We start from the raw sequence: 57,671 nt of genomic DNA, 5'->3' as shown, positions 1-57,671 counted from the left end.
AGGGACGCGCCAATTACGAACCCAACAGCTGGGGCGCCGAGGGCGGGCCGCGCGAAAATCCCGAAAAGGGTTTCGTCAGCTTTGCCGAGGAAACCGGCGGCACCAAACAGCGCGTGCGCTCTGAAACCTTTGCCGATCACTACAGCCAGGCGCGCCAGTTCTATATCAGCCAGACCGAGGTGGAACGTAAGCACATCGCCGACGCGCTGACCTTCGAGCTGTCGAAAGTCCAGGAGGAGCGCATCCGCCAGCGCACCGTCGGCCATCTGATGAACGTGCATGACGAACTGGCCAAGGCGGTGGCCGACGGTCTGGGCTTTAGCGAAATGCCCCCCGCCGCCAAAGCCGCCCGCGCGCCCGTCACCGACCTGAAGGCCTCGGATGCGCTGAGCATCCTCAAGAACGCCCCCGACAGCTTCGAGGGCCGCAAGCTGGGCCTGTTCATCAGCAATGGGGCCGACGCCGACCTGGTGGGCGCGATCGAAAAGGCGTTCACGGACGCGGGCGCCAAGGTCGCCATCGTGGCGCCGCATGTGTCGGGGGCGACCCTGTCGGACGGCAAGCTGAAATCCGGCGATGAAAAGATCAACGGCGGCCCCTCGGTGGTGTTCGACGCGGTGGCGATGGTCTTCGGCCCCGACATGGCCGAGACGCTGGCGCAGGACAAGCACGCACAGGATTTCGCCAGCGATGCCTTCGCCCACGCCAAGTTCATCGCCTACACCGACACGACGATGCCGCTGTTCAAGGCGGTGGGGCTGGCGGAAAAGCTCGACGGGGGCTGCCACAAGATCGACGCGGGCAACGCAGGCGAATTCGCCAAGATGTGCGGCAAGCTGCGCCACTGGGACCGCAAGGCGGTGATGGCGGGCTGACGCGCGGCGATTTTTTCGCCTCTCTCCCCAAGAAAAACCCGCCGCGGCATCATGCTGCGGCGGGGTATTATTTCAGGGGTCGTTTTCCAGCGAAGGCGTGGTCGTTATTCGGCCGGGGCTGTACGCGGCTGCGCGCTGCCCCTTGCCACGGGCGCATCTTCCGCCGCTTCTGCCTTGACCCAGCGCAGGCGCAGCGCGTTCGACAGCACGAAGACGCTCGACAGCGCCATCGCGCCCGCCGCCAGGATCGGCGACAGCAGCGTGCCGTTCACCGGGTAGAGAACCCCCGCCGCCACCGGGATCAGCGCCACGTTATAGCCGAAGGCCCAGAACAGGTTCTGCTTGATGTTGCGCATTGTCGCACGGCTGACGGTAAAGGCGTTGACCACGCCGCGCAAATCGCCCGACATCAACACCACATCGGCGCTTTCGATGGCGATATCGGTGCCGGTGCCGATCGCCACGCCCACATCGGCCGAGGCCAGCGCGGGCGCGTCGTTGATGCCGTCGCCCACGAACGCCAGCTTGCGGCCGCCCTCGCGCAGCGTGTCCAGCGCGCGCACCTTGCCGTCGGGCATCACCTCGGCCACGACATGGTCGATCCCCAGCCCCTTGGCCACCGCCTCGGCGGTGGCGCGGTTGTCGCCGGTGATCATCGCGACCTCCAGCCCCTGGCGGTGCAGCTCCGCGATGACCTCGGGGGTCGAGGCCTTGACCGGGTCCGATACCGCGACCACGGCCGCGATGCGCCCGTCGAGCGCGACGTAGAGCGGCGATTTGCCTTCGGCGGCCAGGGTCGCCCCCTTGGGCGCGAGCGCATCATGCGCGACCCCTTGCTGAACCATCAGGCGATCGGCGCCCACCAGGATGCTGCGGCCCTCGACGGTGGCGCGCACGCCCAGGCCGGTCAGCGATTCAAAGGCCTCGGGCGCGTTCAGGGTCAGCCCCTCGGCGCGGGCGGCGGTGACGATGGCCTGCGCGATCGGATGTTCCGAGCGGTCCTCGACCGCCGCGACGAGGCGCAGGACCTCGGCCCGGTCCAGGCCTTCGGCCACCTCGAAATCGGTCAGCACGGGGCGGCCCTCGGTCAGGGTGCCGGTCTTGTCCATCGCGACGACGTCAACCTCCTGCAACGATTGCAGCGCGTCGCCCTTGCGAAACAGCACACCCAGTTCGGCCGCGCGCCCGGTGCCCACCATGATCGAGGTCGGCGTCGCCAGCCCCATCGCGCAGGGGCAGGCAATGATCAGCACCGCGACCCCGGCCACCAGCGCATGGCTCAGCACCGGCGCGGGGCCGAAGATCAGCCAGACGCCCACCGTCACCAGCGCGATCGCCAGCACGGCGGGCACGAAATACATGGTGATGCGGTCGACCAAACCCTGGATCGGCAGCTTGGCGCCCTGCGCCTCTTCGACCATGCGGATGATCTGCGACAGCATCGTATCGCCGCCCACCTTGGTCGCACGGAACACGAAACTGCCGGTGCCGTTGACCGTGCCGCCCACGACACCCGCGCCTTCGGCCTTTTCCGACGGCACAGGCTCTCCGGTGATCATGCTTTCATCGACGAAGGAGCTGCCCGACAACAGTTCGCCGTCGACGGCGATCTTCTCGCCGGGGCGCACATGGATCACATCGCCCACGACGATGTCGTCGATCGCCAGTTCCACGATCTCGCCGTCGCGCTCCACCCGCGCGGTCTTGGCGCGCAGGCCGACCAGCTTTCGGATCGCCTCACCGGTGCGGCCCTTGGCGCGCGCCTCCAGATAACGGCCCAAAAGGATCAGCACCACGATGACGGCGGCGGCCTCATAGTAGACGTTGCGGCTGGCCTCGGGCAGCAAGGCGGGCAGGAAGGTCGTGACCAGCGAATAAAGATAGGCCGCGCCGGTGCCCAGGGCGACCAGCGAATTCATGTCGGGCGCGCCTTTCAGCAGCGCGGGAAAGCCGGTCTTGTAAAACCGCAGGCCCGGCCCGAACAGCACCACCGTGGTCAGCACGAACTGGATCAGCCGCGATCCCTGCGCGCCCAGCGTGGCCTCGACCCACGTGCCGAAGGCGGGCACCACATGCCCCCCCATTTCCATGAAGAACACCGGCAACGCCAGCACGGCGGCCAGGACAAGCTGCCGTTTCAGCGTGCCGATTTCCTGCGCCTTGCGGTCCTGTGTGGCCTGCCCATCGGCGCCGTCGGTCTTGGTGCGGGCGGTATAGCCTGCCGCCGCGACGATGTCCGACAGCTCCTTCGCGGAGGTGGACCCCGCCAGATAGCGGATCGTGGCGCTTTCGGTCGCCAGGTTGACGCGCGCATCCTCGACCCCCGGCGCGGCCCTGAGCGCGCGTTCCACCCGCCCCACGCAGGACGCGCAGGTCATGCCCTCGATCTCGAGCGTCAGATCCGAGGCCTGCGCCGGATAACCCGCCTGATCCAGCGCGCGGGTCAAATCGGCGGGCGTGGCGGGCGCGTCGAAGGTGACGCTGGCGGTCTCGGAGGCAAGGTTGACCTCGGCGGTCCGCACCCCCGGCACGGCCTTCAGCGCGCGTTCCACCCGCCCCACGCAGGATGCGCAGGACATGCCGCCCACCTGAATGCGCGCCGAAAGCGGCGCCTCCTCGGTTGCTATCGTTTCTGCACTCATGGCGGCATGTCCTTCCGTTCGGTCGCGCGTGACGGGCACGCGCATGGCAATGGCGATTGCGTCACAGATAGAGGTTCCAGTCATTGGAAGGTCAAGGCGCAATTCGGAATTTTTTTCCTTTCGGCAAAAATCAATCTTCGACGTTGAACTCCCCTTGACCTTACAGCAACAGGAAGCCCCATTTCTGCCCGGAAGCCGGAATGATCCTATCAGGAGACTACGAAAATGTGTGGATGCAGCAGCAAGACCCAGGCGACCGCCGAACGGACCACCCGCGAAAACGCCGTGGAATTTCATGTCGGCGACATGACCTGCGGTCATTGTGAAAAGGCGATCCGCAGCGCGCTTGCCGAACGTTTGCCGGGGGCCGCGGTCGATGTGGACCTGTCGCGCCATGTGGTGCGCGTCGACGGCGATGCTGCCGTCGTGAAAGAGGCGATCACCGCCGCAGGCTATACCCCCGAAATGCACGCCTGAGCCACGGGCAAAGCGCCGCCCCCGGCGAGGCCGAGACATCGGCGCCGGGGGCGCAGGCAGCATATCCAGAGAGGGGGCGCGGCAGCGCCCCTTCTTCTTGACGATAGGTAAAGCGACGTTTTCGCAAACCCCTCGCGACACGGACAATTCTCGCCCCTTCTCCGCAGATCAGACCCGCGCGGCCGCCTCGCCCGCCGTCGCGCCTTTGCGTGCCGTTCAACGCGCTGTATCCCGCGGCGTGAATCGCGCATCACTTGCGGCGGGCGACTTGTTTTCGCCGACCGCCGAACCATCTCGCGCGAAGGGGGACGCATGACGCGCAGCAACGCAGACCATGGGACAGCCACATGACGGCGGGCACGCTTGCCTCGCACGCGATGATCGTGCTTTCGGTATTGATCGTGGGGCTCGCGATCCTTTTCGTGCTGCAACAGCGACGCACGCCGCAATCGGCGGCGGCCTGGGTGCTGTTCATCCTGCTGGTGCCCTATATCGCGCTGCCGGTCTTTCTGGCGCTCGGCTTTCGCAAGCAGGGGTCGCGCTTTCCCAACATCCGCTTCATCCCGCCGCGCGGCCCCGCGATACAACGCGACCATGCCATCGCCGATGCGCTGTCCAGCTTCGGACTGCCGGATGCGACGAGCGGCAACAGGGTCGAGATCCATCCAGACGCGCAGACCGCACGTGAGGCGCTGTTCGCCACCATCGAGCAGGCCCGCACCCGGATCGACATCATATTCTATATGGTTCTGGACGATGAGACCGGGCGCAGCTTTGTGCAGGCGCTGACGGCGGCGGTGCGCCGCGGCGTGGCGGTGCGGCTGGTGCTGGACCGGCTGGGCACGCTGCGCCGCCCGCGCGCCGCGCTGGCCGAGTTCACGCGCGCCGGCGGCGAGCTGCGCTTTTTCTCGCCCTTCCTGCATCCGCCCGACAATGGCCACCTGAACCTGCGCAACCACCGCAAGATGGTGATCGCCGATCTTTCCCGCGTGTGGGCGGGCGGGCGCAACATCGGCGAGGACTATCTGCAAAGTCCCGATTGGGTCGATCTGAGTTTCGATCTGCACGGACCGGCGGTGCAGACGTTCATCGATGTCTTCGCTTCCGATTGGGACGTGACGGGCCGCTCGCAGGAACGCCAGCTTTGCGAGGCCTCCGCCGCCGAGGGCCGGAACTGCACCGTTCAGGTCATCCCCTCGGGGCCCGACACGCGCGACGACCCGCTGCATGACGCGCTGGTCTGCGCCATCCACCGCGCGCGGCATCGCGTGCATCTCGCCACGCCCTATTTTCTGCCCACCGAACCGCTCGGCCAGGCGCTGGCGACCGCGGCGCGGCGGGGGGTGGATGTGCGGATCATCGTGCCCGAGCGCTCGAACCAATGGACCGCTGATCTCGCCCGCGGCGCCTATCTGCGCGAAGTGCAAAGATCCGGCTGCACGGTCCTGCGCTATCCCCGCTGCATGATGCACGCCAAGGCGGGCGTGATCGACGACATGGCATGGATCGGCACCGCCAATTTCGACGTCCGGTCCATGCTGCTGAATTTCGAGGTGACGCTCGCGCTCTATGACGAGGCGACGATAAAGCGGGTGGCGGGCTGGCTCGGCGATCTGGAGCGTGACTCCCACAGGGGCGTGCCGCGCCCCGGACCGCTGCGGCGCGTCGTCGAAAGCCTCTTTCGCCTGGGCGCGCCCATTCTCTGACCGACGGACGCCCCGACAGGCTCTGCACTGCGCTCCGACACTCCCCCGGATCATTACCTTTTTGCAATCTTCTCGTCATGCCGGGGTAGAGCTGCATGTTAGCTCCTGACTACGCCGCAAACGCGGACCTTACCCCACGCGACGCGCTGCATCGGACCCGATGGCCCGATATGTGCGTTTCCCATCCAGCGAGCGGGTCGCCGCATATTTTAGGAGTATAAATTATGCCAGAGAATAAACCCCACAGCCGTCTGACGCGCCTTGCCCATATGGGGCTGGCGCTGGCGGTGATCCTTCAGCTTCTGACCAGCCTGGTGATGGTCGCACCTGCGCCGGACGCCAATGGCAACTGGTATTTCGAGGTGCATGAATACAGCGGGTTGACCGCTTTTGCCTTCATGCTGCTGTTCTGGTTCGCCGTGCTCTGGCGCAACAAGGGCACCACCTGGGGGCGTCTGTTGCCGTGGTTCTCGGCGGCCCGCCTGAAGGACGTGTGGCAGGATACGAAACTGTATTTCAAATGCCTCAAGCGCTTTCGCCTGCCCGAATACGAACCCTCGCAGCCCCTGCCCTCGGCGGTGCACGGGCTGGGGCTGCTGCTGATCACCGCGATGGCGGTTTCGGGGACGACCTATTACTTCGTCAACAACGGCAACCCGGACGCGGGCGGCCTGGTGGGCGTGGTGATGTTCGTGCACCTGACGCTGGCGAACCTGGTCTGGGCCTATCTGATCGGCCATTCGTCGCTGGCCGTGCTGCACCATTTCACCCAGGACATGAGCCTGACCGAGATGTGGAGCCTCAAGAAGGACGTCCCCCCGGAGGCGGACCCGACCCTGTCCGACGAGGCGCGCCCCGCCCCATCGCACTGACGCCCGCGACACCGGCATCCCGGCCGCGCAACGCGCCTCAGCGCGACGCCGCCCCGGGCATCAACGCCTCGAACGCGGCGCGGTGGTCGGGGCCGATCGGCACGGGGAGGTGGCTGTCGCGCCGCACATGGACATGGACGAAAAAGCCCTCGGCGGCGGCGCGCTCATCGTCGTTGGCGAACAGGCCCAGCTCGAACCGGACCGAGGATCGGCCGATCCGCGCCACGCGCAGACCGGCGTGCACCACATCCGGAAAGCGCAGTTCCGCGTGATAGCGACAGCCGGTTTCCACCACCAGACCGTAGCTGTCGCTGCGCGCGGGGTCGAGCAGCCCCCGCTCCATCAGCCAGCCGTTCACGGCCGTGTCGAAGAGGGCGTAATGCACCACATTGTTCATGTGCCCGTAGATGTCATTATCCATCCAGCGCGTCGGGATCGTGCGGAAGAGCGGATAATCGCTCCGCACGGCGGGCGGGAGACGCGCGCTCACCAGGCCGCCTCGTAGATGGCGCGCGCGTCGGCCTTTTCGAGCGGGCGGGGGTTGTTGACCAGCAGCCGGGTTTGCAGCATCGCATCCGCCGCCATCGCGTCCAGCGCATCGTGGGGAATGCCCACGTCGCGCAGGCGCTGCGGCAGCCCCAGATCGCGCGACAGCGCGGCCAAGGCCTCGATGAAGGCCGCCGCACACGCCTGCGCATCCGCGGTCGCGGGCAGCTCCGCGAAGGCGTCGGCGGCGATTGCGGCATAGGCCTCGGGCACGCGCAGCGCGTTGAACCGCAGCACATGCGGCAGGACAAGCGCGTTCGACACACCGTGCGGGACATGAAAGCGGCCGCCAATGGGATAGGCCAGCGCATGGACCGCCGCCACCGGCGCATTGGCGAAGGCCTGCCCTGCCAGCATCGCCCCCAGCAGCATCGCGCCCCGCGCCTCGATGTCGCCGGGGCGCGCGACCGCCGTGCGGATGTGCGCACCCAGCAGCCGCAGCGCCTCCCGCGCGAGCATCCGGCTGAGCGGGTTGTTGTTCGCATTGGCGGAGGCATGGGCCTCGATCGCATGGACCATCGCGTCGATGCCGGTGGCCGCGGTCACCGGCCCCGGCAGCCCCAGCGTCAGAACGGGGTCGAGCACCGCCAGATCGGGCAGGATGAGCGGGCTGGACACGCCGCGTTTTTCAGCGTTCTCGACGGTGACGATGGACAGCGGCGTCACCTCGGACCCGGTGCCCGCGGTGGTGGGCACAAGCACCAGTGGCAGGCGCGGCCCGCGGGCCCGGCCCACGCCCCAAGCCGCATCCAGGGGCCGATCGCAGCCCAGCAGCAACGCGGCCAGTTTGGCCACATCCATGGAGGAGCCGCCACCGAAGCCCACCACGCCCGACACGCCCGCGGCGCGACCCAGCTCCGCCGCGGCCTCGACCGTCCCGCGTGCAGGGTCGGCCTCCACCGCGTCAAAGACGCTCACGCGCAGACCGGCGCGTGCCATGTCCGCCAGCGCGGCATCGCACAGCCCCAGCCCGCGCACGCCCCGGTCGGTGACGAAGAGCACGTCGCGCGCGCCTGTCCCGTTCCCGTCTGGCCTGATCCCGTCTGGCCGGGACTCATCTGGCTGGGGGCCACTTGTGAAAGAGGCCCATGTCTCGCGCAGGAGCGTCCCCAGACGCGCCGCCGCGCCTGCCTCGAACACGAGCGATTTCGGGGTGTTGAAGCTGAAAGGCTGCATCTCTCCTCGGCGCTGCGGATCTGATCGCGGGCAGGACCGGCCTTGCGGTCGAATGCGTTCCCCCCGTCCGCCCGAGCCTATCCGACCGAAAAGGCAAGGCACAGCCCAAAGCCGCCGATTTCTGCGGCGCGCACCCGTTGCGGGGCGCGGCCCGACCACCGGCATGCCGCCGCGGGCTCAGCGCGGGCCGCGCCCCTCGGCAGCCGCAGCGCAGGCACGCGGCTCATCGGCCAGATAGGCCGCGAATTCCCGGCCCAGCAACGCAAGCTTGGGGTCGATGTAGCTGGCGCAAAAGGGGCCGTCGGCGTGGCGCTGGCGGTAATTCACGAAACGCGCGTCCGAGGGCCGGAACCGTTCCAGCGCCAAAACCCGTGTCACCAGCGGCTTGTCGAAATCCGCCTGCAATCGCGCCAATGCCTGCGCGGCCGCCGCGCCCTGAGGCGCATCGCACACATAGACGGCACTGCGGTACTTGCCGCGCAGCTTATGGTCGGAGGTGCTGGCATGGGTCAGCAGATGCGCCCTCAGCAGCACCGAAAGCGGGATGATCCGGGGATCGAACCGCAGGCGCACCGCCTCGGAAAAGCTGTCGTGCGGCGGCGCGGCACCTATGAACCCCTGCTCGACGCGCCCGACCCCGCGAAGCGCCTGGAACACCGCCTCGGTGCACCAATGGCACCCGCCGCCCAATCCGATGACCTGTTCCATCCGAAATCGCGTCTCCCCGCTCTGCGGCTCAATCGGGCGCGGCGGCCCGCGTCCTGCGGCCGGAGTCAGTCCTTCGCGGTGCCGCGGCCGCTCATCACCATGGCGATGGCGCGGCTCAGATCCTCGTCGGCGAAGGGTTTGGCCAGCACGCGCAGCGGCGCGAGATCCTCGATCCCGTCGAGCGTGTTGTTGCCGGTGGCGAAAATCAGGGCGGCACCGGGGCGCTGGCTGCGGATGCGCCGCGCCAGATCGACGCCCGACATGTCGGGCAGCCCGACATCCAGCACGCAAAGATCGACCTCGCCGCTCTCGGCCTCAGACAGTGCCTCACCGCCGGTGGCGGCAGCCAGCACGTCGCATCCCCACATCTCAAGCACCTCTTCGAGGTTGATGCGGATGATCGCGTCGTCTTCGCACAGCAGGACGCGCAGCCCCTCGAAACGGCGCGTGTCGGCGCCATTCGACGCGGCAGCACCGGGTACACCGTCGGGCGGGGTGTCGGGGGGGGCTGCGCCCCCGGTCTCCGGTCCTGAGCCAGACGCGGCGCCCGAAGCCGACCCCGAACCCGCACCCGCGCCGGAGCGCGCCAGCGTATCGCGCAGCTTATGGGCCAGCTTGTCCTGGGAATAGGGTTTGCTCAGCAGGTGAATGCCCTCTTCCAGCCTGCCGCCGTGCACGATGGAATTCTGCGTGAACCCCGATGTGAACAGCACCGCCAGCCCGGGCAGGATGCGTTGCGCGCGCTCGGCCATCTCGCGGCTGGACAGCGTGCCGGGCATCACCACATCGGTGAACAGCAGGTCGATGTGCAGGCCCTGTTCGATCATCTCCATCGCGCGATCCGCGTTCTCGGCCTGCGCCACCTGATACCCCAGATCGCTCAGCAGCGCGGCGTTGACGCGGCGCACATCCGCGTCGTCCTCGACCAGCAGGATGGTTTCCGACCCGCCGCGCAGTGCCGTGCCCATGGGGGCAGGCAGCGGCTCTACGGGGTCGAACGACCGCGGCAGGTAGATACGGATCGTGGTGCCCCGGCCGGGAGCGCTGTCGATCGCGGCGTGGCCCTTGGACTGCATCACGAAGCCATAGACCATCGACATGCCCAAACCCGTGCCCTTCTCCGCCTCCTTGGTGGTGAAGAACGGCTCGAACACCTTTTCGCTGACCTCCGGGGACATGCCGCTGCCGGTATCGGAAAACGACAGCAGCACATAATCCCCCGCGCCCAGCTGCCCCATCCTGCCCGCGGCGTCCGCGTCTAACGTCACGTTCTCCAGCCGGATCGACAACCGCCCCTGTCCCGCCATCGCATCGCGCGCATTGATCGCCATGTTCAGAAACGCGGCATCGACATTTGCCGGATCGACGCAGCTGTTCCACAAATCGCGCGCGATCTCGGTTTCGATCTCGACCGCCTCGCCCACGGCGCTGCGCAAGATGTGGCGCGCCTCCTCCAGAAGCCGCCCCAGGTTGACCACCTTGGGCGCAAGCGGCTGGCGCCTGCCGAACGACAACAGCTGAGAGGCCAGCGTCGCACCCCGGTCCACCGCCTTCATCGCCAGATCCAGCCGCCCGCGCACGGGCGATCCGGCCTCCAGCTCGCGCGAGGCGAGTTGCAGGCTGCCGGTGATGGTTTGCAGCAGATTGTTGAAATCATGCGCCACACCGCCGGCCAGATTGCCGATCGCCTCCATCTTCTGGCTCTGACGCAGGGTCTCGTGCAGCGTCTCGAGTTCCCGGTTGCGCTCCGCCACGCGCGCCTCGAGCGTGTCGTTCAGTTCGGCCAGCGCCATTTCGGCCTGCTTTTGCTTGGTGACCTCATGCGCCTGGGTGAAGATGCCGATGACCTCGCCCGTGGCACGATCGCGCAGGGGCTGATATGCCAGATCGAAGAAGAGATCGAGCATTCGGCCGTCCGGCTGTTGCAGGCTCACCGGCGCGCCCAGCTGCGTGACCGGCTCGCCGCTGCGAAACACCCTGTCGAGCACCTCGAAGAAGCCCTGCCCCTCGATCTCGGGGAACGCCTCGCGCACCGTCTTGCCTTGCAGTGGGCGGCCGCCGTTGATGTCGCTATGGGCGCGGTTGACGAACTGAAACCTGTGCTCGGGGCCCATCGTCACCGAGATCGCACTTGGCGCCTGATCGAATATCGTGCGGAAGAACAGCGACAGGTTGTCAAGCTCGAGATTTTTCAGCGAAACCTCTTCGGCCCGCTTCATCAGCCCCGCGTGGGTGACCTGCTGAGCCGACGAAAGCGCCACGCCGTCGTAAATCTCGGTGACGTCATTGGTGTTTTGCAGGATGTACTGCACCCGCCCCGCGCCATCCAGGATCGGGGTGTGGGTCGCGCTCCAGAATTTTTCGGAGACCACACCATCGGCCCCCTCGATCGGATAGGGGATAAGCGGCAAATGATCGGTCGCACAGGTGCGCAGCACCCGGTCGAACGATCCTTTAAGCATCTGATCGGAAACCGAATCCGGGTCGGCCGGGAAGGCCTCCATCAGGAGCCGCCCGATCAGCGTCTCGCGCGCACGCCCGGTCACCCCGAGATAGGCATCGTTGGCCCAGACGATCCGCAGGTCGCTGTCCAGCAATACATAAGGCGAGGGCACCGCGGAGAATATGGATTCTATATCAAGCTTCATCGGAACCTTTGAATTCGTGGCGAGACGTCTATGTACGGCGCGCGACGCAATTGGCTATTCGGTTGTAGATCAAACTTTCGTCACGACCACAATTTTTCATGCAATAAAAGTTTTGCCGCGTGAAAGCTGCCCGCTCCGCGGCTCTTGTCAGCAGGTTCAAGCTGCCGCAGGCTGACGCGAGATTGCCACGGGACCCCAGATGACGAAACCCTCTCGACCCGGCGCCGCCACAGCCGACAGCCACGACGCCGACGATCCGGGCCGTGATATGGGCCATGACACGGGCCACGCCGACGCGCTGGAGGCCGCGCTGCTGTCAGATTTCGTGGCGATTGTCGCGCTTCGTTTCAGCTTCGATCACGGTGTGCTCGACCGTCTGGCGGCCAATCCGGCAGCCAGTCCGCGGGCCAGTTCGGAGGCCGACCTTGCGCGCGTCACGTCCGTCCGTGCCGAGGATCTCGGCTTGCCGGTGGCTGCGGCCGAAAACCTGCTGGCGATGCTGCACAGCGCGGGCGTGGTCGCGCGGTCGACGGCCGCGCCCGGCGATGACCGCTGGCGGATGACCGGCCCGATGGCCGCGCTATGGCGCATACGTCGCGATGAGCTGGAGGCGCGGGTGCGCTTCGTCGCGATGGCGGCGGCCGACGTGCTGGCCGACACCGACGCGCTGTTGCTGGATCTGCCCCGTTTCATCGCGCAGTCGCGGACCTTCGGGTTTTTTCGTTATGGCCGCGCGCAGGGAACCAAGGCGGCCGAGCTGGAGGATACCGCCCCCTGGGTGCGCTACGTCACCGCGCTGACCCGGGCGGAAGCCGCGCCGCTGGCGCCGCTGATCCCGCTGGACGGCTGCGGGCATCTGATCGAGGTCGGCGGCAATACCGGCGCCTTCGCCCTGGCGCTGCTGCGGCGGCATCCCGCGCTGACGGCGACGGTGCTGGATCTGCCCGCCGTCTGCCGTCTGGGGCAGGATCACATCGCCGGCCGGGACGGCGCCGCGCGGCTGACGTTCCACCCCGGCGACGCGCATCGCGGCGACTGGCCCGCCCGCTCGGCGCAGGCCGTGCTGTTCAAATCCGTCCTGCACGACTGGGAACACGACGCCGCCCGCGCCATGCTGCGCCGCGCCTGGGACCACCTGGACCCCGGCGGCAGGCTGATCGTCTGCGAACGCGGCGCCTTTGCCGATGAGCGTCGCCTGCACGGCATCGGCACCGCCGCCAATCTGGTTTTCGCGCCCTTCTATCGCCCCCCGGATTTCTATGCGGAGGCGATGCGGGACATGGGCATGCAGCTTGCGCCGGTGCGCTCCGCCAGGCTGGACATGACGTTTCACATCGTCGTCGGCACCAAGGCACGATGACGGGATCGGTTAACAGAGGGCCAAGTATCACGGGCCCAGGTATCATGGGGCCGGTCATCAGCGTGTCCGGTCCGCCGGGGGCGGGCAAGACGACGCTATGCACCGCCGTCGCGCGCCGCCTCGGCATCGCGGTGGTCGAATACGACCGCTATGAACGGATGACCAGCCTGCCGCCCGGGCAGATCCGCAACTGGCTGGACCGCGGCGCGCCCTATGAGGAAGTCGCGGCCCCCGGTCTGGCGCCCGCCCTCGCTGCCGCCGCGGCCCGGGGCCCGGTGCTGTTCGACACGCCGCTGGGCCGGGCCCACCCCGACAGCGGCGGGACGATTGATGCCGCGGTCTGGCTTGAGTGCCCGCCCGACATCGCATTGGCGCGAAAGGTGAAACAATTCGCAAGCGAAGCAAACCGGGCGGAGGCGGCTGATTTCACCGAATGGTTGCGGCAATATCTTGCCGTCTATCCGCTGATCATCCGCCCGGCCTGCGCGATCCAGGCCGAAAGGATACGTCCGGGCGCCGATCTCCTTATAGATGTCTCGGACGATGCACAGCCCGCCGATCAAGCCCTCGAATCGTTTGCTCGCGCGGTGATTTCGCGCAACCGATTCGGCGCCTGAGCACAAAAAAATCGTTTAAAATAGCTTGTTTTATAGGGGTCCCCGGCGCAATCTCCGCAGAGCACAATTGCTCCGTGCTCAAATTGCCGCCCTCCATGGTGCCCCGCCGGATTTGCTCCGGGGCATAAATGTGGGATTTTTAAAAGGATTACTGCCGTGTCCGCTCCGTTCAAGCATCATTCCGCCGGTCAACTTCCGCACATTCCGCTGAACCGCAGGATCCGTTCCAGGCTTCGCCGCAGGGATGGCAGGCGATTCGCCGCGCTGGAAAAGGCGGCGCGCAAGCTGATGCTCGACCCGATGGAGCCGCGGGTTCTGCTGAACGCCGACGTTCTGGCGCTGGATCTGGCGACGATGTATTCCGACCAGCGCGATCACGATCTGCTGGTGCGCCTGCACGAGGAGGTGGCGGATGCGGCAGATGTCACCACTACCGTGCAGCGTGTGCAAATTCTGGACCGAACCGGCGGCACGGTTCTGGCCTTCGGCGATCTGGCGGACATTTCGGCAGTGTCCATCCAGGGCAGCTCAGGCAACGAGCGGGTCACCTTTGACGCCACCAGCTTCGGCCCCACGACGCCGCTTTCGTTTTCGCTCGACGGCGGGGCGGGATCGGACAGCTTTGTCTTCGATACCCAGCGCAACACGAACTGGCTGATCGACGATCTGAACGGCGGCTCGGCCAACGACGGGTTCATCACCGTCGATTTCGCCGATACCGAATGGCTGACCGGCGCGGCGGACACGCAGGATGAATTCACCCTGACCGCCGGCGGCCGGCTGGATGGCGGCATCGCGGGCGGCGATCGCGGCTATGACACGCTGGTTCTGGCGGACGGCGATTTCGCCAGCGTCGGATATCAGACGCTGGATGCGACCTCGGGGATTATCACCCGCGACGGCGACGCGCTGGCCTTCACCGGGCTGGAGCCGATCGTCGACAATACCAACACGCAGAACCGTGTCATCAACATCCACACCACCACCACGGCAGAGCTGAACACCGGATCGGGCAAGGATTTCCTGCTCAAAAGCACGAACGGCGCCTTCGAATCCATCGAATTCGATGCCTACGCGGGGGCGGCCCCGCAAAACAGCTCACTCAAGATCACCAGCCATGTGAATGGCAACCCGGCCGACACCTCGCCCGACGTGGGCCTGACGATCGCGGGATTTTCCGGCAATTTCAAAGGGTCTCTGATCGTCGAGACGGAATCGATCGTGCTCGACAGCGGCGTGTCGCTGGGCTCGTCCTCCTCGAAACTGGCCGACGTCACGCTCAGCGCCGCCGATACCCTGTCGCGCAGCGGCGCCCTGTCCAGCCTGACCGGCGAAACCGACGCCACCGCCACCGTTGCCATCAACGGCGAAATCCATGCCACCGGCACGATCACCATTTCGGCCGAAGCCACCAGCACGACCACCCCCACCGCCACGGGCAACGACCCGCTGAACCGCTTGTCGGCGCTTTACGACAGCGTGCTCGACAAGCTGGCCGTCATCAAATCGCCCACGATGACCGCCTCGGCCACGATCGCGGACGGTGCCGTGCTGAACGGTGCCACCGTGAACCTGCTGGCCGAAACCCGTCTGGACATGGCGCTGACGCCGCAATCCTCGCTGCTGTCGGGCCTGACGCAGAACATCAGCGCCAGCAACACCACCACCGCCCGCATCGGCGCGGCGTCGGTCAGCGCCGGGGCGATCAACGTGAAGGCGCTGGACACCAGCAACCTGTCCGTCGATCTGACGCTGGACGACAGCGCCATGACCGACGAGACCGATCAGGAGGGCTATTCGCTTTCCATCACCACGATCGAGGCCACGCGCAACACCACCGCATCGGTGCTGGGCGCCACGCTGTCGAACGCCGCCGTGGTGGTCGAGGCCAAAAGCGCAGGCGACATCGCCAACAAGGTACAGGCCAAGCGGATCGGCGCGACCTATATCAAATCCACCGACGCGCTGAGCGCCAGCGTCTCGGGTTCCACGGTCAACGGCAGTTCGCTGTCGATCCTGGCGCAGAACGACACGCGCTACACATCGCTTGCCAAGGTCGCGATCAACGCCATCACCGGCAATGTGAGCGCCGCGCTGACGGGCGGCACCACCACGCTGACCGGCGCGCTCGGCGTCCGCGCGCAGGACAACACGCGGCTCGATGCGACCTCTGCCGATCTGCAGGGCATCGTGGCCAACAAGACCAAGTCGATCAGCCTGGCGGGCGCGATCAACACCGTCACCCGCCAGATCACCGCCACGGTCGACGGCGGCACGCAATCGGTGGGTTCGGCCCGGATCGCGGCGACCAACGCCCTGGTCCTGACCGCCACCGCCGAGGCGCAGACACCGCCGCTGTCCAAACCCAAGGCGCCGGTTCCCGGGAGCAAGTCGGGAACCAAGCTGGGGCTGGGCGGGTCGCTTTCGTCGAACCAGATGCTGGTCGGCACGCTTGCGGAAATCCGCGGCGGCGCGGATATGACAGGCACGGGCAATGTCACCGTTTCCGCGGCGAATTCCGCCCTGATGGACAGCCGCACCGAAACCGGCGCGATCTTCGAATCCTCCGGCAACGGCACGGCGGTGGGCGTAGCACTTGCGTTCAACCTGATCGGCTATGACATCACGTCGCCGCTGGGCAGCTTTGCGCCGCTGTCGTTCCTGACGGCCGCGCTCAACACGCTGCTGGGCACCTCCTTCTTTCAGAAAACCGCCAGCTCGAACGCCATCGCGCGGATCACCGGCGCCTCGGTCTCCACGACCGGCGCGCTTGGCGTGCAGGCCGACAACCGCACCATCCTGAACGCGACCGTATCCAACACCGTCGAGATCGACCAGACCGGCAAGCGCGGCAAGAACGCGTCGGGCACCGGCGCGGCGATGATCCTTGCCTCCAACAAGGTCGCCAGCAGCGCCCAGGCCGAAATCGTGAACGCGGCCAACGTCGCCGGCAACGGCGTCGCGGTCACCGCCAGCGATACCGCCCAGATCGATTCCAACGCCAAGGTCGTGTCAGAGGGGACGACGACGACGGATGGCTCTTCGCAGGCCATCAACAAGGCGCTGGCCAAGCTTTCGGCAGCCGATTTCCGCACCGACGGCACCAGTGTCGAGAACAGCGACGGCACCACCCTGCCCCTCACCACCGTGCCGCTGAGCTTTGGTCAGCGGGTCGCGCTGAAGGCCGATTTCCCCGCCGCCAGGGGCGAGCCGAACGAGATATACCGCTACATGGGTCAGGCCGCGACGCTGGATCTGGCCACCGCGGATTTCACCGACAAGGCCCTGTGGCAGGGCGTGCCCGAAGCCGCGATCGCGCCTGCGGGGTTCAACACCAAGACCAGCGACAGCAATGTCTACGGCGGCATGATCGTGCGCAACGAGATGGACGCCAACACCCTGGCGCGCATCGCGGGATCGACCGTCACCGCCACGACCGGCAACATCGACGTGTCGGCCACCCAGCAGGCCAAGCTGACCGCTGTGGCCGATGTCGGCGTGACCAGCTCGGGCGGCAGCTCGATCAACGGGCAAGGCGACAGCCTGGCCGCCGGCGGCGCGCTGGCCGTCAACACCGTCAACGCGGGCGCAGAGGCCGCGATCGAGTCGGGATCGTCCGTCACCGCGACGGCAGGGGCGCTTTCGGTCAAGGCGCTGAACAACGCCAAGCTGGACGCCACGCTGAAAAGCATCATCAATTCGGGCGCCGACGCGGTGGGCGTGCTGGTCGCCTTCAACACGCTGGGCTATCAGCCCGGCAACATCCTGTTCCAGACCATCGACGCGCTGATCGGCACCGATCTGCTGGAAATCACGCCGTCCGACACCATCGCCCGGATCACCGATTCCGATGCCTCCGCCATGGCGGGGGTCGAGGTTTCGGCCGACAACACCGCCACGCTGGACGCGCTGATCAATTCCGACGCCTCATCGGCGGGACAGGCGGCCAAGGGCGCCGCGGCGAAATCCGCGCAAGGGGTGCTGTCGTCGAACATGCTGGCAGGCCAGGCGCGCGCCTTCATCGACGACACGGGCGCCGCGACGGATGACACCGTCAGCTCGGGCGCAGGCTCGATCGACCTGCTGGCGCTGGACCGCACGCAGCTGCGCGCGCAGACGCTGCTGAGCACCAGTGCCGAACGCAAGAACGACCTGGGCCTCGGCATCCTCAACAAGCTCGCGCAGGATCTGCTGGACGGCTACAACTTTACCACCTCCTCGGGCACCCAACAGCTCAGCTTTGGCGATCGCGTCTACGACTCGGCCAGCGAGCAGGTCTTTCAGTACATGGGCACCACGGCCAGCCTGGATCTGGGCGCGGTCGATTTCACCGCCGCCAACGTCAAGGATTTCTGGAAGCAACTGGATGAGACCAACATCCTGCCCTCCTCGGTCGCCAGCATGGCGATCTCCGCGACGGGGGCCAGCAACGGATCGGCCAATGCCTATTACGCGCTGATCACCCGCAACGAGGCCCTGGGCGGCGCCGAGGCCTTCATCGACGGCACCACCGTGACCGCCGCGCAGAACATCACCCTGCGCGCGGATGAGGCCGCGACCCTGCGCGCCCTCGACGGCAGCACCATATCGGCCGTCAACACCACCGGCGGCATCATCGCAACGAATGAGCTGAATTCCCGCGCGAAGGCCTATGTGACCGACAGCACCGTCACCGCCACGGCGGGCGCGCTGACGGTCCATGCCTTCAACCTCGCGGTGCTCGATGCGACCACGCTGACCGAAACCACCGGCGCGGGCGAGCTGGCCAGCGCCATCGTCGCCTTCAACGCGGTCGGCTATGACGGCACCAACATCCTGTTCAACCTGGTCGACGGTCTGCTGGGGTCCTCCTATCTGAACACCCCCGATCCGGTCGGCGCGCAGGCCTATATCGAAAACAGCACCATCGTCGCGGGCACCGACGTCAACGTGATGGCCGACACCCAGCGCGACCTGTTCGAGCTTTCGACCACCACCGCGCAGCTGCTGGACGACATGGGCGACGCGCAGGACGACAGCGCCGACATTGCCGATGACGCCGCCGCGATCACCGCCCTGCAGGCGGAGTTCGACGCCGCACAGATCGAGTTCGAAGGCGCGCTGTCGGTGGAAACCATCGCCACGCAGGCGCAATGGTACGTGTCCGACGAGCTCGGCCGCAGCTGGCTGGTACGTGTCGATGCCGACGGCAAGTTGCAGGTTTCGCAGGTCAACCTGCTGGACGCGCGGGTCGCCAATGGCGCCACGTCGAACGCCAAGAACGACCGTGCGCTCTTCGACGCTGTCGTGGCAGGCGGGAAAAAGGACAACGCGGGCAAAAGCTTCAAGGAGCTGAAATACGGCGCCAACGGCTCGGCGGCGGGCGGGATCCTCGCGACCAACCGCGTCGCATCGCTGACGCAGGCCTGGATCAGGAACACGGCCGGGAGCGACCGGACCGTCACCGCGGGCGGCGCGGTCAACCTGCGCGCCGAAGACACGGCCAACATCCGCTCCGACACCCGGCTGGAGGTCTCTTCCGTCGTCACCAACAACGTCGACGCATTCAAGGAGCTGGCCGCCAAATTCCTGGAAAGCGATTACAGCTTCACCTCGAAATCCGGGGTTCAGCCGCTGGCCGAGGGCGATCTGGTGCTGGTCGCCTCTGACGGGCCGGCGGCTCACAAGGGCAAGGTGTTCCAGTTCCTGGGCACCTCCGGCACCTCGGTCAACCTGGGCAGCACGAATTACGGCAATACGGCGCTGTGGAAAAACGTCTCGGCCGATGTGTCGATCGCCGACCGCTTCCCCGATTTCGGCAACCTGGCGCCCAGCAATTCCAAGGCCTACGGCGCGGTCATCGTCACCAATGACGTGACGGGCGGCGCCTCTGCGCTGATCGACGACACCGACATCACCGCCACGGCGGGCGACATCACGGTTGCCGCGTCGGAATCCGCCACGCTGCTGGCAAAGCTGAACTCGACCGTCGCCTCTTCGGGCGGCAGCGCCTGGGGCACGGGCGAGTCGAAGGCGATCAACGCCCAGGCCGCCACCAACCTGGTGCAGGCCTCGGCCACTGCCGAAATCCGCGATTCCGATGTGCGCGCCACGGCGGGCAGCATCGCGGTGGATGCGATGAATTCGGCGGTGCTGGATGCGTCGCTGATCAGCTCCACCGCGACGGGCGATGAGGGCGTCGGCGTCTCGCTGGCGTTCAACACGCTGGGCTGGAAGCCGTCGAACCTGCTGTTCAACGCGGTCGACACGCTGGTGGGCGATCCGCTGATCGCCAGCGCCTTCGACGGGCAGAATCCGTCCAACGCCACGGCGCGCATCCTGCGCAGCAACGCGGATGCAGGCACCGACGTCAAGGTCACCGCCGCCTCCGCCGAACGGCTGAACGCCACGCTGTCGAACGCCGTCAAATCCGACGCCGGCGCACAGAAGGACGCGACCGGCAAGTCCATCGGCATCGCGCTGGCCTCCAACAAGGTCAGCGGCGCGGCCCTGGCCGAGATCGACAACACCGGCGCGACCGCGGGCTATGACGTCACCGCCGGCAAGGGCATAACCGTCACCGCGGATGACACCTCCAAGTTCTTTTCCAATTCCAAGATCACATCGGAATCGACCGTGTCCAACGCGGGCGGCGCGGCCGTCCTGCAAGAGGCGTTGAACGACGAACAGGATGCAGACTGGAGCGCGATCTCGGGCGCGGGCACCCAATCGGTGCTGGTGAAATTCGGCCATAAGGTCCGGCTGGACGGCTACACGGGCGGCGGCGACGACGGATCGGTCTATGTATACCTCGGCACCGAGGCCACGCTGGACATCAACGCACAGGATTATTCCAACGCCGACCTGTGGAAGAAGACGCTTGCCAGCTCTGCCGTGCCCAGCGGGTTGAACGTTTCCGAGTCCGACTCGCTCGCCGTGGGCGGGATGATCGTCTACAACGAGCTGCGCTCGAACGTGGATGCGCGGGTGAAATCCGCCGTTCTGCGCGCCGATGACGGCGATATCGCCGTCAGGGCCGACAATGCCGCGCAGATGCAGGCCAGGATCGACGCCTTCACCCTGTCTTCGGGCGGCAGCTCCTTCGGCACCGGCAGTTCCGACGCGATCAGCGTCGTCGTGGCCACCAACCTGATGCTGGGCGGCGCGACCGCCAGCGTCCTCGACAGCACGCTGACCGCGCGCGATGCCTCCGCCGGGGGGCTGGGCAACATCCTGGTTCAGGCGCGCAACAGCACCGCGCTGACCGCCACCAACAAGGCAGAGGTCCAATCCGGCGATACCGCCGTCAACGTCTTCCTTGCGTTCAACACCGTCGGCTGGCAGCCCAACAATACCCTGTTCAACGCCATCGACACGCTGTTGGGCGATCCGCTGCTGGCCGATGCCTTCGACGGGCAGGATCCGGTCGATGCGCAGGCGCTGGTGCTGGGCAGCACGCTCGACGCCGCGGGCAGCGTCACCGTGGACGCCGCCAGCACTGCCGCCATCGACGCCACCGTCAACAACGATACCACCTCTTCGGCCAAGGCGCTAAAGGATGCGGCGGGCAAGGCCGTGGGCGTCGCGATGGCGCTGAACAAGCTGGCAGGCTCCGCCGAGGCGCTGGTCGATGTGGCCAACCTGCGCACCGAGAACGGCGAGCAGCGCGTGCAGGCGGGCGACCGTGTCATCCTGGCCAACGGCGATGTCTATGAATATACCGGCGACGCGGCGGTCATCGACCTGTCCGACAGCGGCATCTACACCGGCACGGGCGCCAGCTGGACCAAGATCACCGTGGCCGCGCTGGCCAATGACATCGACGCGGGCAAGGGCGTCACCGTCACCGCGCGCGACGACAACACCATCACCGCGCGCAACGAAATCGTCACCAAGACCATCGTGCAGAACACCGGCGGCGCCGACATCGTGTTCACAGCATTGGAAGGCGCGCTGAACGACTACGCCTATTCCACCCGCTCTGGCGTGCAGAAATCGGTCTTCGTGGGGCAAAAGGTACGCATCGCGTCCGACTACACCCCGCCCATGGGCGCCCCTGTTGCCGCCACCCCCGCCGTCGAGGGCGATCTTTACATCTACCAGGGCCCCAAGGTTTTGGGCACCGAGGTCGACCTGGGCGCCATCGACTATGCCAACAGCGCCGATTGGGCGCGGTTCGAATATATCGACATCGAGGACAACCTGCCCTCCGGCATCAATCTGAACGTGACCGCCAGCGACGCGACCGCCGTGGGCGCGATGGTTGCGATGAACGACCTGCGCGGCGCGGTCCAGTCGCGCCTGGCGCGCGCCGATGTCGATACGGCAACCGGCAACGTCTCCGTTACGGCGGTGGAAAACGCACGGATCGACGCGCATAACATCGGCAACGCCCATGCCGACGGTGGCAGCTTTTTCGGCGGCGACGGCACCACCCTGGCCGCGAACCCGTTGATCGCGACCAACCTGGTGCAGGCGCGCGCCGATGCGGTGATCGCGGATGCGGACGTCACCGCGCTGGCTGGATCGGTCGGCGTCACCGCCGACAACACCGCCACGCTGCTCAGCGATATCGACGTGGAAACCATCGCCGAGGGCGGCGGGTCTTCCTATGCGATCGGGATGACGCTTGCGTTCAACTCCATCGGGATGGACAGCGCCAACATCTTCTCCAACACCGTCGACGCGCTGTTCGGCCTGCTGACCGCAGACGAGGTGCCGTCGCTGGCCACCGCGCGCATTGCCGACAGCTCCGTGGTGGCGCGCGACGACCTGACGGTCGACGCCGACAGCCGCATGGACCTGCGCGCAGAGATCCTGAATGCCGCGCTCAGCACCTCCGTGTCGCTGGAAGACAACACCACCGTGTCCGCCGCGCCGATCATCGCGCTGAACCGCGGCAGCAGCGGCGCCAGCGCCAGCATCTCCGACGGGGGCGACATCCGCTCGACGGCGGGCGACATCGCCATCACCGCCGACGATGCCAGCAGCATCGTCGCGGTCGTGACCTCTGCCGCGGCGGCGCTGTCGGTGGGCGCGGGCGAATCCAAGGCCATCTCGGTCGCCCTGTCGATCGCGCGCAACTCGATCCGTTCCACCGTGGATGCGGGGCTGTTCAACAGCGGCAGCACCGGCACGCCGGTGTCCGCCACGCAGGGCGAGATCCGCATCACCGCCGCGCGCAAGGCCACCATCGACGCGCAATCCACCGCCGCCGCGGCGTCGGTCGCGGCCAGCGCCTCGGCGAAATCGGTGGGCGTCGCCGCGGGCGGCGCGGTCGCCGTCAACCGCATCTACGGCGCCGCCGACGCCCATGCCGAAGGCAGCCTGCTGCGCGCCGACACCGTCACCATCACCGCCGACGCGCAATCCACCATCTCGGCGCGCATCCTGTCGGTCGCCGCCGCCATCGCGGCCTCGGGCGGGGGCAACAGCACCGCCGTGGGCATCGGCGTGTCCATCGCCGACAACCTGATCGGCTGGCAGGATCAGGCCACCAGCCCGGATCATACCTCCGACCAGACGGTCACGCTGGTCCCCGGCACGACCGTGCGCGTGGTCGATGGCGCCTATCGCGGCCGGGTCTATGAATACATCGGCAGCGGAGAGGCCGACGCCGATCTGTCGCGCGCCGATTACGGCAACACCCAGGCCTGGCGTCAGGTCGGGCTGACCCGCGAAGGATCGCTGACCGCCGCCTACATGCGCGATTCCGCGATCCTCGCCGATGGCACCGACCGCGCCGATCTGGTGATCGAGGCGCAGTCGCGGCAAAAGATCAACGCCACCGTCGCCGCAGGCGCCGTGGCGGTGGGCATCGGCACCGGCGGACTGGCCATCAGCGCGACGGGGGCGTTTTCGCGCAACCGCATCGCCGCCGACGCGGCGGCCTATGTCTCGGGCAGCAAGGACGGCGCCGCCTCGCTGCTCAACAGCGCCCGGATCGAGGCACGCGACAGCTCGACCATCGACAGCTTCACCGGCGCGGCCTCGTTTTCGGCCTCCGTCGGCGTGAGCGAGAAGTCGATCGCAGCCGCGCTCGGCGTGTCCATCGCGATGAACGAAGTGTCGAACGGCGTCGACGCCTATGTGGCGGATTCCGTGCTGTCGATCGGTGGCACCACCACGCCCGCGGGCAGCGATCCCTATTCGCTGCGCATCGCGGCGACGGCGGCGGGCGGTCAGGTCATCGACCTGAGCGGCGGCGGCCTGTCGGCGGCGGCGCTGGACGACGCCGCGCAGCAGGACATGGCCGAGGGGCCGAACGACACCGTGATCCGCGACGCGGCCGACCAAACGGGCGATGCGACCACGCTGAACACGCTGCGCGACCGGATCAAGACCGCCCTTGGCGAGGCGACCGGCAGCGGCACGATCGTCGTGACGCAGGCGGGCAAGGGCAGCTGGCTGGCCGCGCTCGACGACGGGCGCAGCTTTACCATCACCGACGCGGACGGGCTCAAGGCCGAACGCTCCACGATCAACGCGGTTTCGCTGGCGGCGTCGCTCGCGGCCAGCTTCAGCGCGGGCAGCAGCTTTGCCGTCAGCGGCGCGGGCGCCTACGGCGAAAACGTCGTGACCACGAACGTCAAGGCCCATGCCGACCGTTCCGACATCACCGCCACCGGCGACGTGGTGATCGAGGCGCGAAACGATGCGTCGATTTCCGCCGCGATCATCGCGGCGTCGATGTCGGTGTCGGTCAGCGGCTCCACCGGGGTGGGGGCGTCGATCGGTGTGGCCATCGCGCGCAACTTCATCGGGCAGGCCCGCAGCGGCGCCGCGGCGCCGGTACTGGTGCAGGCCTATACGTTGAATTCACGGGTGAATTCCACTGCGGGCGACCTGTCGATCCTCGCCGATGCCGACCAGGCGATCAATGCGCTGACCTTCGCGGGATCGGCGGCGGTTGCGGGCGGGTCCACCGGCGTGGCGCTGTCGGGATCGGGCGTGTGGAATGAAAACACCGTCGACGTCAACGTGCTGGCGGCCATCGACGGGCGCCACGCCACGCTGAGCGGCCCGGCGGCGCAGGCCAATAACATCACCGTTCAGGCCACCAACAGTTCCGAAGTGTCGGCCTTCGCGGGGGCGGCGTCCATCGCGGCGGGCCTGGGATCGACCGGGGTTGCGGTCTCCATCGGCCTGGGTCTGGCCCAGAACCGGATCGGCGGCACCGTCGAGGCCCGCGCACAGGGTGCGACGGGCACCGCTGGCGGTGACGGCGTTCTGGCGCGCACGGGCAACGTGAAGGTCACGGCCAGCGACAAGGCCGCCATATCGGTGATCGCGGCGGCGGCGTCGGTTTCGGCGGCGGTCGGTTCGACCGGCGTGGCGATCAGCGGCGCGGGGGCCGAGGCCACGAACCGTCTGAACACCACCACCAAGGCCCATCTGAGCGGCAGCCGGGTCCGCGCCACCGGCGGCAACGTCGATGTGGAGGCCAGGGCCGAGGGCCGCATCAAGGCCAGCGTGCTGGCCGCCTCGGCCAGCGTGGCGATCGGCTCGACCGGCGTCGGCGCCTCGGTCGGCGTCGCGGTCGCGCGCAACCTGATCGGCTACGCCCAGGATCAGGGCGCGGCCTTCACCAAGACCAGCGGCGACAGCGTCGATGCGCTGTCGAGCGGCCTGCGGGTCAAGATCGCCGATGGCGCGCGCAAGGGCGACATCTATCAATACATCGGCACCTACGTGCACAAGTCCGACAACCCCAACAAGGACAAGGACACCGACGCCGATCTGCCCTTCGCGCTGCGCAATCAGGATTACGCCAATACCGACCTGTGGAAGCTGGTCAACCTGGGCGAGGATCGCGCCAGCGTCGAGGCCGCGGTCATCGACAGTGCCGTCAACGCCGACGGCCGGCTGAAGGTCGACGCGCGCTCGGATCAGGCGATCCGCGCCACCACCGTGGCCGGCTCGGTCGCGGTGGCGGGCGGGTCCACCGGCATCGCGCTTTCGGGGGCGGGCGTCGGGGTGGAAAACCGCATCGCCACGGATGTGAAGGCGCATATCTCGGGCACGAATTCCGTGATCACGGCGGGCCGGGTCATCGTGAACGCCGATGAGATCTCGACCATCGACAGCTTTGCCGCCGGGCTTTCGGTGGCCGCGGCCTTCGGTCAGACCGGCGTTGCCGTGTCCATCGGGATCTCGATCGCGATCAACGAGATCGCCAATGCCGTCACCGCCTCCATCGACAGCGGCGCGAATGTGACCTCGACCGGGGCCGAGGGCGTGTCGGTGACGGCCTCCACGCCCGAGTTGCTGAACGGCGGCAGCGCCGCTGCGGCTTCGAGCCTTGGCGGGCTCAGCGCCGCCGCGCTCGACAATGCCGCAACGGCCGATGTCGATGACGACAATATCCGCGTCGCCAGCGATCTGTCGGCCGACAACACCCGGCTGAACACACTGCGCAGCAGCCTGCGCAACGCGGGCTTTGCGGTGGCCGACGGGCAGATGACCCTGTCCATCGTCGAAGAGGGCCAGCGCTGGATGGCGGTGGATGCCGAAGGCACCAGCTTTGCCATCACCCGCAACGGCACCGGCTTCTCGGCCAAGCGGTCCTCGATCAACTCCGTCTCGCTGGCGGCATCGGTCGCGATTGCGGGCGGCCAGGTCGGTGTGGCCGTGGCGGGCGCCGGTGCGGTGTCGCTGAATTCGGTCCAGACCAACGTGAAGGCCTATATCCAGGCGGCCAGCGTCACCACCCAGGCCGAAGGCGATGTGCTGGTCGACGCCCGCGCCGCGAGCGAGATCAACGCCACCGTCCTGTCGGCCGCCATCGCGGTGGCCGTGGGCCAGGTCGGCGTCGGTGTCGGGCTGGGCGTGTCGGTCGCGCGCAACTTCATCGGGCGCGATCTGACCGGCGATCCCGTGGCGAATGCGGGTCAGGTTCAGGCCTATCTGTCGGATGCCACGATCAATGCGGCAGGCGATCTGAACGTCGTCGCCAACAGCGATCAGGGCATCAAGGCGCTGACCTTCGCGGGCGCGGTCGCCGTGGCCGCCGGTCAGGTCGGCGTGGCCGTCACCGGGGCCGGCGTCTATGCCGAAAACCAGATCGACGCCACGACGCAGGCCTATATCGACGGCGACGGGACCGGCGTGCAGGCCGACAACGTCACCGTCAAGGCGCATGACGCCTCGCGCATCGACGCGGTCGGCGGCGCGGTCGCGATCTCGGCGGCCTTCGGCATGGTCGGGGTGGCCGTCTCGGTGGGTGTGTCCATCGGCATGAACACCATCGGCTCGACCGTCCTGGCCGAGATCCGCAATGCCGACAACCAGGTCGAGGCCCGCGCGGGCGACGTGCTGGTGCAGGCCACCAACGCGGCCACCATCGACGCGGCCTCTGCCGCCGCGGCGCTGGCCATTTCCGCAGGTGTCGGCGGGCTCAGCTTTGCGGGCGCGGGGGCCACGGCCAAGAACCTGATCACCACCGCCACCACGGCGCGCATCGACAATTCCACCGTCAAGGCCCTGGGCAGCGGCAATGTCTCGGTGCTGGCCAGCAGCAGCGCGCAGATCAACGCGCTGATCCTGTCGGCGGCGGCGGCCTTTGGCGCGGGCGGCGTGGGCGTGGGCGTGTCGATCGGCGCGTCGCTTGCCAAGAATCGCATCGGCGCGGGCGACGCCACCGGCGTCTTCGCCACGGTCGAGGACAGCACCGTCACCGCGGAGGGCGACCTGCGCGTCGACGCGCGGATGGACAAATCCGTCATCGACGCCAAGGTCATCGCCCTGTCGGCCGCCATTGCCGGCGGCTCGGTCGGGGTTGCGGCGGCGGGCGCGGGGTCGGATGCGCTCAATCAGCTCGACTATGCCGTGAAATCGTCGATCGTGCGCAGCACGGTCACCGCGACGGGTGGCTCTGTCATCGTCGACGCCCGCGACAACGCCGAGGTCAGATCCTTCGTCGGCGCGGCCTCGGTCGCGGCCTCGGTCGGCTTTGTCGCCGCTTCGGTCGCGATCTCGGTGTCGCTGTCAAGCAATGCCATCTCGAACACCGTCAGCGCCTTTGTCGCCAATTCCGACGTGACCGCGGGCAATGTGACCGTGCGCGCCGATGACGACAGCAGCATCACCGCCGAGGCCACATCCGCCGCGGTCGCCGTGGCGGGCGGGCTGGGCTTTGCGGTGTCGGGGTCCGGCGCGCGCACCGATGCGCGCAACACCAACACGGTCAGCGCCTATGTCACGGGTGCGGGTACGGGTACAGCTACGGGCAACCGGCTGAACCTGTCGGGCGATCTGACGGTCGATGCCACCGCGACGCCGAACATCGGCGCGCGCACCGGCACCAATGCGCTGGCCGCCGGGCTGGCCGCGATGGCCGCCAGCGGCGGGGTCGTCAACATCTCGGCCACCCCCAGCGTTTCCGCCTATGTCAGCAACATCCGCGTGGATGCCCGCGACGTCGCGGTGAACGCGCGTGGACAGGTGCGCGCCGCCGGGTTCGCCAAGGGCATGTCGGTATCCACCGGCCTGTCGATGGGCGCCAATGTGGTGACGGTCAGGACCGCGCCGGTGGTATCGGCCAGCGCGGGCGGCCTGCTGAACCTGCGCAACCTGAGCGTCAGCGCCCGCACCGAGCGCCCCGGCGGCGGCCGGACCGGCGACGCCTGGGCCGAATCCTCGGCCGGCGGGCTGCTGCTGGGCGCGACCTCGACCAAGACCACGGCCGAAAACCGCGACGTGGTCAGCGCGGGCATCGCGGGCGGCGCGGATCTGAACGCCACGGGCGCGGTTTCGCTGCTGGCCTTCAGCGACGTGTCGCAGAGATCCTATGCGAATTCCGCTGCCGTGGGGCTGGTGGGCGCGGGCGAATCCACCGCCTATGCGATATCCGACACCACGATCCGCGCCACCGTGGGCGATGGCGCGCAGGTGAATGCGGCCGACCTGTCGGTTCAGGCCAACGGCGTCGCCAGGAACCTTGCCGACACGGTCGGCGGCTCCGGCGGTCTGGTGGCGCTGGCCGGCGCGGCGCCCACCTCGACCACCAAGGCGAATGTGCTGTCCCAGATCAACGACGGCGCGGTCGTCGTGCTGTCGGGCGTGTTCGACCTGGCGGCGGCGCATACCGCGCTGCCCAACAGCATCGTCACCTCCGACGCCTACGGGCTGATCGGCGGATCGGGTGCGGAGGCGAAAAACACCGTGCGGACGAGCGTGGTGGCCCGCGTCGGCACCAACGACCAGGACGCCACCGGCGCCAGTGTCCAGGCGGGATCCGTCAGCATGGGCGCAACCAACACCGTCAACAAGCGCGACATCGGCCGCAACCACATCGACGGCGACGCGGGCGGGCTGGTCAGCGGCGCGGCGGCGACCTCGACCAATCTGGTCAGCCTGAGCACCATTGTCGACGTCAACGACCACAGCGCCGTGAATGCCACCGCGGGCGAGCTTGAGGCCCGCGCCTACAACGACATCCGCATCAACGACAAGGTGGCGCTGTTCACCGCGGGCGCGCTGTCGGGTGCCGGGGCCTATGTAACCTTCAACACGCCGGTGCTGCTGGCCGAAATCCGGGTGGGCGCGAATGCCGATGTCCGCTCGGCGGGGGATATGTATTTCGACGCGCAATCCGAAAGCGACGTCTTCCTGCAATCCTATTCGGAAACCTACGGCGCCGGCACGGTCGCGCTTGGCCATGCCAAGATCGACGTGCGGCCCGACAATCTGGTCAACATCCGGGGCACGATCCTGTCGGGCGGCGATTTCTACGCCACCGCGGGCACCGATGCGACCAAGCGTCTGGGCAACAACAGCTTTGTCGCCCGCGTCGACAATTTCGCCGGATCGCTCATCCCGATCAGCGACCTCGAAACCGTAGCCTTCTATCAGGTCGACAACACCATCGAGGTGTTCGGCGGCGCAACGGTCGAAGGTGCCAAGAACATCAACCTTTACGCCGATGAATACGGCATCGCCACGGTCGACGGCATCGCCAAGGCGACGAACTGGGCCTCGGCGGTGGGCGATGCGATCGACAGCGCGCTTGGCGGCAACAACACCGATATCGGCAACGGGCGCGGCCAGGCCGTGGCCTATGCCAAGGTGATCAACGACGGTCTGATCAAGACCGGCGCGGGGCGTCAGAAAACGCTCGAGGTCACCTTTGCGCTGACCGATGCCAACGATCCGACCTCTGCCGTCTATTCCGGCACCGGCACCGGCGATATCGACTGGCGGGTGGAAAACCGCTTTATCTATTCGCCCGACTACAACCTGCTGACCAAGGCGCGCGAGAACCTGCAGACCTATGGCGTCAAGGACAACGCGGGCAATTACGTGAACCCCGATCTGGTCACCTTCTACCAGAATGAGATCAACCGCCTGCTGGGCAACCTGCTGGCCTCGGGCCAGGCCGTGCAGTTGTCGGATGGCACGATCGTCCCGCGCACCGTGCAGTCGCCCTTCATCGTGGTCGATCCGGTCACCGCGCAGGCGGGCCGCGTCTCGATCCTCAGCGATCAGCTGGGCGGCACCGGCACCTTCGACGTGCCGCGCGATGCCCGGATCGAGATCGTCAACAAGACCCACGCCAACATGGAAATCCTCGGCGCCATCATCCCCGAGGTCAACGGCGGCATCAACTTCAACGGAATCGCCCTGGCCGAGGAGGCGGGCAAGCTGTCGCTCGCCAATCAGGAAAACGGCGTCCAGAACACCGAGGACAACCGCCTGGGCTTCGTCTCGCCCGCCTCGCAAGCGATCACGGCGGCCTTCACCATCTCCGATCGGTCCATCGCGGCCCCCCCCCCCGATCCCGATGCCACGCCGACCGTCGACAGCAACGCGCCGACAATCCTGATCTCGACCGACTACGACATCCTCGAAGGCCGCCTGAACGGCGACACCACCATCCGCACCTGGCCCAACATCTATATCCAGGGCGATGTGCTGAACCTGGGCGGCAACCTGTTCCTGCTGAACAACGCGACCCACCCCAGCGCCGACGGCGATGTGTTCACCAACGCCACCGTGGACGCCAAGAACTTCGTGCTGCGCACCGGCGGCACCGCCTATATCAACCAGACCGTCTATCACGCCGCCGGCGATCCCTATGCCAAGTGGAAGACCCCCGCGCTGACCGGCAATGGCGACGTGGATGCGGGCACGCTGAACGCGGCGCCGCTCACGCTGACCACCGGCGGACTCCAGCCCGACCTTTCGGCGGTGAACGATTTCCTCGACGTGGAACCCACCACCCCCTCGATCAAGGCGAAACGCATCCTGATCGATTCCGAATGGGTCAACATCAACGGCATCATCCAGGCCGGCGAAGACGACTACAACGTCATCCTGACCGCCGACGTGAAGGCCCAGATCGAGCGGCTGCGCAATTCGGGAACCACGCGCGTCACCCGGCTGGCCACCGGCGGGGACGGCTTCCAGACCTATTACGATCCCACGGGCAACAACGGCAACGGCAAGGTCATCGTGACCGAGCTGCGCCCTTCGGGCGGGCAGATCGACATCACCGGCAACGTGATGAACACGCGCAACGGCAAGATCATCGTCTATAACGGCTATCCCGACATCGACATCGTCAACAAGATGGGTTTCGCCGACGGCGATGCCCCCGAACTGGTGCTGGAACGCATCGACGCCACCACCCGCGGCGAGGGCAGCCTGATCATCAAGGACAAGGCCAAGCCCAAGGTCAACGGCGCGATCAACGCGACCATCTACACCACCGGCGAGAACGGCCAGATCACCAAGAGCGTCAACGGCGCGCAGTCCACCCTGTCGGGCAAGACCGACGTTTACACTCCGCGCGACGGCTTCCGCTATGGCTGGACCATCGTTCAGGCCACGCGCACCAAGGACGTGCATGAATTCACCGAAGGATCCTGGCTGGGCATCGACGCCTTCGTCCCCGACACCAGCAACATCACGCCCACCAAAACCACCAAATACGAAGGCGAGATCCTGCCGGATTCGAACTACTTCTTCCTCGATACGACGGGCAGCGATCCGGCCTATGTGACGGGCGATCCGGTCTATACCTACGCGAAAAAGGTACTGCAGACCGATCAGGACGGCCCGCGTCTGACGGCCTACAACTCCTGGTCCACCTGGTACGGCTCGCGCTATACCTTCCGCCAGTTCACGACGATCAAGGATTTCTCGAACTACTACACCCACACCATCCAGGCCGACCGGCCCATCGACATCCAGTTCATCGGCGATGCCGAAGGCTCGATCGTGGTGAAGGGCGGCAATTCCAACGTCGTGGTCGACGGGGCGCTGGAAAACGAATTCGGCGTGACCTCGATCGAGACGACGGGCACGATCCGCACCACCTCGGGCGGGATTCAGGGCTCCATCGGCGGGCGGCAGGTCAACCTGGTCGCAGGCGGCGGCATCGGGATCGCCCGCGACGCGGTGCGCGTGGATCTGACCGTGCCGAAAGCGGGCGTCAGCGTCGCGGACCACCCGCGGCTGGACGCGTCCACCACCAACGGGGCGATCTATCTGCAACAGGCCAGCGGCGACATGTGGATCGGCAACGTGACGGCAGGCGCCGGGCGCGATGTGGCCCTGACAGCCGGGCACAGCATCCTTGCCACCGGCAGCCAGGTCGTTCGCGGCGGAGCGGTCACGCTGACCGCGCTGTCGGGCGACATCGGCACCGCCGGCACGCCGATCGACATCGACACCGGCAATTCCAACCGCGACCTGCTGCGCGCCTATGCCGATGAGGGCGCGATCCACCTGCGCGAAACGGCGGGCGATCTGCGCCTGTTCGAGGTGCTGGCGCGCGACGATGTCTCGATCACCGTCACCTCGGGCAACCTGCTGGATTCCAACACCAATCAGCAACGCGACGAACGCGCGATTTCCGAATTGCGCGCCGGCGTCTGGAGCGATCTGTCCCTGACCGGCAGCAAGGCCGCGCAAAAGGTCGCCGACACCAAGACCGCGCTGGCCACCGCCAAGACCAACGAATACCGCGAATACTGGGACGTGCGGAACACCCAGCGCGACGCCAAGGCCGAAGAGCTGCGCGCCGCGGGCGAAACCGACGAGACCGTGATCGCCGCGACGGCGGATGCCTATTATCTGGAATTCCGCACGGCCGAACTGGCGGATTCGCCGCTGGTGGTCTTCACCGACGCCGAACAGGCCTATTACGAGGATTTCTATACCCGGCAAGGCACCGACGAAGGTGTCGCCGCCGCCGAACTGCCCGCCTATGTCGAAGCGGCGATCCTGACGCTGCGCACATCGCGCACGGCGCAGTATCGCGGACTGGACGCCAAACATGGCGACACCAACGGCGGCGTCTTCGACGCCAACTACGAGGTGACGCTGAGCGCGCAGGAAATCGCGGATATCGACGCCTCGATCAAGATCTGGACCGAAGACGAGCTGATCAACTCGATCGGCGCGGGCCTGCTGAAGCCCGTCACCGACACCGAAGTGCGGCTTGAGGACACCAACATCAGCGGCGACCGGATCACGCTGAACGTCTCGGGCGCCATCGGGCGCACCGACGGCAACGTGATCATCCCGATCACCGCGGGCGGCAATCTGACCGCCGATCAGCGCGTCACCCTGGGCGCGGCGGAACGCGATGACGTGTTCTACCTGACCTCGCCGCGCTATGAGGCGACCGTCTCCTTCCAGGCGGGGGCCAACACCATCACCCGCACCGACGGCGGCACCTGGGACAGCGGCCTTCTGGGTCAGGTCATCCAGGTCGAGGGCCGCAGCGCCAACGCGACCGAGGAAGGCCCCTTCTACACGGTCAGCGCGATCTCGGGCAACGTGCTGACGGTGGATGCCGGGAAACTGGCGCTGAAGGCCAGCGAAGTGGGTCAGCATGTCTTCGTCTCGTCGCTGGCGCTCGACCCGCTGGGCGAGGCGGCGGCCGCGACCGTCAACCTGTCGGGCAACACGATCACCCGCACCGCCGGCGACGGCTTTGGCGATTTCGCGCCGGGGATGAAGCTGCTGGTCAAGGGCAGCAAGGCCGACAACGACGCGCAATCGCTCTACACCATCGCGTCGGTAACGAATGACACGATCACCCTGACCGCATCGCCCTTCGCCGAGGCGCAGACCGGCGTGTCGGTGAAACTGGACCAGTTCGTCGAAATCGCCGCCGTTCAGGTGCAGCTGCGCGAGGATCTGGACATCATCGCCAAGGGTGTGGTGAACGTGACCGCGGGCAGCCAGAGCTTCCTCGGCTCGGAAGCCGCGGTCGCGATCGGCCAGATGAACGTGGGCGGCAACCTGCGGATCAAGGCGCAAGGCAACCTGACCAACACGCTGGGCGCCACGGGCACCAACATCGTCAGCGACGACCTACTGCTGGAGGCAGGCCAGGGCGGCATCGGCGGCAATTCCGCAGCCGAACGGATCTATCTGGACCAAAGCGCGACCGGCACGCTGACGGCGCGCGGCGCGGGCGGCATCTATCTGACCGAACGTGCGGGCGACATGAACGTCAACACGCTCTATTCGCAATCCAGCGATGTGGATCTGGTGGCCGAGGGCTCCATCGTCGACGCGCAGGACAATGACTTCGTCAACATCGAGGCCAACAACATCCGGCTGAAGGCGCTCAACGGCACCATCGGCCAGGCGGGCGACGCGCTGGATATCGAGGCGCGCGGCGACGTGGGCAGCGACAAGGGCCTGGTGACCGCAACCGCCAAGGGCGACATCACCCTGACCGAACAGGTGGGCGATCTGAACGTGCGCACCATCTCGTCGCAGACCGGATCGGTCACGCTGGAGGCCGCGCTGTCGATCTTCGACGCGGTCGATCTGGTCGATCCGACCGACCCCGACAGCGCCGACGCCACCCCCAGCGCGGCCCGGCTGGGCGCCGACGTGCTGGCCTGGGGCGACATCGACCTGACCGCGCGCCTGGGCTTCATCGGGGCGGCGGGCAATGAGCTCGACATCGACAGTTCGCGCGGCGACGGCGGAGTGCTGGGCAATGCCAGCACCGGCAAGGTGACCACCTCCAGCTATCAGGACGCCTATATCATCGAGGGCAGCGGCAACCTGACCGTCGACCGCGTGGGCATCGACCCCGCCGTCGCGGCCGCGGGCACGCTGTATCTGACCGCCACCGTCGGCGGCATCTTCAACGGCGCGGGCGCGGGCCAGTCGAACGTCATCGGCGGACGCACCTTCCTGATCGCGCAGAAAAATATCGGCACCGACCTGACGCCGATGTTCACGCGGGTCGGACAGATCCAGTCGATTTCCACCACCGGATCGACCTATGTGCACAACGAAGGCGGGTTGAACGTGCAGTCGCTGGACGGCACCGGCCTGGGCCAGTCCTCGGGCGGCGATATCGTCACCACCGCCTCCAGCCCGATCACCATCAACACGGCGACGTCCGCAGGCGGGAACGTCCTGATCAAGGCGACCGAATCCGCGCCCGAGGATTACGACATCGTGACCGTGAACGCGAATGTCACCGCCGGCGGTTCCCTCACCGTCCTGGCGGGCGATCACATCGTCATCGACAGCTCGAGCACCCTGACGGCGGGCGGCGACCTGACGCTGACGACCGACTTCGACGATCAGGGCACCGGCGGCGGCAATCTGACCGTCGACGGCACCGTGACCGCGGGCGGCGACATCGCCTACACCACCGGCGGCGACGAGGATCGCATCCTGCTGACCGGAACGACCACCGCGGCGGGCGGCTTTACCCTGACCACCGGCGGCACGCGCGATTTTGTCGAGCTGACGGCGACGGGCGTGATCGACGCGGCCTCCATCGGCTTCGACCTCGGGGCGGGCGACGACCAGATGGCGCTGCGCGGCAGCCTCGTCTCCGGCTCCACCATCCTTGTCGATGCGGGCGCAGGGGCGGATTCCGTCCTGATCGAGGACATGGTCGCGATGCAGGGTCACACGACCGTTCTGGGCGGCACCGGCGACGACCGGCTGAGCGTCACGCGGCTGAACAGCCAGGACCGCGCGACCGACAGCCTGCTGCTGGACGGCGGCGCGGGGTCGGATGACATCTTCATCCAGACCCACGGCTCCGAAACCGGGACGGCCGATTACATCATCGACGCCTTCGACAGCGGCGCACCCGACGCGGGCGCCGACACGATGGTCGTCAGCGGCACCGCGCAGGACGACTTCTTCCTCAGCCGCGCCAATTTCATGGCGCTGATGCATGGCACCAAGGATCAGATCCGCGACAACACCGCGGACCGCCCCCAGACGGTGGAGCGGATCAACTACGACCGTTCGATCAACGGGCGCATCACGGCACTGGGACTTGATGGCGCCGACAGCTTCATTTCCGACGACAACGCCGCGATCATGACGCTCGACGGCGGCGCCGGGAACGACGAGTTCCAGTTCGGCCAGATCTTCGGCATCGACCCGGTCTTCGGCGGCGTCGACGAGAACGGCCTGTCCAACGGCATCGCCGCGGGCGACAGCATAGAGGCCGTGCTGACCACGCGCGGGTATCTGTCGAACGGCGTCAGCTTTGCCACCATCGCCTTCGGCGGCGCGGGCAACGACCGCTTCACCGTCTACGCCAATCGTGCCCAGCTGAAGCTGGAGGGCGAGGCCGGCAACGACGACTTCATCATCCGCGCCTTCCTGCTCGACACCGGCGAACAGATGGATCAGGAACTGACGGAGGTGCGCGCGGGCGACGGCGACGACAACATCCAGTACAACATCAACTCGCCCGTCGACATCGACGGCGGCGCGGGCTTCGACACGGTGATCGTGCTGGGCACCGAAGGCGACGACAATTTCGTCGTCACCGAAAACGGCATCTTCGGCGCCGGGCTGGCGATCAACATTTCCAACACCGAGGAGGCGCTGGAGGTCGACGGCCTGGAGGGCAACGACAACTTCTTCATCCTGTCGACGGCCGCGGGCGCGGTAACCAACGTGATCGGCGGGCTGGGCTCCGACACTTTCACGGTGACCGGCGACGTGACCGAACAGATCGTCTCGCTCGACAACAAGGGCCGTTCGGGTCTGATCAACCACCAGATCGCCAGCGGCGACGACCTCTATGACGAAACCTTCGTCGCGGGGCTGGGCACGAACATCGCCGACGCGGTGCGCGGCGTGGTCAGCATCGGCCAGGAAGCCTCCAGCGACACGACCCAAGGCAAAACCGTGGTCAGCGAAACCCAGGGCCGTCGGCGTGACGTCTACACCGTGAAGCTCTCCGAAGAAGTCGCGGTGGGCGCGATGGTCTATGTGACCGTCTCGGCCGCGCGCTCCTCGACCACCGACAAGGCGCTCGCGGTGCCGGTGATGGCCGCGGACGCCAGGATCAGCTTTGCCGCCGGCGGCACCACGCTGACCCGCGACAGCGGCAGCTGGATCGACGACGGCTTCGACATCTACCAATCGCTCGATCTGAGCGGCACGGGCGACAGCGACGGCATCTACGAGATCATCTCGCTGACCGATACCACGATCACCGTGGGACGCAGCTTCGCCACGACCGAGGCGGGTCTGGCCGGTGCCTCCGTGCGGGGACAACAGGCGGAATCCGTCCTGCTTTCGGCGGGCGGCGGCGCCTTCACCGACGCGCTGGTGCTGACGTTCGATCACACCAACTGGAATCAGGAACAGGTCGTCACCGTCGAGGCGCAGGACGACGCCGCCAAGGAAGGCAAGCGCACCGTCATCGTCAGCCACTCCGTCACCTCGACCGACCCGATCTTCGACCGGGCCGATGTCGAGAACCTGGAAATCACCGTCGAGGACGACGACAAGGCAGGCGTGCTCATCGCCGAAAGCGGCACCGACACGCTGCTGCTGGAAGGCGCGAAGGGCATCACCGACAGCTGGGATGTCAGCCTGACCCGCGCCCCCGATGTGGGCGAGGTCGTGACCGTCACCCTCACCGACGGGTCCAACAGCGGCGATCTGGCCTACGACAAGAGCGTGCTGAGCTTCACCCATCTCAACTGGAACCAGCCGCAGACCGTCACCGCAACCGCAGTCGCGGATGGCCTGGTCGAAAACGAGGAGCGTATCCTCGTCACCCATGCCGTCACCTCCACCGGCGGCGCCTACGCGGCCGTCGCCAGCGAGGAGCTGCGCGTGACCGCCGTGGACGGCGACAGCGCCGGCGCCCTGGTGCGCGAGACGAACGGCGACACGGTCATCATCGACCAGGCAGGCAAATTCGACACCTACACCGTGCGGCTGACCAAGAAACCGACCGCGGATGTCACCTTCAACATCTTCGACGACGGCCAGACCCGCGTCGTGCCCGACACCGGCACCGACCCGCGCGTCACGCTCACCACGCTGGCGCAAGAGACGGTGACGGTCGACTTCCTGCACGACCCCACGCAGAAGACCCCCGACCGCATCCTACGCTCCAGCGGCAGCTGGGCCGCGGCGGGTTTTGCCAAAGGGCAGACCATCGACATCACCGGCACCGGAACCGACGGCAACGACGGGCCGCTGATCATCGGCAGCATTTCCGAGGACGGCAAGACGATCTACCTGTCGGGCGGCACCCGTGTCGTGGCGCAGGAGGACGTCAGCGCGACGCTCACGGCCGAGGCCGCGCAGATCACCTTCACCGACAAGAACTGGAACGAGGAGGTCATCGTCAAGCTCGAGGCCGACCCGACCTACACCCCCTCGGCCGATCGCTACTTTACCCGCGTCTTCCCGGCGGAGGAACATACCACCTCCAAGGTCTATGGCCCGCTCGTCATCGACGGCGGTCCGACCGAGGCGCGTTCGCTGCGCACGGCCGTGATGCTGCCGACCGAGCGCGACACCGGCCCGATATCCATCGACGACAGCACCGACGAGACGATTCAGAACGACCGGGTCAACATCCAGAACGACGGCGACGTCACCGGCACCCCCGGCTTCATGTCGCTGATCTCGGACGGGGTGCTGGTCAACGGGCTCGACATGGGCACCGGCGCGATCGACTTCGACGTCAGCGATGCGCAGGACGGCTCCCAGATCGAGACCTACAACCAGGGCATCACCATGCGCACGGTCGAGATCATCGACGTGCTGCTGGGCGAGGGTGACGACAACTTCACCATCTCGGGCACCAATGTCTTCTCCGACAACCTGGTGGATCTGCCCGTCACGGCGGTACATGGCGGCGGCGGCGCCGACACGATCACCGTGACCGGCGGCGCGGGTCCGGACAGCCTGCTGGTGATCTACGGCGACACCGACACCTACGGCGCGCGCTACGACTATTCCAGCGGTGCACCCACCGGCAACGGCCTGGTCTTCGACGGCTTCGACCGGCCCGAGGATCACGGCGACACCATCGACGCGCGGCTGCTCACCTCGCTCGACCCCGATGCGACCGGGCTCACGATCTACGGCGGCATCGGCAACGACACGATCTGGGGCAGCTCCGGCAGCGACCAGATCGCCGGCGGCGGCGGCGACGACACGATCCACGGACTGGACGGCAACGATCACATCTACGGCGACGACGGTTTCAGCACCGATCTGCTGACCCGGGAACCGACGGTCGTGTCGGGATCGGTCACCGTGCCCTTCCGCGACAGCGCCGACACCCGCCTCGCGGGCAAGGACACCATCTTCGGCGGCGCGGGCGACGACTTCATCCTGGGCGATCACGGCATCATAAGCCAGCTTCCCGGCACGCTGCGCCTGGCCGACACGGGCCGCGTGTCGCGCGTGGAAAGCGTTCAGGCGCAGGACGGCGCGGATGACATCATCTACGGCGGCGAGGGCACCGACCTGATCATCGGCGGCACCGGCAGCGACGCGATCACCACGCTGGGCGGAAACAACATCGTCTTCGGCGACAACGGGCTGATGGACCGCGTCGCGCTCGACGGCGACATCGGCGACATCGACGAGATGTACAGCACCCATCCGGGCTTCGGCGCGCGCGACATCATCACCACGGGCGCGGGTTCCGACATCATCGTCGGCGGCGCGGGGGCGGATGCAATAGACGCCGGCGCGGGCAACAACCTGATCAGCGGCGATCGCGCCCTGATCCGCGCGCTGAGCGATCTGGACGCGCCGCAGCTCGGCGGCATCCCGATGACGCTGGGCTACGTCACCACAATGGCGCCGCACGCCGACGACGCGGCCGATATCATCCGCAGCGGCACCGGATCGGACCTCATCCTGGGCGGCGGCGGCGGCGATTGGATCGCTGCCAGGGGGGGCGAAACCCCTGCCCTGCCCGATGGCGACAACCTGATCCTGGGCGATTACGGTCTGGCCAACTGGCAGGCCGTCGAGGGCGCGGCGCGGCTGATATCGGCCATCACCCAGGATAATGACAAGGGCGGCGACGACCGCATCTTCACCGGGCGCGGCAGCGACATCGTGCTGGGCGGCTTCGGCGCCGATGTCATCAACGCCAGCCACGGCGACAACATCGTGCTGGGCGACGAGGGCATGCTGCGCGGCAGCGCCGTGGCCGGCGTCACCCTGCCCGCCTTCGCCCTGTCGCTGGAGCGCGTCTCCAGCTTCGACAGCGATCACGGCGGCAGCGACGACATCACCACCGGCGACGGCACCGACGTCATCATCGGCGGCAGCCGTGGCGACAGGATCTATGCGGGGCACGGCGACAACATCGTGCTGGGCGACCTGGGCCTTGCCACCATGACCTCGGGCACCCCGAACTTCGGCACCCTGCCCTACGTGCTGCGGACGGTGACCACCTTCGCCGCGCAATACGGCGGCGACGACACGATCCGCACGGGCACCGGGTCCGACCTGCTTGTGGGCGGCAAGGGCCGCGACCAGATCTTCGCCAGCCTGGGCGACAGCGCCGCCGCCACGCCCGACGGGCAGAACATCGTCGCAGGCGACAGCATCGCCGCCTATTGGGGCGCGGTGGCGGACCCGGATCTGGCGACGCTCGACTACGTCGCCTCTGGCTGGACCGGCGGCGACGGCGCCGACCGCATCACCACCGGCAGCGCGGCCGACATCGTGCTCGGCGGCGGCGGCGGCGACACCATTCTGGCCGGAGAAGGCGCCAACGTGGTCATGGGCGACAGCGGCGAGCTGATCGCAGGGGCGCAGGCGGTCAACCTGCCGTCCTTCGGCATGGCGCTGCAAACCGTGCGCACCACCGATACCGACAAGGGCGGCAACGACACCATCCGCACCGGCGCCGCCACCGACATCGTTGTCGGCGGCTTTGGCGCGGATGACATCGTCGCGGGCGACGGGGCAAACATCGTCCTGGGCGACAATGGGGAATTGATCCTCGACGCCGGCACCCCGAACTTCGGCGACCTGCCCTATGTGCTGGAGCGGGTCGAGAGCCTCGCGCCGGAACATTTCGGCGCCGATGCGATCACCACCGGCGTGGGCGCGGACCTCGTGGTCGGCGGCTCGGGCGGCGACGACATCGTCGTCAACTTCGGCGAGACCACCGCGCGGCCCGACGCGCAGAACATCGTGCTGGGCGACAACATCGTCGCGGACTGGATCGCGGATGGCGATCTCGCGACGCTCGACAGCATCACCTCGTCCTGGACGCCCTTCGACGGCGACGATCTGATCCATTCCGGCAGCGCCGACGATATCGTCATCGGCGGCGGCGGCAACGACGAGATCCTGGCGAGCGAAGGCCAGAACGTCGTGCTGGGCGACAGCGGCACGCTGGTGTCGGGGGCCACTTCGGTCAACCTGCCGTCCTTCGGGATGGCCCTGCGCGAGGTCCGCTCCACCGACACCGACAAGGGCGGGCGCGATGTCATCACCACCGGCTCCGCGACCGACGTGATCTTCGGCGGCGCGGCGGGCGATCTGATCGACGCGGGCCAGGGCGACAACCTGGTGCTGGGCGACAGCGGTCTGGCGCTGGTGGAATCCGGCGCGCCGAACGTGGGTCAGATGCCCTTCGGCCTGCTGAGCGTGCGCACCATCGACGCCATTCACGGCGGCGTCGACCAGATCACCACCGGCCTTGGCGCCGATGTGGTGCTGGGCGGTGCGGCGGGCGATTTCATCATCACCGACGCCGATGACGGCAGCGGCGCGCAGGATGGCGAAGACATCATCCTGGGCGATCACGGCATCATCGATTTCGTGAACCCGGTCACCGGCACCTACGGTCCGCTGCGCGACGTGCTGTCGACCGATGTGGCCGAGGGCGGCGACGACACGATTCATTCGGGCGCCGGCATGGACATCGTGCTGGGCGGCGCGGGCGGCGACGTGATCGACGCGGGCCCGATCCAGAACCTGCGCGACATCGTCTTCGGCGACAACGGGCACGTCACCTTCGGCGGCTCTGCCGAATTCCGCGGCGCCGACCTGGGCGATCCGACGGGTCAGGAATATGCCATCATGGGCTTCAACTTCGGCGCCCGGACCGATAGGCATGACGATGACCACCACGACGATCACGGCAACGACAAGGACGAAACCACCCATATCCACGGCACCGCGGGCACCGGCGTCAGCGCCTCCGCGCTGCCCGCGCCGCGCGCCTCGGGCTGGATCGACCTGGCAGGCGGCGAAGGCATCTTCGGCGACGACGCGACCGAGCTGATGACAGATGAGGCGGGCGCGCTCATGCCCGGCGTCACCATCCGCTGGGGCGCCATCGACAAGCGTGGCCGCGCCGATGACGCGCATACCGATACCAACGACGCCCTGCGCGAGAAATACGGCCTGACCTCGGATGAGCGGCTGTTCGAGGGCTACCTCTACGGCGATGACGACGACAAGATCGAGGTCGTGATCGAAGGGCTGTCCGGCCAGTTCGAGGAATACGACATCTACGTCTATCTCGATGGCGACGCGGGCAAGACCGACAAGAAGGGCGACGGCATGCGCCGCGTCACCATCAACGGCGCGCAGACCACCTTGGCCGACCCGCGCGGCACCGATTTCGACGGCAGCTATACCGCCGCGAACGGCACGGGGGTGGCGAATTACACCACCGCCACCGGGCTGAGCGCCGACAAGGTCACGGTGCTGGTCGACGTGCCCGAAGGCTGGTCCGGCAAGACGCGCCCGGTGATCTCGGGCATTCAGGTCGTGGGGCGGTCCCATGCCATCGATGTGGCCGAATCCATCGCGCCCGATGTGGGCGGCGATGACTTCATCAAGACCGGCGGCGGCGACGACATCGTCATCGGCGGCGCGGGCAACGATGTGATCGACACCGCGGGCGACGCGGATATGGGCCATCTGGATAACGACGCCGTCTTTGGCGACAATGGCCGCGTGAGCTTCGTTCAGCGCGGCGCGGGTGCCACCCAGTTCGGCGAGCTGCGCGAGATGGAAAGCATCGACGCGATGCAGGGCTTCTTCTTCGACGACACGATCCTGACCGGCAACGGCCGCGACAGCGTCATCGGCGGCGAGGGCAGCGACCGGATCGACGCGGGCGACCGCGGGCCGCATAACGGCGTCGACGACGCGCTGTCGGCAGGCGCCTTCGCCAGCCTCAGCATCAACTTCGCCAGCACGCTGGACGAAAGCGACGTGCAGGCCCGCGCCGGGATGGTGTCGGATGCCGAATGGGTGAATTTCGACGTCGATCACGACGGCCACGACGGCCACGACGGCCACGACGGCCACGACGGCCACGACGATCATCACGACGATGACGACGATCGCAAGGGCGGCAAATCCGACAACGACAGCCATGACCACGACGGCCACAGCCATTCGAGCGGCCGCGACAAGACGGAAACCCTGCGCACGGCCGACGGCGTGAGCATCCGCATCGGATCCGATCTGGACGGGCGCAAGCCCTATGGGCTGGAAACCGGGACCCGCGACGATCTGAACCCCGACACCCAGAACGGGCGCATGATGAACGGCGCGATCTATGCCAAGAGCGGCCGCACCCTGGGCGTCGATGTCACCGATCTGGGCGCGCGCTTCGGCACCGACAGCTATGACGTCTACATCTATCTCGACGCGCAGGATGCCCGCGCCGCGCGCGACGGTGTCGTCCGCCTGTTGCAGGCCGGTCAGGCGGAGCGTAATTCCGACGGCTTCGGCAACGCGGGCTTTGCGGGCGAGTTCCTTGAACATGACCCCGCCGATCCGACGCAGGCGGCCAATGTGCTGGTGTTCCGCGACGTCTCGGGCGACGCCTTCAGCCTGCGGGTGGACAATGGCGGCAGCTACGACAGCCGCGGCCGCTACCGCGCCAACGGCGGTGACACGCTGGGCATCGCGGGGCTTCAGATCGTGGCGGGCGCGGATCGCGGCGACGTGGTGGCGCAGGGCGATTACGACAGCGACCGCGTGCTGGGCGATCAGGGCCGGATGCGTCTGTTCGACGATCAGGTCTTTGAAATGGTCTCCGCCCCCGGTCAGATCGGCAGCGCCGACGACACCATCGACGGCGGCGTCGACGGCGATGTGCTGATCGGCGGGTCGGGCGATGACACGATCCACGCCGAGGCGGGCGACGACATCGTCACCGGCGATCACGCCCGCGCCATCCTGCGCAACGACATGATCGCGGGGCTGAACGGCGACGGCAAAGGCCATGACGACTATGACGACAAGCACTTCGATCCCTTCGGCGTGCCGGGCCTGACGCTGCTTTACCCCGAGCTTGGCGGCAATGACGTGATCGAGGGCGGCCAGGACGACGATTGGGCCTGGGGCGGCGGCGGAGACGACACCTATGTCTTCGCGAGCACCGAACTGGGCTCCGATCTGGGCGCCGACCGTCTGGTCGAGGCCGACGGCCATCACGATGACCACGGGCATAAACACGGGTATGGCCACGGGTATGGGCACGACGGCCATGACACCGACGTGGGCCTGTCCAACGACACCGGCGACACGCTTGATTTCAGCCGGTTCGACGGGCCGGTCGACATCGATCTGGGCCGCGACGGCCAGCAGCAGGTCAGCGGCAACAAATACGACCAGGCACGCGCCCTGCTGATCACGCTGCATTCCGATCATGCGTTCGAGGATCTGGTGGGCTCGCAATACGATGACGAACTGACCGGCAACGATCGCAACAACGCCATCCTGGGTCTTGCGGGCGATGATCGGATCGACGGCGACAGCGGTGCCAACTTCATCGACGGCGGCGCGGGCGACGACGATCTGGACGCCGGGTCGGGCAAGTTCGACGATCACGGGTATGGCCACGGCCACGGCTACGGGCATGACGATGACGATCACGGCAAGCACGATCACAAGCAAACCGCCGACAACATCATCCTCGGCGGCTCCGGCGACGACCGCATTCGCGGCGGCTATGGCAATGATCTGATCGACGGCGGCGAAGGAAACGACCGGATCGACGACAACAAGGGCACCAACCTGATCTTCGGCGGGACCGGAAACGACTATATCAAGAACGGCAAATACGACACGGTGGTCGGCGGCGCGGGCCATGACAAGCTGAAGAAGTCCAAGCGCGGCACCGTCATCTCCGGCGAGATGGACAGCGCTGCGCGCGATGCCGCGATAGCGGAGGCGATGGTCGGCTTCGAGAGCGCCTTCGCCCGCGCCGATTTCCACACCGACGCCAACCCCGGCTCGGATCTGCGCGGCAAGCTGGGCGGCTTCATCACTTCGGTCGGGGCCCCGGCCGAGGCGCAGAAGATGGTGCGCGATCTCTACCACGACGCGCGCTTCGGCGGGGCCGCGATGGCGGCGCGACCGGGTGCGCAGCAGATCATCTCTGCCATCACCGAAAGCGAAATCGTCATCAGCATCGACGCCAACCCGGCGCGCAACGGCGGCACCTCCTCCTATGTGTTCAATGCCGACAGCGGCGAGTTCGAATTGACGAGCTTCGACAACGCCGATGCGCCGGTCGATGCGGTGCACACGCTGCTGGACGCCGACGGGTCGCTGTTTGCCTATATCGACCGGCTGGGCGGGCTGTGGCTGCTGGACGACATCGCGCAGAACCCGGGCGGCACCGCCGATAACGGCGCCGACGACTGGCTGTTCATCGCGGATTACTGAGCAAGGGAAATTCCCGCGGGCAAGGGCGGAAAAGCTTTTGCCCGCCGCCCCATCGGGGATAATCTGCGGTGAAAGCCGCGGTGCCCCGATGACGATCGCGCCGCGGGCGCCCGATGACAAGATTTGCCGCCGAAAAGGACGCACCCCATGCCCGACGCCAGTGATACCCCCGACGCGCGCGAGAAATCCGCGGCCTCCGGGTCCGACAACCGCAATTCCACCGTCGAATGGAATGACGAGGCGATGCAGACCACCTTCGCCAATGTCGTCAACATCCAGGGCACGCGCGAACAGGTCGAATTCTTCTACGGCACCAACCGCACCTGGGACGCGGGCAAAGATGGCCCGGTGCGGGTGGATCTGACCAACCGCGTGATCATGACCCCCTATGCCGCCAAGCGGATGCAACGCATTCTCACCGGGGTGCTGCGCGAATATGAATCGCGCCACGGCGTTCTGAAGGTCGACGACCAGTGAGTGAAAGGGAGCAGCCGCGCGACGTCGCGTCGCTGACCGGAACGGCGTCGGAAGGCGCATCCGACGCCGGGGCCGGCGATGCGGCCGCGCAGGTCACGATGCTGGAACAGGGTCTGTGGCGGCGGCTCTCTGACGCGAAGGCCACGCAGGAGGCCGCGCAATCCTGGGCGCCCCTGATGTTCGGGATGCTCGATACGCCCGAGGTATGCTGCGTCTTTCTGCGCGATGCCGAGACCGGGCGGCTGCGCACCATCGCCAATTTTCCCGATGCGCGCATCCCCTCCGACGGGCTGTTGCTGGCGGCGGAAAACGCGGTGTCGCAGGATCGCGGCGTCGTGCGCGGGGCGATCGAAAAGGACGCGATGGCCACCAAGGGGGGGCTGGTGTTCATCACGACGCCGCTGTCGCTGGACGGTACCGCCGTGGGGGCGGTGGGCATCGAGGTTCTGCCGCGTGACCAGGCCGATCTGCGCCAGACCATGCGCCGCCTGCAATGGGGCGCGGCCTGGATGCGCGACGCGCTGCGCCGGGAGGACGCCGCCGTCAGAGCCGAACGCTACGCCCAGGCGGTGCACGCGCTGAACACCGTCGTCGGCGTGGCCGAGCAGCAGGACATCGCCACCGCCGCACGCGCCGCCGCCACCGATCTGGCGACCCGCTTCGACTGTGACCGCGTCTCCATCGGGTTCCGCCGTTTCGGCCATTGCCGCGTCGCCGCGATCTCGCACTCGGCGCAGTTCGGCAAGCGGATGAACCTGGTGCGCCTGCTGGGCGCCGCGATGGACGAGGCCATCGACCAGCGCGGCGTGGTGATCTATCCCGACGACGGGGTCGATCCGCCGATGGCCACGCACCGGCACGAAAAACTGGCGCAGGCCCATGGCATCGGCAATCTGCTGAGCGTGCCGCTCTATGCCGTCGACCGCTTCATCGGTGCGATCGTGTTCGAGCGCCCGGCAAGCCGCCCCTTCACCCAGAACGAGGCCGAGATCTTCGAGGCCGTGACCAGCGTGCTGGCGCCCGTGCTGGAGGAAAAGCGCAGCAACGACCGCTGGCTGATCACCAAGACGGCAGAGGTCGCGGGCGCGCATTTCACCCGGCTCGTCGGGCCCGGCAAGCTGGGACGCAAGGCGTTCGTGCTGGCGGTGCTGCTGCTGGGCGTATTCTTCTGGTTCGCGCGGGGCATGGACAGGGTGGCCGCCGACGCGGTGGTCGAAGGCGCCGTGCAGCGCACCATCGCCGCCCCCTTCGACGGGTTCATCGCCGAAAGCCTGGCGCGCGCGGGCGACGAGGTGGCGCAGGGCGCGCTGCTGGTGCGGCTGGACGACCGCGATCTGGTGCTGGAACGGCTGCGGCTGGTCACCCAGCTGCAACGCCAGCGCATCGAATACGACAGCGCGCTGGCCGCCCGAGACCGGGCCGAGGCCAACATCCGCCGCAACCAGATCGAGCAGACCGAGGCGCAGATCGCGCTGGTCGACAAACAGCTCGACCGCACCCGTCTGACCGCGCCCTTCGACGGGCTTGTCACCTCGGGCGATCTGTCGCAATCCATCGGCTCGTCGGTGGCGCGCGGCGACGCGCTGCTGTCGGTCGCGCCCGCGGGCGAATACCGTGTGGCGCTCAAGGTCGACGAGCGGCGCGTCAGCGACATCCGCCCGGGCCAGCCGGGCAGCCTGCTGGTCACGGCGCTGCCCGATGCGGCCTTTCCCATCACGGTGCGAAAGATCACCCCGGTGGCGGAATACGGCAACGGCGCCACCAGTTTCCGGGTGGAGGCCACGCTCGACACCCCGGCGCCCGGATTGCAGCCGGGCATGGACGGCGTGGCCAAGGTGGATGTCGACGAAAAGCGGCTGATCGCCGTCTGGACCCGACCGCTGGTCAACTGGGCGCGCATCTGGGCCTGGCGCTGGCTGGGACTGGAATAGGGCGCGGACGATGAGCGCAGGATCGTTCCTTTCAGCCGATTGGTACCGCGCCGCGCCGCTGCGCCCGCGGCTGCGCGGTCATGTCGAGGTGCACCGCCAGCGCTTTCGCGGCGAGGTCTGGCATATCGTGCAGGATCTGCATTCCGGCCGCTACCACCGCATCAGCCCCGCCGGGAACTACATCATTTCCCTGATGAACGGGCGACGCACCTTGCAGAAGCTGTGGGAAATGGCCTGCGAGCGCTTCGAGGACGACCCCCCCACCCAATCCGAGGTCATCCGCCTGCTGTCGCAGCTGCATAGCGCCGATCTGATCGCGGGCGACGTGCCCCCCGACATCGCCGAGATGGGCCGCAGGCACCATGAGCAGGAAAAGAAGACCATGCTGTCGCGGCTGCGCAATCCGCTGGCGCTGCGCCTGCCGCTGTTCGACCCCGATCGCTTTCTCGACGCGACCGTCTGGCTGGTGCGCCCGCTGTTCACGGTCTGGGGCTTCCTGCTGTGGGCAGCGCTGGTGCTGTCGGGGGTGACGCTTGCCGCGATGAACTGGTCGGCGCTGACGCAGGATGTGACGGGGCAGATCCTGTCGGCACAGAACGTCGCGTTGATCGCGCTGGCCTTTCCGCTGGTCAAGGCGATCCACGAGATGGGCCATGCCTATGCCACCAAGGTCTGGGGCGGCGAGGTGCATGAGATCGGCGTGATGTTCCTGGTGCTGATCCCTGTTCCTTACGTCGATGCCTCCGCCTCCGCCGCCTTTGCCAACAAATGGCGCCGCGCGGTGGTGGGCGGCGCGGGGATCATGGTGGAACTGGCGCTGGCGGCGCTGGCGATGATCTTCTGGCTGGAGGCCGAGCCGGGGCTGGCGCGGGCCTTTGCCTTCAACATCATGCTGATCGGCGGCGTCTCGACGCTTTTGTTCAACGGCAATCCGCTGCTGCGCTTCGACGGCTATTTCGTGATGGCCGATCTGGTCGAGATCCCGAACCTGGGCCAGCGCGCGAACAAGTATTTCTGGTATGTCGTCCAGCGTCACCTGCTGGGCGTGAAAGACGCCGAAAGCCCGGTGACCGCGCGTGGCGAGCGGCGCTGGTTTCTCGGCTATTCGATCCTCGCCTTTTTCTACCGCATCTCGATCTCGGTCGCGATTTCGCTGTTCATCGCGACGAAGTTCTTCTTCATCGGCATTCTGCTGGCGATCTGGGCGTTGTCGAACGTCTTTGTCTTTCCGATTTTCAAAGGGCTGAAATACGTGCTCAGCTCGGGCTCGTTGCGCGGGCGCAGGCTCCGGGCGGTGTCGCTGACGGCGGGGGTCACAGCGCTGGTGCTGGGGTTCGTGTTCCTTGTGCCGGTGCCCCATGCGACGGTGGCCGACGGGTTCGTGCTGATGCAGGAAGACGCGATCCTGCGCGCGCAGACCGATGGTTTCGTGCGTCAGGTGCAGGCCGAATCCGCCGATGTGGCGGCAGGCGACAGCATCGTCGTGCTGGACGATCCGAACCTGCGGTCCGAACGTCGACTGGCCGCCGCGCGCCTGGCGGAGATGCAGCTGCGCCTGGACAGCGTCATCGGCACCGACCGGGTGCAGGCCAACGTTCTGCGCGAACAGATCCGCCACCTGCAGGGGCGGCTCGCGCTGTTCGATGAACGCCGCGCAGCGCTGACCCTGACCGCGCAAAAGGACGAGCGCGTCCTGATCCCGCAGGCGCAAGACCTGATCGGGATGCTGGTGCGCAAGGGCACCATCATGGGCTACGCCATGCCGCACGGCGATCTGCGGCTGCGCGTCGCCGTGCCGCAGGCCACCGCCGAGCTGGTGCGCGACAGCGTCGAGGATGTGCAGATCCGCCTGCAACGCAGGCTCGACACGGTGCTGCCGGGGCGCATCGTCGCCTTTTCGCCCGAAGGCCAGCCGATCCTGCCCTCGCCCGCGCTCGGCACCACGGCGGGCGGGCAGTTTGCGGTCGATCCCTCCGACCCGCAGCAAAGGCGCACCCTGCAAAGCCTGTTTCTGTTCGATGTGGCCACCCGTGGCGACGTGCCGCCCGCGCTGGTCGGCGAACGCGCGCTGGTGCGTTTCGACCACCGCGCCGAACCGCTGGGCGTGCGCTTCTACCGGAGCCTGCGCCAGCTGTTTCTCAACCAGTTCAATGTCTAGTTTTGATACTGCCTCCTCTGGCCCCGCAGCCTCCTCTGGCCCCTCTGCCGCGCGGATGCGCCTGCCGCGCCTGTTCGACTATGCCGAGCGCCCCGACGCGCAGGAGGGCAAGCTGGATCGCTGGGGCCAGCGGGCCAGCGGGCTCTACATGGCGCGCGGCACCCGGCTGCGCGCGAGAAAGCTGCGCCCGATCCTGCGCCACGTCGCCCGCCATGCGCGCCGCATGTCCCGCGCCAGCCACGAGGATCTGCAAGCCGAGGCGCAGACCCTGCGCGTCACCCTGCGCCGGGCGCTGGCGCGCGACAGGTTGCGCGCAGATGAAATCGCCCCCGCCTTCGCCCTGATCCGAGAGGTCGCCGACCGCACCCTGGGGATGCGGCACTACGACGTGCAGATGCTGGGGGCCTGGTCCATGATGCGCGGCCAGATCGCGGAGATGCGCACCGGCGAGGGCAAGACCCTCTGCGCCACGCTGGCGGCGGCGACGGCGGCGCTTGGCGGGATGCCGGTGCATGTGATCACGGTCAACGATTATCTGGCCGAACGCGACGCCGAGCTGATGCGCCCGCTCTATGATTTCCTGGGCCTCAGCGTCGGGGTGATCCAGGCGGGCCAGCAGGTCGAGGACCGCCGCGCGATCTATGGCTGCGACATCGTGCACGGCTGCAACAAGGAAATCGCCTTCGACTATCTGCGCGACCGGATGGAGCTGCGCCTGCGCCCCGGCAACCTGCGGCGCAAGATCTCGCGGCTTGCCGAAACGAAGGCCGAGGCGCCGCTGCGTCTGCGCGGGCTGCATTTCGCCATCATGGACGAGGCCGACAGCGTGCTGATCGACGAGGCCCGCACCCATCTTATCATCTCGGGCGGGGTTGCGACCGGCGCCGCGCATGAAACCGATCTGCTGCACGACGCGATGGAGGCTGCGCAGCTGCTGCGCGAGGGCACCGACTACAAGATCATCCACAACGAACGCCGGGTCGAGCTGCTGGACCCTGGCAAGGACGCGCTGGAGGACATCGCCGAAGAGGCCGCCGGCGCCTTTCGCGTGGCGCTCATCCGCGAACATATGGTGGTGCAGGCGCTTTCCGCGATCCATCTCTTCCACGCCGGAGAAGCCTACATCGTGCGCGACGGCAAGGTGCAGATCGTCGATGAGAACACCGGCCGCGTGATGGAGGACCGAAGCTGGTCCGAAGGGCTGCACCAGCTGGTCGAGCTGAAAGAGGGGCTGGAGCTGACAGAGCCGCGCGACACGATGACCAAGATCACCTATCAGCGCGTGTTCCGCCGCTATGCGCGGCTGTCGGGGATGACCGGCACCGCGCGCGATGCCGCCTGGGAGCTGTGGACCGTCTATGGCCTGGCCGTGGCGCATATCCCGACCAACCGGCCTGATATCCGCCGCTTTGCCCGCGACCGCGTGTTCCTGACCGAAGACCGCAAATGGCGCGCCATCGCCGCGCGCGTGGCCGCGCTGTCGGCGCAGGGGCTGCCGGTGCTGCTGGGCACGCGGTCGGTCGCCGCCTCGGAAAAAGCCAGCGCCAGGCTGCACGATCTGGGCGTCGCCCATCAGGTTCTCAGCGCCGCGCAGGACGCGGACGAGGCCGCGATCGTCGAACGCGCGGGCGCGCGCGGCCAGGTCACCGTCGCCACCAACATGGCCGGGCGCGGCACCGACATCAAGCTGCCGCGCGATGTGGCGCAGGCGGGCGGGCTGCATGTCATCCTGTCCGAACGCCACGACAGCCGCCGCGTCGACCGCCAGCTTGAGGGGCGTTGCGGGCGGCAGGGCGACCCCGGACGGGTCGAGGCCTTTCTGTCGCTGGAGGATGAGCTGATGCGCAGCAAGGGCGCCGCGCTGCACCGCCGACTGGCGCAGGCGGGCATGGTTCTGGGCCCGCTGGTCTCGGGCGGCTTCATCCGCATGCGCCAGCGCCAGATAGAGCGTATCCACGCGCGCATGCGCCACGACCTGCTGGAAACCGACCGCAACCTCGGCAACCTGCTGGCGTTCTCGGGGCAGATGGAATGACGGTCCCGCCGCGATCTTCGGCGGCGCCCGCGCCCGACGCGACCACCGCCGCGGGGCTGGCGGGGCTTTATGCCGCGCTGTGCAACATCGACCGGCCCATCCTGCGCGAATATTCGGCCAAGGTGGTCGACGGCGACCTGCGCGCGGGGCGCATGCTGCTGGGCTTTCCGCGGCACGCGCTCGGCCCCGGTCCGTCGCAGGTTCTCTCCTCGCTCTGCCGTCAGCTGCGCGCCCCCGAAGCGGGCTTCGATCTGCTGGCGCCCCATCAGTCCGCCTCCTGCGCCGTGCATTTCGGTTTTGAACCCGAAGACGGGGGCGCCGTGCTGAAATGTTATCTCGAATTTGCGCCGCACGCGCAGCCTGCGCCCGACCTGGTGTTCCTGGCCCTCAAATGGACGCCCGACGGGCGCTATGTGCAATCGAACTACTGGCAGCGCGATCACTTGCCGGGCGCGCAGCAGGACGCGCTGCTCGACGCCGTCCTGCCGGAGGGCGCGCGCCGCGACAGCCTGCGCGCGCTGCTGGCCCGCTGCACGCGCCCTGACCTGTTGCACCTGCTGGAGGTGGAGGAGCCCGGCTCGCCGCGCCGGTCGCTCGATGTGAACCTTTCCGATCTGGAGGCCACGGTGGGCGAGCACGCCGCCACGCTGATCGAATTTCTCGGCACGTCCGAGGCCGTGCAGCGCTATGTCGCGCGGCACGCGGGCGACAGGCTGGGCCATCTCGCCGCGGGCACCACGCGCGACGGGCGCCCCTTCGCCACGCTGTACCACGGCGTGCATCATGTGGACGGGGCGCTGACATGACCGGCGGCGCGATGGACGGCTGGCGGCTGGAGGATCACCTGCACCGGGCAAGACGCGGCGATCCGCCGCTCGATTACTGCCTTTGGCCCTACGACCCGCCGCGCCTGCCCGACGCGGGATCCTGGCAATCCTCGGCGCTGCTCTACCACTCCTTCGCCCATGCGGGCCTGTCCTGGCGAATGCTCGCGCTTTGCGATGCGTTGCGCGCGCGGGTCGGGCCGTTCGGTACGGTCTGGGGTGTCAAATGCCGCGACGGCGCGCTCAGCTGGGAATTCTATTTCTACGATTACGCACGCTTGGACCGCGGCTTTTCGATCCGCGATTTCACCGAGGCCACCCGCGGCATTGTCAGCGTCGATCTGCCGCCCGCCGACGACCGCCCCTATTTCATGTTCTCGGTCGAGGTGAGCGCCGACCATCTGGCCGGACGGCCGATCGAGCAGATCGATCTCTATATCGGCAGCCCCGACAGCGCGCTGACCTCGGGGATCTGCTACGGTCTCAGCCGCGAGGGGCTGGAGCTGCGCAATTTCTACTTCTTCTTCGATGCCGCGCGCCACGCGCAGGACATCCGCGACAAGATCGCATCGAACGCGCATGTCCCGCAGCACCGGCTGGATCTGGACGATGTGCTCTGGCCCGAAATGGCCGCCGCGCAAACCATCGTCGTCGCCAACAAGCGCCACAATGACGGGCTGTATTTTTCGCGCATCGGCGTGCGGGAGCTGACGGAATTCCAGCAGCGGCTGGCGATGCCGCGCGGGATGCGCGATTTCCTGACCGACAATGCGGCACGTTTTTCCCATCTGTTGTTCGATGTGGGCTATGATTACCTGCCCGATCCCGACGGCGGGCTGCGCTATCTAAAGGGAAGTTTCTATGGCCTGCTCTGACGACAAGGGCCCTGCGGATCGCACGCCCGAGCGCGCCGCCGACGCCTCGCTCGACCCGGTGCTGCGCGCGCGCGGCGCCATCGACGCGCCGGGGGTGCGGCTCGGCGTGACCTCCTCGCCCGCAGAGCAGCAGGCGCGCGGCCGGCTGTCGCTGCGCGACCATGAGGATTACGTGTCCGTCACGATGGAATTCCGCTGCAACCTGAAGTGCGTCCATTGCATGATCGAGGGGACGATGGACCGGCTGCAACCCGCGCCCGATGCGATGTTCGACCAGATCCTGGACGAACAGCGGCAAAATCGCCGCTGGCAGGGGCTGGTGCTGACAGGCTCCGAGATCACGCTGCGCCGCGATCTGCCGGATCTGGCCCGCCGCGCCCGCGACGCGGGCTTCGCGCGCGTGCGTATCCAGACCCACGGCGTGCATCTGGCGAAACCGGATTATACGCAGCGGCTGCTGGACGCGGGGGTGAACGAGTTCTTCGTCTCGGTCGCCGGCGCCACACGCGAAAGCCATGACCGCATCACTGCCGTGCCCGGCGCGTGGGACAAGATGATGGCGGGGCTGCGCCTGCTGGACGCACAGCCCGACGTGCGCATCCTGACCAATACCGTGGTCACCGAACTCAGCTACCGGGAACTGCCCGCCATGGTCGCGGCCCTGGGTCATCTCGACCGGCTGGTACAGATGGAATTCTGGAATTACTGGCCGATGTCCGAAACCGACGTCAAGGCGCTATGCGCGCCGCATGCCGCCATCCTGCCCCATCTGCGTGAGGCGATCCTCGCCGCGCGCGCGCGCGGGCGCTTCGTCGAGGTCAAGAATTTCCCCGAATGCCTGCTGGGCGATCTGGGCGACGCGCTGGTGAACGCGCAGCCCACGCTGGTGATCGATCCGGCCTTCTGGGATGAATTCGACCGCAACGGATTTTACCAATGCCCGCACAAGAGCGCCTGCGCCTCGACCGAATGCCTGGGGCTCAACTCCGCCTATATCGCGCGTTTCGGGCAGGAGGCGACGCTTCTGCACGCGTTGCCGGAACGCAGCGTTTCCGCGGACCGGGGATAAACCTTTTGCCAAACTGCACCTTACGCTTCACTGTAGATGCGGAGCAGTGAATACTGCGCGCAGCGACACCGCATATTGACGACCAAAGGGGATTGGAATGACAAAGCAATTGATGATTTATGAGCGCGCCGTGCCCGTCTCGTCCGAGCGGCACCGCGACTGGTCGCTGCGCAGCGGCGACGATTACGGCTTCGCCCGGGGGGTGAATTCGGTGCCGCTGCTGGCGGCGGAATTCATCGCGGCCGCCTCGGAATACACCATCGTCTTCGCCGGGGATGAGGAAAACGTCTTCCCCTCGGTGATCCTGGGCATGCGCGACAACGAAAACAGCCATGTCGACGCCGATGGCGCCTGGACCGGCGGCTATATCCCGGCCTTCCTGCGCCGCTATCCCTTCGTCTTCGCGCGGTCCGACGATGGCGGCACGTTCACCCTGTGCCTCGATGAGGAATTCGACGGCTTCAACAAGGACGGCAAGGGCGAGCGTCTGTTCGACAGCGACGGCAAGCGCACCCAGTATCTGGAAACCATGCTGAACTTCACCCGCGAATATCAGACGCTCTTCGATCGTACCCAGCTGTTTTGCAAGCGGCTCAAGGATCTGGACCTGCTGCAAGCGGGGACCGCGCAGTTCAACCTGCCCGACGGGCAATCCTCGCTGGCCGGTTTCTACACCATCGACCGCGAAAAGCTGAAGGCGCTGCCGGCGGAAACCCTGGCCGAAATGGCCAAGACGGATGAGCTGGAGCTGTGCTATGTGCATATGCAATCGCTCAACAACCTGACGCCGATGGCGCGCCGCATCGCGGGCGCGGGCGCGGGCGCAGGCGCTGCATCCAAGACGAACGGCGCGGCCCCCGCCCGTGACGCCGCCGCCGAGCCCGCGACGGAAGAGGCCTGACAAACCCCGCCGGGTCGGCCCGGATGCCGTTCCCGCACAATGCCCGGGACGACGCCGCCGCGCTGCGGGTCCTGATCGTCGGCGGCGGCTCAGCCGGGTGGATCGCCGCCGCAACCCTGCATTTCGCGCTGAACGGCGCGGATGCGGGCGCGCGGCGGGTGGCGATCCGGGTGCTGGAATCGCCCGAGACACCGCGCATCGGCGTGGGCGAGGCCACGATCCCCACCATCCGCGACATGTTCGCCCGGTTCGGCCTGTCGGAAGCCGCGGTGATGCGCCGCTGCAAGGCCAGCTTCAAGCACGCCATCCGCTTCGACGACTGGTCGGGGCCCGGCAGCAGGTATTACCACCCGTTTCAGCGTCACCTGACCGCCGAGGCCCATACCGCCGCCGCGCGCTGGCTGGCGGGCGACGGCACCCCCGCTTTTGCGGAACTGGTCAGCAGCCAGCCCGCCCTGATCGCAGGCAATCGCGCGCCGCGCGCGCCCGGACAGCGCGATTACGCGGCCCCCGTGCCCTATGCCTATCACCTCGACGCCGAAGCGCTGGCCGAGATGCTGGCCGAACATTGCCGGACGCAGGGCGTCGGGCGCCTGTCGGGCCATGTCGTGGGCGTGAACCGGCGCGCGGATGGCACCGTCGCCGCGGTACGGCTGCGCGATGGCACGGAATGCGCGGCGGATCTCTTCGTCGATTGCACCGGCTTTCGCGCCCTGCTGGCCGAACACCCCGTCCCGCGCCCGCGGGAGGGCATCGCCGCCGCGGCGCCCGCCGACTGGATCGACCAGTCGCACCATCTGATCTGCGACCGCGCCGTGACCCTGCGCATACCCGAGGGCGGCGAAGGCCGCGCAGCCTATCGCCCCGCCCCCTTCACCCGCGCGCGCGCGCTTTCGGCCGGATGGGCCTGGAACATCGGGCTGACGGACCGGCGCGGGCGCGGCTATGTCTATTCCTCGACGCATTGCGACCGGGATCGGGCCGAAGCCTGCCTGCGCGCGGATGAAGGCCCCCGCGCCAACGGGCTGGAGGCCGGGCATCTGCGCTTTCGCGTGGGGCGCAGGCGCAGCCCCTGGCAAGGCAACACGGTGGCCATCGGGCTGGCGGCGGGATTTCTGGAGCCGCTGGAATCCACAGGGATTTTCATGGCCGATCATGGCGCGCGCGCGTTGCTGCACATGTTTCCGCCCGACGCGCGCGCCTGCGCGGCGCCCGCGCTTGCCCGACGCTACAACGCGCTGATGACCGAGATGCACGACGAGCTGCTGGACTTCATCGCCGTCCACTACGCCGTGGCCGGTCGGCGCGACACCCCGTTCTGGCGCGATGCGGGCGACCCCGCACGCCTGACCGACCGGCTGCGCGATCTGCTGGCGTTATGGGACCACCGCCCGCCCGCATTCGTCGATTTTTCCAACCGTTTCGTGCCGTTCAACCACGCGAATTACGAATTTATCCTGCTGGGCTCCGGCTGGCGCCCCCGCGGCGCGCCCCCAGGCCCCCGCCCTGCGCCGATCGCACCGGAGGCGGCGGGCGTCACGCGCGATCTTCTGCACATGCTCCCCCCGCTGTCCTGAGCGATTTCGCCTTCGGCGAGGATATTTCAGACCAGAAGAAGCCGTCACATCCCCTGATAGATGGGAAAGCGCTTGCACAGGGCGAGCACCTCGTCGCGGACGCGGGCCTCCAGTGCGGCGTTGCCGTCGGGGCCATCGGCGACGAGCCCGTCGGTGACCTGCACGATCCAGTCGGCGATCTGGCGGAATTCGGCCTCGGCGAAGCCGCGGGTGGTGGCGGCGGGGCTGCCCAGCCGGATGCCCGAGGTGACGGTGGGCTTTTCGGGGTCGAACGGGATGCCGT

At 67.4% G+C, this 57,671-nt stretch carries 21 protein-coding genes and 1 pseudogene (1 of these 22 running past the window's edge); 16 read left to right on the top strand and 6 right to left on the bottom strand.

What is annotated here, in order from left to right; genetic code table 11:
* Positions 1-875, top strand: part of the annotated coding region (locus ACU0BR_RS13055; protein WP_446157269.1) for a catalase (this coding region is incomplete at its 5' end). Its footprint begins 229 nt before the window's first position; 875 of its 1,104 annotated nt are in view.
* A gap of 104 nt (positions 876-979) precedes the next feature.
* On the opposite strand, the gene ACU0BR_RS13050 is transcribed toward ACU0BR_RS13055, so the two are convergent.
* Complete coding sequence (locus tag ACU0BR_RS13050; protein WP_446157268.1) at positions 980-3,517, bottom strand: heavy metal translocating P-type ATPase; 2,538 nt, start codon at positions 3,515-3,517, stop codon at positions 980-982.
* A gap of 225 nt (positions 3,518-3,742) precedes the next feature.
* On the opposite strand from ACU0BR_RS13050, the gene ACU0BR_RS13045 reads away from it, so the two are divergent.
* The 3 genes from ACU0BR_RS13045 to ACU0BR_RS13035 all read left to right on the top strand — a co-directional run bounded on the left by ACU0BR_RS13045 (position 3,743) and on the right by ACU0BR_RS13035 (position 6,572).
* Positions 3,743-3,994, top strand: coding sequence for a heavy-metal-associated domain-containing protein (locus tag ACU0BR_RS13045; protein ID WP_446157267.1), 252 nt, complete (start codon positions 3,743-3,745; stop codon positions 3,992-3,994).
* A gap of 347 nt (positions 3,995-4,341) precedes the next feature.
* Positions 4,342-5,700, top strand: coding sequence for a phospholipase D-like domain-containing protein (locus ACU0BR_RS13040; protein WP_446157266.1), 1,359 nt, complete (start codon positions 4,342-4,344; stop codon positions 5,698-5,700).
* 224 nt (positions 5,701-5,924) lie between these two features.
* Positions 5,925-6,572, top strand: a complete 648-nt coding sequence (locus tag ACU0BR_RS13035) for a cytochrome b/b6 domain-containing protein (RefSeq protein WP_446157265.1) — start codon at positions 5,925-5,927, stop codon at positions 6,570-6,572.
* A 37-nt stretch (positions 6,573-6,609) separates the two neighbouring features.
* Here ACU0BR_RS13035 and ACU0BR_RS13030 read toward each other — a convergent pair whose 3' ends face one another.
* The 4 genes from ACU0BR_RS13030 to ACU0BR_RS13015 all read right to left on the bottom strand — a co-directional run bounded on the left by ACU0BR_RS13030 (position 6,610) and on the right by ACU0BR_RS13015 (position 11,650).
* Positions 6,610-7,062 (bottom strand): acyl-CoA thioesterase, encoded by a 453-nt coding sequence (locus tag ACU0BR_RS13030; protein ID WP_446157264.1) that lies wholly within the window; start codon positions 7,060-7,062, stop codon positions 6,610-6,612.
* Positions 7,059-8,120: an iron-containing alcohol dehydrogenase gene (locus ACU0BR_RS13025; protein WP_446157263.1), complete on the bottom strand. Its 1,062-nt coding sequence runs from the start codon at positions 8,118-8,120 to the stop codon at positions 7,059-7,061. The genes ACU0BR_RS13030 and ACU0BR_RS13025 overlap by 4 nt, the downstream gene beginning before the upstream one ends.
* Before the next feature lie 351 nt (positions 8,121-8,471).
* Positions 8,472-9,002 carry a peptide-methionine (S)-S-oxide reductase gene (locus ACU0BR_RS13020; protein ID WP_446157262.1) on the bottom strand — a complete coding sequence of 177 codons (531 nt, stop codon included), beginning with the start codon at positions 9,000-9,002 and terminating at the stop codon, positions 8,472-8,474.
* 65 nt (positions 9,003-9,067) lie between these two features.
* Positions 9,068-11,650 (bottom strand): response regulator, encoded by a 2,583-nt coding sequence (locus tag ACU0BR_RS13015; protein WP_446157261.1) that lies wholly within the window; start codon positions 11,648-11,650, stop codon positions 9,068-9,070.
* A gap of 199 nt (positions 11,651-11,849) precedes the next feature.
* Here ACU0BR_RS13015 and ACU0BR_RS13010 point away from each other — a divergent pair, with 199 nt between their 5' ends.
* The 12 genes from ACU0BR_RS13010 to ACU0BR_RS12955 all read left to right on the top strand — a co-directional run bounded on the left by ACU0BR_RS13010 (position 11,850) and on the right by ACU0BR_RS12955 (position 57,388).
* A complete protein-coding gene (locus ACU0BR_RS13010) occupies positions 11,850-13,010 on the top strand; it encodes a methyltransferase (protein WP_446157260.1) in 1,161 nt (386 codons plus the stop codon).
* 44 nt (positions 13,011-13,054) lie between these two features.
* Entirely contained in the window at positions 13,055-13,627 is a 573-nt protein-coding gene (locus ACU0BR_RS13005) for an AAA family ATPase (protein WP_446157259.1), read from the top strand.
* Positions 13,628-13,783: 156 nt separating this feature from the next.
* Complete coding sequence (locus tag ACU0BR_RS13000; protein ID WP_446157258.1) at positions 13,784-45,541, top strand: LEPR-XLL domain-containing protein; 31,758 nt, start codon at positions 13,784-13,786, stop codon at positions 45,539-45,541.
* 147 nt (positions 45,542-45,688) lie between these two features.
* Positions 45,689-46,018, top strand: coding sequence for a DUF3467 domain-containing protein (locus ACU0BR_RS12995; protein WP_446157257.1), 330 nt, complete (start codon positions 45,689-45,691; stop codon positions 46,016-46,018).
* Positions 46,015-47,949, top strand: a complete 1,935-nt coding sequence (locus ACU0BR_RS12990; protein ID WP_446157256.1) for an efflux RND transporter periplasmic adaptor subunit — start codon at positions 46,015-46,017, stop codon at positions 47,947-47,949. The genes ACU0BR_RS12995 and ACU0BR_RS12990 overlap by 4 nt, the downstream gene beginning before the upstream one ends.
* A 10-nt stretch (positions 47,950-47,959) precedes the next feature.
* Positions 47,960-50,107 carry a PqqD family peptide modification chaperone gene (locus ACU0BR_RS12985; RefSeq protein ID WP_446157255.1) on the top strand — a complete coding sequence of 716 codons (2,148 nt, stop codon included), beginning with the start codon at positions 47,960-47,962 and terminating at the stop codon, positions 50,105-50,107.
* The gene (locus ACU0BR_RS12980; RefSeq protein WP_446157254.1) at positions 50,100-52,142 is read left to right on the top strand and encodes a preprotein translocase subunit SecA; all 2,043 of its coding nucleotides are present in this window, start codon (positions 50,100-50,102) and stop codon (positions 52,140-52,142) included. Before ACU0BR_RS12985 ends, ACU0BR_RS12980 begins: the two co-directional genes overlap by 8 nt.
* The gene (locus tag ACU0BR_RS12975; protein ID WP_446157253.1) at positions 52,139-52,948 is read left to right on the top strand and encodes a hypothetical protein; all 810 of its coding nucleotides are present in this window, start codon (positions 52,139-52,141) and stop codon (positions 52,946-52,948) included. Before ACU0BR_RS12980 ends, ACU0BR_RS12975 begins: the two co-directional genes overlap by 4 nt.
* Positions 52,945-53,841: a hypothetical protein gene (locus ACU0BR_RS12970; RefSeq protein ID WP_446157252.1), complete on the top strand. Its 897-nt coding sequence runs from the start codon at positions 52,945-52,947 to the stop codon at positions 53,839-53,841. The genes ACU0BR_RS12975 and ACU0BR_RS12970 overlap by 4 nt, the downstream gene beginning before the upstream one ends.
* On the top strand, positions 53,828-54,910 hold the full coding sequence (locus ACU0BR_RS12965) for a radical SAM protein (protein ID WP_446157251.1): 1,083 nt from the start codon (positions 53,828-53,830) through the stop codon (positions 54,908-54,910). Before ACU0BR_RS12970 ends, ACU0BR_RS12965 begins: the two co-directional genes overlap by 14 nt.
* A 97-nt stretch (positions 54,911-55,007) precedes the next feature.
* Complete coding sequence (locus ACU0BR_RS12960; RefSeq protein WP_446157250.1) at positions 55,008-55,811, top strand: SapC family protein; 804 nt, start codon at positions 55,008-55,010, stop codon at positions 55,809-55,811.
* Positions 55,812-55,834: 23 nt separating this feature from the next.
* On the top strand, positions 55,835-57,388 hold the full coding sequence (locus ACU0BR_RS12955) for a tryptophan halogenase family protein (RefSeq protein ID WP_446157249.1): 1,554 nt from the start codon (positions 55,835-55,837) through the stop codon (positions 57,386-57,388).
* A 44-nt stretch (positions 57,389-57,432) separates the two neighbouring features.
* On the opposite strand, the pseudogene glyA reads toward ACU0BR_RS12955, so the two are convergent.
* Positions 57,433-57,671 (bottom strand): annotated as a pseudogene (gene glyA / locus ACU0BR_RS12950) (serine hydroxymethyltransferase); the annotation flags it as partial.

It is taken from the genome of Brevirhabdus sp., assembly GCF_052826345.1.
This window is presented reverse-complemented; position numbering and strand designations above follow the sequence as displayed.

Bases quoted from the DNA above. Each gene is read 5' to 3' on its own strand.
- ACU0BR_RS13040 (WP_446157266.1), top strand. From the start codon at position 4,342: ATGACGGCGGGCACGCTTGCCTCGCACGCGATGATCGTGCTTTCGGTA.
- ACU0BR_RS12995 (WP_446157257.1), top strand. From the start codon at position 45,689: ATGCCCGACGCCAGTGATACCCCCGACGCGCGCGAGAAATCCGCGGCC.
- ACU0BR_RS12985 (WP_446157255.1), top strand. From the start codon at position 47,960: ATGAGCGCAGGATCGTTCCTTTCAGCCGATTGGTACCGCGCCGCGCCG.
- ACU0BR_RS13015 (WP_446157261.1), bottom strand. From the start codon at position 11,650: ATGAAGCTTGATATAGAATCCATATTCTCCGCGGTGCCCTCGCCTTAT.
- ACU0BR_RS13010 (WP_446157260.1), top strand. From the start codon at position 11,850: ATGACGAAACCCTCTCGACCCGGCGCCGCCACAGCCGACAGCCACGAC.
- ACU0BR_RS13005 (WP_446157259.1), top strand. From the start codon at position 13,055: ATGGGGCCGGTCATCAGCGTGTCCGGTCCGCCGGGGGCGGGCAAGACG.
- ACU0BR_RS13035 (WP_446157265.1), top strand. From the start codon at position 5,925: ATGCCAGAGAATAAACCCCACAGCCGTCTGACGCGCCTTGCCCATATG.
- ACU0BR_RS12970 (WP_446157252.1), top strand. From the start codon at position 52,945: ATGACCGGCGGCGCGATGGACGGCTGGCGGCTGGAGGATCACCTGCAC.
- ACU0BR_RS13045 (WP_446157267.1), top strand. From the start codon at position 3,743: ATGTGTGGATGCAGCAGCAAGACCCAGGCGACCGCCGAACGGACCACC.
- ACU0BR_RS12955 (WP_446157249.1), top strand. From the start codon at position 55,835: ATGCCGTTCCCGCACAATGCCCGGGACGACGCCGCCGCGCTGCGGGTC.
- ACU0BR_RS12975 (WP_446157253.1), top strand. From the start codon at position 52,139: ATGACGGTCCCGCCGCGATCTTCGGCGGCGCCCGCGCCCGACGCGACC.
- ACU0BR_RS13050 (WP_446157268.1), bottom strand. From the start codon at position 3,517: ATGAGTGCAGAAACGATAGCAACCGAGGAGGCGCCGCTTTCGGCGCGC.
- ACU0BR_RS12980 (WP_446157254.1), top strand. From the start codon at position 50,100: ATGTCTAGTTTTGATACTGCCTCCTCTGGCCCCGCAGCCTCCTCTGGC.
- ACU0BR_RS12960 (WP_446157250.1), top strand. From the start codon at position 55,008: ATGACAAAGCAATTGATGATTTATGAGCGCGCCGTGCCCGTCTCGTCC.
- ACU0BR_RS13020 (WP_446157262.1), bottom strand. From the start codon at position 9,002: ATGGAACAGGTCATCGGATTGGGCGGCGGGTGCCATTGGTGCACCGAG.
- ACU0BR_RS12965 (WP_446157251.1), top strand. From the start codon at position 53,828: ATGGCCTGCTCTGACGACAAGGGCCCTGCGGATCGCACGCCCGAGCGC.